This is a genomic window from Pseudomonas putida, assembly GCA_029953615.1.
In the GTDB taxonomy this organism is placed as follows: domain Bacteria; phylum Pseudomonadota; class Gammaproteobacteria; order Pseudomonadales; family Pseudomonadaceae; genus Aquipseudomonas.
This window is the reverse complement of record CP124529.1, coordinates 2,852,501-2,909,400: the sequence shown is the minus strand read 5'-3', so window position 1 is coordinate 2,909,400 and position 56,900 is coordinate 2,852,501. Positions and strand designations below refer to the sequence as shown.

Sequence of the window (56,900 nt, the reverse complement as noted above, 5' to 3'; positions counted from 1 at the left end):
GCTCGGTAGGCGGGCCACCGGCTGGCTACCACTGCCGATCATGCCCAGCGCCGACTCCACGCTGACCGCCCACTGTTCGCCGAGGCAGGCCTTGAGCGCTGGCGCCAGGCGCTCGGCCTGGGCCCGAATTTCGGCTTGGCTGCGGGTCAGCAGGCGCAGGCTGGGCAAGCGCTCGGCCAGGCGGTCGGGGTTACGGTACAGCGCCAGCACCGCTTCAAGTGCGGCGAGGGTGATCTTGTCGACCCGTAGCGCGCGCTTGAGCGGGTTCTTCTTGATTCTGTCGATCAGCGCCTTGCGCCCGACGATGATCCCGGCTTGCGGCCCGCCCAGCAGTTTATCGCCACTGAAGGTGACGATATCGGCACCGTCAGCCAGGGCCTGACGCACGGTTGGCTCGGCGGGCAGGCCCCAGCGGGTAAGGTCAAGCAGGCTGCCGCTGCCCAGGTCTTCCAGCAGCGGCAAGTCATGTTGGCGGGCGATGCGCGCCAGCTCGGCGGTGGGCACCTGGGCAGTGAAGCCCTGGATGCTGTAGTTGCTGCAATGCACGCGCATCAGCAGGCCGGTACGTGGGTTGACGGCAGCCTCGTAGTCACGGGCGTGGGTGCGGTTGGTGGTACCGACTTCGTGCAGCTTCACGCCGGCACGGGCCATGATGTCGGGGATGCGGAAGGCGCCACCGATCTCGATCAGTTCACCGCGGGAGATGATGCCCTCCTTGCGCGCGCCCAGGCTGTTGAGCGCCAGCAGCACGGCGGCGGCGTTGTTGTTGACCACGGTGACGGCTTCGGCGCCGGTCAGCTCGCGGATTAGCCCTTCGATGAGGTCGTCCCGGTCACCGCGCTTGCCGGTGGCCAGGTCGAATTCCAGGTTGAGCGGGTAGCGGGCGGCGGTCCGCATGGCCTCGATGGCCTCTTCTGGCAACAGGGCGCGGCCGAGGTTGGTGTGCAGGACAGTGCCGGTGAGGTTGAACACACGGCGGACCTGGCTGCGCTGCTGGGTGGCCAGGCGTTCGCCGGTGCGGCCCAGCAGCACTTCAGCGGCCAGTTCGGCGGCGCTGAGCTGGCCGCTGCGGGCAGGGTCGCGCAGGTCGTCGAGCAGTTGCCGCAGGGTGGCAAGGACCGCGTCGCGGCCATGGCGGTCGATCAGCGGGAGGCAGGCCGGGTGGCGCAAAAGGGTGTCGATGGAGGGCAGGCGTGGGGTGTCGCTGGCTAGGCTGGAGGACATGCGGTACTACCTTGGACTATTCCGTTGTCTGTTCTGGCCTCTCCGCGGGCGTGCCCGCTCCCACAAGGTTCTGCGCAGGTCCATTTGGGAGCGGGCATGCCCGCGAAAAGGGCGACTCGGTCTTACAGTGTAGACACTCAGCCACTATCCGGGTGCGAGCATCAGGTTCGGTGCCAACCGATGGAAGCCCTCCTCGTCCAGGCGAATGTCCAGTGCCAGGCTGGCCAGGTCATCGGCCAGCGGCTCGGCTGCCGCATCGTTTTCCAGGTAGTTCTGCTTCAGGTAGCACTCGCATTCGGGGCAGCACTCCGCCCGCAGCGGCGCCTTGCCCGGTGCATGGCGGTCATCGTCGAGGCTGGTGTAGCGCAGGTCCTTGCTCGACTCGCAGTACACGCACTTGACCCGCACCACATGCCATTCGCAGGCACACAGCGAGCAGGCCAGGTAGCGCAGGCCATTGTGCTTGCCGCGGTTGCGCACTACCCCGGCCATCGCCGGCGAACCGCAGGCCGGGCACTGGGCCAGGCCGCCGGCGGGCTTGAGCTCGGACGCGGGCAACGCCAGCAGCCAACTGGACCAGGCCGCCTGCAGGGCCGCGCCAATGAACGGCACCAGCGCCGCGGGCACTGCGTCGTACTGGCCGGCGAGCAAGGCAATGCCCCAGCCCTTGCGCTGGCTGTCGTCGCTGCCACGCAGGGCTAGCAACGCCTCACCCAGCGGGCCGCTGGTCTGCGCATTGAAGTGCTCGAGCAAGGCCTGCAACCAGACCAGCCATGGCCCTTCACGGACCAGGCTGTCCGCCGCCAGCGGCGGCAGGCCATGACTTATGCACAGGCGCTGACGCGCCTCGGCTACCGGTATGCAGGTGGGCGGGTTATCCACAAGCTGCTGCTGGACACGGCACAAGCGGGCCACCAGCTTCAGGTATTCGCCAAGGGCATTGCCCTCGGCCAGCTGCTCCAGGCGCGCGGCGCGCAGTTCGAACAGATTGGCGGGGGGCAGGTGCAGAAACGGCGGCATCACCGCCGACGCTTCGATCTGCCCGGGTTCGAGTATCGTGCTCAAGCGCTCATCCTTCTTTTCGTCCGTGATTGCCCGGCGTCTTGTCACCGGTCACTTCGCGGTACCACAACTCATGGTGCTTGCGCGCCCAGGCGCGGCTGACCCAGCCATGCAGCATGGCGCCGATCGAGCCCTTGATCCAGATGCCGGCGTAGATGTGCACGATGATGCTGAGGATCAGCACGAAAGCTGCCAGGGCGTGGAGCAGAGTGGCGAGGCGAATGGCGCCGATATCGAAGTAATGACTGAACCAGGCACGCCAGATCACCACGCCGCTGATCAACAGCACCAGCATGCACAGCAACAGGGTCCAGAACAGCAGCTTCTGACCGGCGTTGTACTTGCCGATCGGTGGCACGCCGTCTTCCCTGTTCAGCATGACCCGATCGATACGCCGCAACCATAGACGATCATTGGCAGTGATGAAGTTCGCGCGCCAGAAACGCAACACCAGGCCGAGGAAGAACACGAACATCGCCACGCCCAGGAACGGATGCAGAATGCGCGTCCACGGCCCACCGCCAAACAGATTGCTGAGCCAGAACAGCGCCGGATGGAACAGCGCCAGCCCCGACAGGCCAGCCAGGATGAACAGGATCGCGACGACCCAGTGGTTGCTGCGCTCGTTGGCGTTGTAGCGCAGGATGGGTTTGTTGTCGTTCATGGCCGCTGCTCCCCTTGCCCACCGGGCTTGGTCGGATCATAGACATGGACCGACGGGTCCACCTGGTGCACGCTTTCATCCGCAGGTGTCGGGTGTTCGTCCTCCTCTACCCGCTGCGGCCCGACCCGCACATAGTGGAAGAACCCGGCCAGCACCGCCGCGCCCATGGCCAGCAGCGCCAGCGGCTTGGTGATGCCCTTCCACAGCCCGACCAGCGGGCTGATCACCGGCTGGTCCGGCAGGCCGGCATACAGCTTCGGCGTGTCGGCATGGTGCAGCACATACATCACGTGGGTGCCACCGACGCCGTCCGGGTCGTACAGCCCGGCATTGTCGTAGCCTCGCGACTTGAGGTCGACAATGCGCTCGGCAGCATGCACCTTCATCTCGTCCTTGCTGCCGAACACGATCGCCCCGGTCGGGCAGGTTTTCACGCAGGCCGGCTCCAGGCCCACCGTCACGCGGTCGGAACACAGGGTGCACTTGTACGCCTTGTGGTCCTTCTGCGAGATGCGCGGGATATTGAACGGGCAGCCGGTGATGCAGTAGCCGCAACCGATGCAGTGGTCCTGGTTGAAGTCGACAATGCCGTTGGCATGCTTGATGATCGCCCCCGGGCTCGGGCAGGCCTTCAGGCAACCTGGCTCGGCGCAGTGCATGCAGCCGTCCTTGCGGATCAGCCACTCCAGGTTGCCGTCGTCGCGCTCATGCTCGGTGAAGCGCATCAGGGTCCAGGTCTCGGCGGTGAGGTCCTGGGGGTTATCGTAGGTGCCGTGGTTGTGGCCGACCTCGTCACGCAGTTCGTTCCACTCCGAACACGCCACCTGACAGGCCTTGCAGCCGATGCACTTGGTGGTGTCGATCAGCTTGGCGACTTCCTGCTGCTGGCGTACCGAAGGCGGTACGGTGGTGGTGGCCGAGCGGGCGATGATGTCTTGGCTGGCCATCAGAGTTTCTCCACTTTGACGAGGAACGACTTGGACTCTGGCGTCTGGGTATTGCCGTCACCCAGGAAAGGCACCAGGGTGTTGGTCAGGTAGCCATGCCGCGTGGCCCCGGTGAAGCCCCAGTGCAGCGGGATGCCGATCTGGTGCACGGTCTGGTTGTTGACCTTGAGCGGGCGAATCCGCTTGGTCACCACCGCCACGGCGTCGATGTGCCCGCGCTTGCTCGACACCCGCACCCGGTCACCGGCCTTGATCCCCTTCTCGTTGGCCAGCACCTCGCCGATTTCGACGAACTGCTCGGGCTGGGCAATGGCGTTGAGGCGGCAATGCTTGCTCCAGAAGTGGAAGTGCTCGGTAAGCCGGTACGTGGTCGCCGCGTACGGGAATTCGTCGTGCTTGCCCAGGGTGTCCCACACCGAGTCGAAGACCCGCCCGGCCGGGTTGCTGGTGGCCTTCTTGTTCTGCGGGTGCAGCGGGTTGATGCCAATCGGCGTCTCGAACGGCTCGTAGTGCTCGGGGAACGGGCCTTCGGCCATCTTGTCGATGGCGAAGAACCGCGCCACGCCCTCGGGGTTCATGATGAACGGGTTCATCCCCGCCTCGGGTGGCGAATCGACCTTGAAGTCGGGCACGTCGGTACCGGTCCAGGCCTTGCCATTCCACCAGACCAGGCGCTTCTTCTCCGGGTCCCACGGCTTGCCTTGCGGGTCGCTGGAAGCACGGTTGTAGAGGATGCGGCGGTTGGCCGGCCAGGCCCAGGCCCAGTTCTGCACCTGGTGCATGCCGTACGGGTCGCTGTTGTCACGGCGAGCCATCTGGTTACCCTGCTCGGTCCAGCTGCCGGCGAAGATCCAGCAGCCGGACGCGGTGCTGCCATCGTCCTTGAGCTGGCCAAAGCCCGCCAGTTGCTGGCCGGCCTTGAGCACTGCGCCAGTCGGGTCGGTAACGTCGGTCACCGCCCAGCCGTTCATTTCCTTGGCCAGCTCCTCCGGGGATGGCTCTTCCGGGATCTTGTATGGCCAGCTGATGTTCATCAGCGGGTCCGGGTAGGCGCCGCCCTCGGCCTGGTAGCGTTGGCGCAGGCGCAGGAACAGCTCGCTCATGATGTGCACGTCGGTGCGGGTCTCGCCCGGGCCATCGGCGCCCTTCCAGTGCCACTGCAACCAGCGGCTGCTGTTGACCAGCGAGCCGTCTTCCTCGGCGAAGCAGGTGGTGGGCAGGCGGATTACTTCGGTCTGGATGTTAGCCGTGTCGACATCGTTGAACGGCCCGGCGTTGCGCCAGAACTCCGAAGTTTCGGTGGCCAGCGGGTCCATGATCACCAGCCACTTGAGCTTGGCCAGGGCGGCGGTGACGCGGTTCTTGTCCGGCAGCGCGGCAATCGGGTTGAAGCCCTGGCACATGTAGCCGTTGACCTTGCCCTGGCTCATCATCTCGAACATGCGCAGCACATCGTAGGCCGGCACATCGAGCTTGGGCAGCCAGTCGTAGCCCCAGTTGTTCTCGGCCGTGGCGTTGGCGCCGTACCAGGCTTTCATCAGGCTGACGTGGAACTTGCCATAGTTCTGCCAGTACGACAGTTGCCCCGGGCGCAGCGGTTTGGAGGCACGTTTGTCAATGTAGGCGGCGTAGTCCTGTTCGGCATCGCCAGCCAGGGTCAGATAACCCGGCAGCGAGTTGGACAGCAGGCCGAGGTCGGTCAGGCCCTGGATGTTGGAGTGCCCGCGCAAGGCGTTGACCCCCCCCCCCGGCATGCCGACGTTGCCCAGCAGCAACTGGACCATGGCCGCACTGCGGATGATCTGTGCGCCGATCGAGTGCTGCGTCCAGCCGAGCGCGTAAAGGATCGTCATGGTCTTGCCCGGTACCGAGCAGGTGGCGATCTCTTCCCAGATCTTCAGCATGGCGTCCTGCGGCATGCCACAGGTCATGCTTGCCAGTTCCGGTGTATAGCGGCTGTAGTGCTGCTTCATCAGCTGGAATACGCAGCGCGGGTGCTGCAGGGTCGGATCGACCTTGGCAAAACCGTCCTCACCCAGCTCGTAACCCCAGCCGGACTTGTCGGCATACACGCGCTTGGCCTCGTCGTAACCGCTGAACAGGCCATCCTCGAAGCCATAGTTCTCTTTGACGATGAACGACACGTCGGTGTAGTTGCGCACGTACTCGTGCTGGATCTTGTCGTTGCTCAGCAGGTAATTGATCAGCCCGCCCATGAAGGCGATGTCGGTACCGGTACGGATCGGTGCGTAGTAATCCGCCACCGAAGCGGTACGGGTAAAGCGCGGGTCGACCACGATCAGCCGCGCCTTGTTGTGCGCCTTGGCCTCGGTCACCCACTTGAAGCCGCACGGATGCGCTTCTGCTGCGTTGCCACCCATCACCAGGACCAGATTCGCGTTGGCGATATCGGACCAGTGGTTGGTCATGGCGCCACGGCCGTACGTCGGGGCAAGACTTGCCACCGTCGGGCCATGTCAGACACGAGCCTGGTTATCGAACCCCAGCATGCCTGTTGCGCGGACGACCTTGTGGGTCAGGTAGCCGGCCTCGCTGGAGGCGGCGGAAGCAGCGAGAAAACCGGTGGTGAGCCAGCGGTTGACCGTTTGCCCCTGGGCGTTCTTTTCGATGAAGTTGGCGTCGCGGTCCTGCTTCATCAGGTCGGCGACGCGATCGAGCGCCTCGTCCCAGCTGACCCGCACCCACTCCTTGCTGCCCGGTTTGCGCACCTCGGGGTACTGCAGGCGGCTCGGGCTGTGGATGAAGTCCAGCAAGCCGGCGCCTTTCGGGCAGAGGGTGCCGCGGTTGACCGGGTGGTCGGCGTCACCTTCGATATGGATGATGTTCTGTTTGACGTTCTTGCCCGCATCGCCCTGGCTGTACATGATCAGGCCGCAGCCGACCGAGCAGTAGGGGCAGGTGTTACGGGTCTCTTTGGTATGCGCCAGCTTGAAGTGACGCACCTGCTCGGCGAATGCGGGTGTCGGGGCCATGCCCAACGCCGCAAGGCTCGAGCCTCCAAGGCCGACGGCGGCGACCTTGAAGAACTGCCGACGGTTCAGGTCCATCGTGCACTCCTGATCAGGTGGTGGACGCACGGAACATGGCCGGCGCCTCTTGGTACTCACGGTGGCGGCCAATTGATGGCCGCCAACAGGTAAGACTAGCCAAGAATCGAGAAGGTGCGATGACATAGGTCAGCACAAGGCGCTGTGATGTCTGATTCGCGGGTGAGCCCGCTCCCACAGGTACTACACATGCCCAAGCCGTCGCGCTTTCCTGTAGGAGCGGGTTCACCCGCGAACACCGGCAACGCCGGTGCCATCCACCCCGACCGGTCAGCAACGCGGCAGGTTGCGTACCACGTTCAGCGCCGCGCTGCTCTGCGCCACCGGCATGATTTCGATGGTATTGATGTTCACATGCGCCGGCTGCTCGGCAATCCAGGCCACCGTGGCCGCGATATCCTCGGGCAGGATGGCCTGCACATCCCGGTACAGGGCCTGCACGGCATCCAGGTCACCGTTCAGGCGCACCACCGAGAAATCGGTGCCCGAGCACAGCCCCGGCTCGATGTTGCTCACCCGCACGCGGGTGCCCGCCAGGTCGGCACGCAGGTTGAGGCTGAACTGGCGGACGAAAGCCTTGCTGGCGCCATACACGTTACCGCCCGGGTAGGGGTAGGTGCCGGCGATCGAGCCAATGTTGATGATCATGCCGCTGTCGGCTTCCACCATCTGCGGCAGGAACTTGTGGGTGACCATGGCCAGGCCGGTGATGTTGGTGTCGATCATCCGCTGCCAGTTTTCAGCGCTGCTGGCCTGGGCACGGTCCACCCCCAGCGCCAGCCCGGCATTATTGACCAGCAGGTCGATCTGCAGCGAAGCATCACGAATCCGCTCGACCGCCATCTCGATTGACACCGGGTCGGTGACATCCAGCGCCAGCGGAATGAAGTTGGCGCCCAGTTCGGCTTCCAGCGCTTGCAGCTTGTCCATGCGCCGGGCGCCACCGATCACGCGGTAGCCTTTGCCGACCAAGGTACGGCAGATGGCGCGACCAAAGCCCGCCGAGGCGCCGGTTACGAATGCGGTTTTCATCAGTTGTTTCCTTGTCGATGAGTCAGGTCAGGTACTTCAAGCCCAGGCTGGTGAACAGGCAAAGCATCGAGAACACCAGCGCCTTGCGTACCACTTCGTTGCCCTTGCGCAGGGCCAGCGCGCTGCCCAGGTGATTACCGAGGATGTTGCAGGCCACCAGCGGCAACGCCAGCAGGTAGACGACCTTGCCGGCAATGACGAAGGCCACCAGGGCGCCGATGTTGGACGCGAAGTTGAAGGTTTTGGAGTTGGCCGAGCTGGAGACCAGGTCCATGCGCAGCAGGTAATGGAAAGCAATGATGAACATGCTGCCGGTACCGGGGCCGAAGAAGCCGTCATAGAAACCGATGGCCAGGCAGGTCAGCGGGACCACGGTGAACAGCATGCGCGATGACAGTTCGCGCTCCTTGACCGGGCGGTCCTTGGGGGTGAGGAAGATGAGGATGCCGAAGGGGATCAGCGCCAGGATGATCTTGCCCACGGTTTCCTGAGAGATTGACACGATCAGGTGTGCCCCCAGGTAGGCACCGAGCAATGCGAACGGCACGCCGACCAGCGCCACCTGCCAGACCATCTTGCTATTGGCCAGGAAGTTGCGAATGGCCGCCAACGTGCCGAGGGTGCTGACCAGTTTTTCCTGGCCGAGGGCCACCTGGGGTGGCATGCCAACCAGCAGAAAGCCCGGCACCAGGAACAGCCCGCCGCCACCGGCAATGCTGTCGACGAAGCCAGCTACGAAGGCAATCGCCCCGAGCATGAGGATCGCCAGCAACCAGTGCTCCGCCCAGAACGCGCCTAACAGCTCCATAACGGTATATCCTTATTCCGGCAGATTGAATCGATGCAATGATTGTATTTACAAAAATAACATCGATTCAATGAATTTCTTGTACACGCCGTGAAACAAGTCCTGTCAAACCGAATAACAATATGATTTAAATGGGTTTTTCTGAAAAAAAGACAGACCGAGGTGCTAAAGCTTAGCCCGTCCAGACTGGCAGCATATGAAGCCAAGCAGGAAATATGATCGATGCAATCATGGTAATTCATGGGCGGAAATCACGATTACGTCCATCAGGCCTTTCGTGCTAGGCTTCCGCGCTCTTGCAGATTCTGGTGCCATTTCCATGTGGGTTCCTCACTACAGCGACCTGGCGCAGCCGGTCTACCTGATGATCGCCGACGCCCTTGAGCAGGACATCGGCAGCGGCCGGCTCGCTGCTGGCGAACGTTTGCCGACGCTCAAGGACTTGGCTGAGTCCTTGAGCGTGACCCCCGGGACCATCGGCCGGGCCTATGACGAAGCCGCCAAGCGTGGCCTGGTGGTGGGCGAAGTCGGTCGAGGTACCTTCGTGCTGCCGCAACCGCAGGTGCCAAATCCTGCCCCTGTCGTCAGGCCCGGGCCTGCGCCGGCCGAGCGTGAGAGCGGCCAGATCGACCTGTCGATCATCAAGCCCAACGATGCCCACATGACCGACTGGCTGCGCGGGGCCATAACCGAGCTGGCCGCGTCGCCCGACCTGACGCAAGTACTCGACTACGTCACGGAAGGCGGCCACGCGACCCACAAGCAGGCCGGCGCTGCCTGGATCCGGCGCCGGCTACCCGAGGCGTGCTGGCAGCAGGTGGTACTGACTTCGGGGGCACAGCACGGTCTACTGGTGGCCATCGCCAGCCTTTCCAAGAGCGACGATGTGGTGCTATGCGAGTCGTTCTGCTACCCGGGCATCATCTCCCTGGCCCACAGCATGGGCCGCCGCCTGCGCGGCGTGGCCATGGACGAGCACGGCCTGATTCCCGAAGCATTGCGCGCGGCGTGCCTGGAGCACCGCCCTTCCCTGCTGGTGTGCGTCGCCACGCACCAGAACCCGACCAACTCGATCATGCCCCACGGCACGGCGCCAGGCCATCGCCGAGATCGCCCGCGAGTTCGACCTGTTTATCGTCGATGACGATATCTACGGTTTCCTCGAGCCCGCACCGGATTACCAACCGCTTGCAGCCTATGCGCCCGAGCGCTCGGTGTATCTGACCAGCCTGTCCAAGAGCGTGCTGCCGGCGCTGCGCATCGGTTACCTGTATGCCCCGCCGCAAACGCTGTCGCGGCTATCGTCGATGGTACGCAGCAGCGTCTGGATGCCATCACCGTTGATGGCGCAACTGGCCAGCAACCTGATCAACAGCGGCATGGCCGACCAGCTAGTGAGGGAACAACAGGAAGAGGCGGCCGCGCGCCAGCAAATGGCCCGGGAGATTCTTGGCAAGTACAGGATCCACAGCCAGCCCAACAGTTTCCACATCTGGCTGGAGTTGCCGCAGCCATGGACCAGCGATGAGTTCGCCAACCTGGCGCGCGACAATGGCGTCACGGTAGTCAGTGGTAGTCAGTTCCTGGCTGAACGCAGTCACGCCACCTGCGGCGTTCGCATCGCCCTGATGGCCCCCAGCCGCCAGGAACTCGGCTTTGCCCTGACCAAGCTGGCCAGCCTGCTGGACTCGCCGGAGCCGCGGTTGTTCTATTGAAGCCAGAAACTGACGCCGTAAAAGCGCCGCCGCCAACAGAGCGAACGCAACCGGCAAACGGCTCGTCGGCCGCCCCTGCTCACCTACCCTCTTAGCGCTGCCGCTGGCCAACAACACACCAAAGAAACAGGTCAGCAAGCCAAGAAACTGCCAAAGCGACAATTCATCACCACCTAGCCAGGCCAGCGGCATAGTAAGCAGGCACCGTGACGTCTGTCAGCACGCGAGGATAAAATTTCCTCGCCCTTCTGGCCTGCCTGCCCCTCAGTTGATTCTTATATTAAAGTTATCACCACCCAGATAACGGAGATGAACTGTTCCAGTAACAACCTGCCCATCAGGCGCGATGAGCTTGTAAATCGTCACCAGAAACTCCTCTCGCCCCATTGCCTTCTTTGAATACAGATAACCACCCAAGGTAAACAGCGCACCGCCAGCCATCATTATCGCCGGCGCGTACATCTGGACATACTGAAACCAGGAGGGGCCGGTTGATCGGTAGTAAGTGATCGTCGACGGGCCGAAAACCAGCGCTCCGATGGCCAGCGCAGCGATGGAAAAACCTAGCAGGAGCAGTAAGCCCCCAGTATAACCGGCGCCCTTTTTACAACCATTACGGTACACCGCGTAACCATCACAGAACCCCGGGACACGATAATCGCCTGACGAAGAATTCAGCTGAATTTCAATTTGATCAAACTCTTCACTTTCTGATTGCATGATCCACCCCCTGAAAAAAGTAGATGCTAAGCAATCGCGACAGCTGATAGTTGACGCAAGAGCAAACTCAGAAATGCCCTACAACAAAAGAGACAATTTATATGAGTATTTTGAGGTTCACGCCATGACCGCTTATTGCGTCATTCCCTCAGGCATAAAAAACCCGGAGCGATTGCTCCGGGTTGCTGGTACAGCGCGATGCCTTACCGTTCGAATCAGAACGGGATATCGTCATCGAAGCTGTCAAAGTCAGCCGCCGGCTGCGGTGCGGGCTGCTGGGGTGCAGGGCGCTGAGGGGCCTGCTGCGGGCGCTGGGCCTGCTGACGTGGCGGAGCCTGATTGTACTGTTGCTGCTGGCCGCCACCGTAGTTGCCGCCACCTTGGTTGTACGGGTCACCGCCCTGCTGCTGGCCCTGCGGACGGCCCCCGAGCAGCTGCATGGTGCCGTTGATGTCGACGATGATCTCGGTGGTGTAGCGCTTGATACCGTCTTTTTCCCATTCGCGGGTCTGCAGCTTGCCTTCGATGTAGCACTGCGAACCCTTGCGCAGGTATTCGCCGGCGATTTCGGCAACCTTGCCGAACAGCGACACACGGTGCCACTCGGTACGCTCGACCTTCTGGCCCGACTGCTTGTCGGTCCACTGCTCGCTGGTAGCCAGGCTCAGGTTGGTCACGGCGTTACCGTTGGGCAGGTAGCGGACTTCGGGATCCTGGCCACAGGTGCCGACCAGAATGACTTTGTTAACCCCACGGGCCATAACGTTCTCCTAGGCTTCGCACGCCGAAGAGGCCGGGTTCACCAGGCGCTCGAGGGTCGTGCGGTCCAAAATTTTCGTATCCAGTTTGATATAGATGGCAGCTTCTTCTGCCACCACGACGGCGTCGGTCACACCCGGCACGGCCATCAGGCGCTCGGTCAGGCCGGCTTCCCGGACTGCCTCTGGCGTCAGCGGCATGCGCAGGCTGGTCACATAGGGCGGCTCGTTCATGCGCAAGGCGACGACCAACCAGATGGCACACAGTACCGCACAACCGAGGAACACCATGTTCAGCCCGCCGTGCTGGAACAACCAGCCACCGAGGATTCCTCCCAGGGCAGCGCCGAGGAACTGGCTGGTGGAATAAACCCCCATGGCCGTTCCCTTGCCACCTGCAGGCGACACCTTGCTGACCAGCGAAGGCAGCGATGCCTCCAGCAGGTTGAATGCAGTAAAGAATACCACGGTGCCGATCACCAGTCCGCGCAAACCGTCAGCCCACTGCCAGAAGAACACCTCCACCAGCAGCAACACACTGACCGCCCCGGCCAGCACGCGTTTCATCTTGCGCTTTTTCTCGCCGTAGATGATGAACGGGACCATTGCAAAAAATGAGATGAACAACGCGGTCAGGTATACCCACCAGTGCTGCTCCTTCGGCAGACCACCGCGCTCGACAAAGGCCAGTGGCAGCGCGACGAAGCTGGCCATGAGGATGGCATGGAGGATGAAGATACCCACGTCCAGGCGCAGAAGGTCCGGATGACGCAGGGTCGGGCCGATAGCCTGGCGCGCCACACCCGACTCACGGTGCTGCAGGATGCTGTGGGTATTGGGCACGACAAAGGCGATCAGCAGGATGCCGACCAGGGCAAGTCCTGCCGTGGCGAGGAACAATCCTGACAAGCCAAAGGCACGAGTCAGCAATGGGCCGACGACCATGGCGACGGCAAACGACAGGCCGATGCTCATGCCGATCATGGCCATGGCCTTGGTCCGGTGCTGCTCGCGGGTGAGATCGGACAGCAGCGCCATCACCGCAGCGGAAATCGCCCCGGCGCCCTGCAGGATACGCCCGGCGATCACCCCCCAGATGGAGTCGGCCTGGGCCGCCAATACACTGCCAAGGGCAAAGATGACCAACCCCAGGTAAATCACCGGCCGGCGGCCGATGCGGTCGGAAATCATCCCGAACGGGATCTGCAATACCGCCTGGGTCAAACCATAGGCACCAATGGCCAGGCCGATCAGCGCAGGCGTGGCGCCGGCCAGGTCCATGCCGTAGGTGGCCAGCACCGGCAAGACCATAAACATGCCCAGCATACGAAAGGCAAAGACCAGGGCCAGGCCGCCAGCGGCGCGGGTTTCGCCGCCACTCATGCGCTCGTTGTGGGTGTCGTGCATGGATTAACCTCGTGTGAACCGGCGGCGATTCTATCAGTCCGACAGCTTGACGGCATCTACGCGACGCTTTGCCGCGTACTGGCAGCGCGCCGTATACTTCCTTGTTTATGCCCGCCGAGCGAGGCCGCAGTGGACAAGATCCTGATTCGTGGGGCACGCACCCACAACCTGAAGAACATCGACCTGACCCTGCCCCGGGACAAGCTGATCGTGATCACCGGCCTGTCCGGTTCCGGCAAGTCGTCCCTGGCGTTCGATACCCTGTATGCCGAAGGCCAGCGTCGCTATGTGGAGTCGCTGTCGGCTTATGCCCGGCAGTTCCTGTCGATGATGGAAAAACCTGACGTCGACACCATCGAAGGCCTGTCGCCGGCCATTTCCATCGAGCAGAAGTCGACCTCGCACAACCCCCGCTCCACGGTCGGCACCATCACCGAAATCTACGACTACCTGCGCCTGCTGTACGCCCGCGTTGGTACCCCACGCTGCCCGGACCACGACATCCCGCTGGAGGCGCAAACGATCAGCCAGATGGTCGACCTGGTGCTTGAGCGCCCGGAAGGCAGCAAGCTGATGCTGCTGGCGCCGGTGGTTCGCGAGCGCAAAGGTGAGCACCTGGCGGTGTTCGACGAGCTGCGCGCCCAGGGCTTCGTGCGCGCCAGGGTCAATGGCAAGCTCTACGAACTCGATGAACTGCCCAAGCTGGACAAGCAAAAAAAGCACAGCATCGATGTGGTGGTGGACCGCTTCAAAGTTCGCGCCGACCTGCAACAGCGCCTGGCCGAATCGTTCGAGACGGCGCTCAAGCTGGCCGACGGCATCGCCCTGGTGGCGCCGATGGACGACGAACCCGGCGAAGAGACGATCTTCTCCGCGCGCTTCGCCTGCCCGGTCTGTGGCCATGCCATCAGCGAGCTGGAGCCGAAGCTGTTCTCCTTCAACAACCCGGCCGGCGCCTGCCCGACCTGCGATGGCCTGGGGGTGAAGCAGTTCTTCGACACCAAACGCCTGGTCAATGCCGAGCTCACCTTGGCCGAAGGCGCGATCCGTGGTTGGGACCGGCGCAACGTGTACTACTTCCAGATGCTCGGTTCGCTGGCCGCGCACTACGGCTTCAGCCTGGAGGAACCGTTCGGCGAACTCTCGGCCGAGCACCAGAAGGTGATCCTGCAGGGCAGCGGCAAACAGAGTGTCGACTTCAAATACCTCAACGACCGTGGTGACATCGTCAAGCGCTCGCACCCGTTCGAAGGCATCGTGCCGAACCTCGAACGCCGCTACCGCGAGACCGAGTCGGCCACCGTGCGTGAAGAACTGGCCAAGTTCCTCGGTACCCAGCCCTGCCCGGATTGCCGTGGCACCCGCCTGCGGCGTGAGGCACGGCATGTATGGGTGGGCGAGAAGACCTTGCCGGCAGTGACCAACCTGCCGATCGGTGAAGCCAGCAACTACTTCGGCAAGCTGACCCTGACCGGTCGCCGCGGCGAAATTGCAGCGAAGATCCTCAAGGAAATCTGCGAGCGCCTGCAGTTCCTGGTCAACGTCGGTCTCGACTATCTCACCCTCGACCGCAGCGCCGATACCCTGTCCGGTGGCGAAGCGCAGCGTATCCGCCTGGCCAGCCAGATCGGCGCGGGCCTGGTGGGGGTGATGTACATCCTCGATGAACCCTCCATCGGCCTTCATCAGCGTGACAACGACCGCCTGCTGGCCACCCTCAACCACCTGCGCGACCTGGGCAACACGGTGATCGTCGTGGAACACGACGAGGACGCCATTCGCCTGGCCGACTACGTGGTGGACATTGGCCCGGGGGCCGGCGTGCACGGCGGGCAGATCGTCGCCGAGGGCTCGCCGCAGGAGGTCATGGACCACCCCGACTCGCTGACTGGCAAGTACCTTTCCGGGCGCAAGAAGATCGTCGTACCGGCCAAGCGCACGCCGCGCAACAAAAAGCTTCAACTCAAGCTCAAGGGCGCGCGTGGCAACAACCTGCAAAACGTCGACCTGGAAATCCCGATCGGCCTGCTGACCTGCGTGACCGGGGTTTCCGGCTCGGGCAAGTCGACGCTGATCAACAACACCCTGTTCCCGCTGGCCGCTACTGCACTGAATGGCGCAAGCAGCCTGGAAGCGGCACCGCATGCCAGCATGGATGGCTTGCAGCATCTGGACAAGGTAGTGGATATCGACCAGAGCCCGATCGGCCGCACCCCTCGCTCGAACCCGGCGACCTACACCGGCATCTTCACGCCTATTCGCGAGCTGTTCTCCGGTGTGCCGGAATCGCGTTCGCGTGGCTACGGCCCGGGGCGCTTCTCGTTCAACGTCAAGGGTGGCCGTTGCGAGGCCTGCCAGGGCGATGGCCTGATCAAGGTGGAGATGCACTTCCTGCCGGACATCTATGTGCCGTGCGACGTGTGCAAGAGCAAGCGCTACAACCGCGAAACCCTGGAGATCAAGTACAAGGGCAAGAACATCCACGAGGTGCTGGAGATGACCATCGAGGATGCCCGCGAGTTCTTCGATGCGGTGCCGGCGCTGGCGCGCAAGCTGCAGACGCTGATGGATGTGGGGCTGTCATATATCAAGCTGGGGCAGTCGGCGACCACGCTGTCGGGCGGCGAAGCACAGCGGGTGAAGCTGTCGCGGGAACTGTCCAAGCGTGACACCGGCAAGACCTTGTACATCCTCGACGAGCCGACCACTGGCCTGCACTTTGCCGATATCCAGCAGTTACTGGACGTACTGCATCGGCTGCGTGACCACGGCAATACCGTGGTGGTGATCGAGCACAACCTGGATGTGATCAAGACCGCGGACTGGCTGGTGGATCTGGGGCCGGAGGGTGGCTCGAAAGGCGGGCAGATCATTGCCTGCGGTACGCCGGAAGAACTGAGTACGATGAAACAGTCGTATACCGGGCACTACCTGAAACCGCTGCTGGAGCGGGATCGGGCGTAAGGCCCTGGGGGCGCTTTGCGCCCCTGTCCGACCGGTACGGCGCCCCGGCAAGGCCGCTCCTACAGGCGATCGCGTCAACCTTGGGCTTGCGCGATCGCCTGTAGGAGCGGCCTTGCCGGGGCGCCGTACCGGTCGGATAGGGCTGCAAGGCAGCCCCAGGCTTTTACATCTGCGACTGCAGGTAATTCTCGAGGCCAATGGCCTTGATCAGCCCCTGCTGCTTCTCCAGCCAGTAGGTGTGATCCTCTTCGGTATCAGCCAGCTGGGCGCGCAAGATGTCGCGGCTGACGTAGTCCTTGTGCAGCTCGCACAGTTCAATGCCCTTGCACAGCGCTCCGCGCACCTTGTATTCGAGCTTGAGATCAGCCTCGATCATTTCCGGCACGGTGCTGCCGACCTCCAGATCGTCCGCACGCATGTCGGGAGTACCTTCAAGCATGAGGATGCGACGCATCAGGGCATCGGCGTGCTGCGTTTCTTCTTCCATCTCATGGTTGATGCGCTCGTAGAGCTTGGACAGGCCCCAGTCTTCGTACATGCGCGAGTGAATGAAGTACTGGTCGCGTGCCGCCAGTTCGCCCTTCAGCAGCGTGACGAGGTAGTTGATTACGTCCGGGTGGCCTTGCATCGCCCTGCTTCTCCATGTGAAAACGTCTATGCCACATAGTGTGAACCAGCTTTTGCCCGCGGTCACTGAAAAACGCGCAATTTGAAGCAAAAAATCGGTTAAACAGTAGTGATATTCATTGAAAAACCGCCCAAATGAGGGCGGTTCTTCTTATCACTTCGACTTAAGCCAGGTTGATGCCCAAGGCCTTGGCAACCCCTTCGCCGTAGGCCGGATCGGCCTTGAAGAAGTATTGCAGCTGGCGCAGGACCACGTCTTCGCTGACGCCTGCCATGGTGCCGGCAATGTTGTTGATCAGCAGGGCTTTCTGCTCATCGTTCATGAGGCGGAACAGTGCACCGGCGTGGCTGTAGTAGTCGGTGTCTTCGCGGTGATTGTAGCGGTCAGCCGAACCGTTCAGCGCCAGTGCAGGCTCGGCATGACGCGGCGACTGCTTCGGTGCATCGCTGTAGCTGTTGGGCTCATAGTTCGGGGCGCTGCCGTAACTGCCAGTGGCCATGGAACCATCACGCTGATAGCTGTTAACCGGGCAACGTGGCGCGTTCACCGGCAGTTGCTGGTGGTTGGTGCCCACCCGGTAGCGGTGCGCGTCAGCATAGGCGAATACCCGGCCTTGCAGCATGCGGTCCGGCGACAGGCCAACACCCGGCACCATGTTGCTCGGACCAAAGGCAGCCTGCTCGACTTCGGCAAAGTAGTTGAGCGGGTTCCGGTTGAGCTCCAGCACACCCACCTCGATCAACGGGTAGTCCTTCTGCGACCAGGTCTTGGTCACGTCAAAAGGGTTTTCGTCGCGGCTGGCTGCCTCGGCTTCGCTCATCACCTGGATGCATACGGTCCAGCGCGGGTAATCGCCTCGCTCGATGGCTTCGAACAGGTCGCGCTGGGCGTAGTCCGGGTCAGTACCAGCCAGACGCGCAGCATCTGCCGGCGCGAGGTTCTTGATGCCTTGCTGGGTCTTGAAGTGCCATTTGACCCAGGTGCGCTCACCCTCGGCGTTGATCAGGCTATAGGTGTGGCTGCCGAAGCCGTGCATGTGGCGGTAGCCGTCCGGGATGCCACGGTCGGAGAACAGGATGGTGACCTGGTGCAGCGCCTCGGGGGAGTGCGACCAGAAGTCCCACATCATCTGGGCATTCTTCAGGTTGGATTGCGGATGCCGCTTCTGGGTGTGGATAAAGTCCGGGAACTTCAGCGGGTCGCGAATGAAGAACACCGGCGTGTTGTTGCCGACGATGTCCCAGTTGCCTTCCTCGGTGTAGAACTTCACGGCAAAACCGCGCGGGTCGCGCTCGGTGTCCGCAGAGCCACGCTCACCACCAACAGTGGAGAAGCGCAGGAAGGTCTCGGTCTGCTTGCCAATCTGTTCAAACAGCTTGGCACTGGTGTAGGCGGTGATATCGCGGGTAACGGTAAAGGTGCCATAGGCGCCCGAGCCCTTTGCGTGCACGCGACGCTCAGGAATGTTCTCACGGTTGAAATGGGCAAGCTTCTCGATCAAGTGGAAGTCGTCGAGTAGCAACGGGCCGCGTGGGCCGGCGGAACGGGAATTCTGGTTATCGGCTACGGGTGCACCGCTGGCGGTGGTGAGAATCTTGCTCATGGGCTCTCCATACGGTCTTCAAATGCCGGCTTGCCGGCTGTGGAGAGAGTATTGACGAGCAAGGCTACAGGTACAAATTCATTACCTGACTTGTATCAATAGAAATAAACAATACATACAGAAACAAAAAACCGGGCACTAGGCCCGGTTCTTTGCAGCAGACAGAACGTCTTACTCAGCAGCTTCTACAGCACCGCCGACAGGACGATCAACCAGCTCGACGTACGCCATAGGCGCGTTGTCGCCAGCGCGGAAACCGCACTTCAGGATGCGCAGGTAGCCGCCCTGACGGGTGGCGTAACGCTTGCCCAGGTCGTTGAACAGCTTACCAACGGCGGATTTCGAACGGGTACGGTCGAAAGCCAGACGACGGTTAGCTACGCTGTCTTCCTTGGCCAGGGTGATCAGCGGCTCGGCAACGCGGCGCAGTTCCTTGGCTTTCGGCAGGGTGGTTTTGATCAGCTCGTGCTCAATCAGCGACACTGCCATGTTCTGGAACATAGCCTTGCGGTGAGAGCTGGTACGGCTCAGGTGACGTCCACTTTTACGATGACGCATGATTCATTCCTTACCAAACACTACGTTCGGTGATTACGACGATCAGGCGGTCGCCTTGTCGTCTTTCTTAAGACTTGCAGGCGGCCAGTTGTCGAGGCGCATGCCGAGAGACAGACCACGAGAGGCCAGGACGTCCTTGATTTCAGTCAGGGACTTCTTGCCCAGGTTAGGAGTCTTCAACAGCTCTACTTCGGTACGCTGAATCAGGTCGCCGATGTAGTAGATGTTCTCCGCCTTGAGGCAGTTGGCCGAACGTACAGTCAGTTCCAGGTCGTCAACCGGACGCAGCAGGATCGGATCGATCTCGTCTTCCTGCTCGACTACGACAGGCTCGCTGTCACCCTTGAGGTCGACGAACGCGGCCAGCTGCTGTTGCAGGATGGTCGCAGCGCGGCGGATAGCCTCTTCAGGATCCAGGGTGCCGTTGGTTTCCAGATCAATGACCAGCTTGTCCAGGTTGGTACGCTGTTCAACACGGGCGTTTTCGACCACATAGGCGATACGACGCACCGGGCTGAACGAAGCGTCCAACTGCAGACGGCCAATGCTACGGCTTTCGTCTTCGTCGGTCTGACGGGAGTCGGCCGGCTCGTAACCACGACCACGAGCTACAGTGAGCTTCATGTTCAGGGCGCCGTTCGACGCCAGGTTCGCGATTACGTGATCGGGGTTGACGATCTCGACATCGTGATCCAGCTGAATATCGGCAGCGGTAACCACCCCCGAACCCTTTCTTCGACAAGGTCAGCGTAACTTCGTCACGACCGTGCAGTTTGATAGCCAGGCCTTTCAGGTTCAACAGGATTTCAATTACGTCTTCCTGAACACCTTCGATCGCGGAGTACTCATGGAGTACGCCGTCGATCTCGGCCTCGACTACTGCACAGCCAGGCATGGAGGACAACAGGATGCGGCGCAGCGCGTTGCCCAGGGTATGGCCGAAGCCACGCTCGAGAGGCTCGAGCGTGATCTTGGCGCGGGTCGGACTGACTACCTGCACATCAATGTGGCGGGGAGTCAGGAACTCATTTACCGAAATCTGCATGGATGCACCTATTTTCTAGCCCTTACTTGGAGTAGAGCTCGACAATCAGGTTCTCGTTGATGTCGGCAGACAGGTCGCTGCGAGCAGGAACGTTCTTGAAAACGCCCGACTTTTTAGCAGCATCCACGTCAACCCACTCAACGCGGCCACGCTGGGCGCACAGTTCAAGGGCTTGAACAATGCGCAGCTGGTTCAGCGACTTCTCGCGAACCGCGACCACGTCACCCGGACGAACTTGGTAGGATGGAATGTTTACAGTCTTACCGTTGACGCTGATCGCTTTGTGCGAAACCAGCTGACGGGACTCGGAACGAGTCGAGCCGAAGCCCATACGGTAGACGACGTTATCCAGACGGCACTCGAGCAGTTGCAGCAGGTTTTCACCGGTTGCGCCTTTTTTCGAGGCTGCAGCCTGGTAGTAACCGCGGAACTGACGCTCCAGAACACCGTAGATACGACGAACTTTTTGCTTCTCGCGCAGCTGGGTACCGTAGTCGGACTGACGGCCACGGCGCTGGCCGTGGATACCTGGGGCTGCTTCGATGTTGCACTTCGATTCCAGAGCGCGAACGCCGCTCTTCAGGAACAGGTCAGTGCCTTCACGACGAGACAGTTTGCATTTTGGACCAATGTAACGTGCCATTTATCTGTCTCCTGATTACACGCGACGCTTCTTCGGCGGACGGCACCCGTTGTGCGGGATTGGCGTCACGTCGGTGATGCTGGCGATCTTGTAGCCGCAGCTGTTCAGTGCACGAACGGCGGACTCACGACCTGGACCTGGACCCTTGACGTTTACGTCGAGGTTCTTCAGACCGTATTCCAGCGCAGCTTGACCAGCACGCTCAGCAGCGATCTGGGCTGCGAACGGGGTGGATTTGCGCGAACCACGGAAACCCGAACCACCGGAGGTCGCCCAGGACAAAGCATTGCCCTGACGGTCGGTGATGGTCACGATGGTGTTGTTGAAAGAGGCATGGATGTGGGCGATGCCATCAACCACTGTCTTTTTGACTTTCTTACGAGGACGAGCAGCAGGTTTTGCCATGTCTATATTCCTGGGCGATTACTTGCGGATCGGCTTACGCGGGCCCTTACGGGTGCGTGCGTTGGTCTTGGTGCGCTGACCGCGAACCGGCAGACCTTTACGATGACGCAGGCCGCGGTAGCAACCCAGGTCCATCAAGCGCTTGATCTTCATGTTGATGTCACGACGCAGGTCACCTTCGGTGGTGAACTTCGCGACTTCGCCACGCAGGGTTTCGATTTGCTCGTCGCTCAGATCCTTGATCTTAGCGGCTGGGTTTACACCAGCGTCTGCACAGATCTTCTGTGCAGTAGTGCGACCGACACCATAGATGTAGGTCAGCGAGATAACAGCATGCTTGTTATCTGGAATGTTGACGCCTGCAATACGGGCCATTCAGTGGGACTCCAATTGACAGCTACCTACGCCCCGGAAGCCAAGAAATAGGGCGCGAGATAATATCGCTGTAGAAACGAATAATCAACCCAGCAGCACACTAGCTGCTGGGTTTGAAGCGCAGATCACACTCAGCCTTGGCGCTGTTTGTGACGCGGTTCCGCGCTGCAGATCACTCGTACGACGCCTTCGCGACGGATGATCTTGCAGTTACGGCACAGCTTTTTCACCGATGCACGAACTTTCATTACCGACTCCTCGAACCTTAGGGGCGTATCAGCGCAGCAGACCGCTGCCACCGTAGCCTTTCAGGTTGGCTTTCTTCATCAGGGATTCGTACTGGTGCGAAACGAGGTGCGATTGTACTTGGGACATGAAGTCCATCACAACCACTACCACAATCAGCAACGAGGTCCCGCCAAGGTAGAACGGCACATTTGCTGCCACCACCAGGAACTGGGGCAGAAGGCAGACGGCCATCATGTAAAGAGCACCGAACATGGTCAGACGGGTCAGAACGCCATCAATGTAGCGCGCCGACTGCTCACCAGGACGGATACCCGGAATAAAGGCACCGGACTTCTTCAGGTTTTCCGCTACGTCTTTCGGGTTGAACATCAACGCTGTGTAGAAGAAGCAGAAGAAAATGATCCCTGCACTAAACAGCAGAATGTTCAACGGCTGACCAGGAGCGATCGACTGCGAGATGTCCTGCAGCCAGCCCATACCTTCGGACTGACCGAACCAGGCACCCAGCGAAGCCGGGAACAGCAGAATGCTGCTCGCGAAAATGGCCGGGATGACCCCTGCCATGTTCACCTTCAGCGGCAAGTGGCTGGTCTGCGCAGCGAAGACCTTGCGGCCCTGCTGACGCTTGGCGTAGTGAACGGCGATACGACGCTGACCACGCTCAATGAACACCACGAAGCCGATAATCGCTACTGCCAGCAAACCGATAGCGACCAGGGCGAAAATGTTGATATCGCCTGTGCGTGCAGACTCGAAAGACTGCCCGATTGCTCTCGGAAGACCGGCAACGATACCTGCGAAGATCAACATCGAGATACCGTTGCCCACACCGCGCTCGGTGATCTGCTCGCCCAGCCACATCATGAACATCGCGCCTGCCACGAAGGTGGAGACGGCGACGACATGGAAGCCCAGGCCTACAGAAAACGCCACGCCCTGGTTGGCCAGGCCAATGGACATGCCAATGGCTTGAACCAGTGCCAGGATAACGGTGCCGTAGCGGGTGTACTGGCTGATCTTGCGACGGCCAGCTTCACCTTCCTTCTTCAACTGCTCCAGTTGCGGGCTGACCGCCGTCATCAGCTGCATGATGATCGATGCCGAGATGTACGGCATGATCCCCAGTGCAAAGATGCTCATGCGCTCGAGCGCGCCACCGGAAAACATGTTGAACAAGCTAAGAATGGTCCCCTCATTCTGCCGAAACAGATCCGCCAGACGGTCCGGATTGATGCCAGGAACCGGGATATGCGCACCTATCCGATAGACGATGATCGCCATGAACAGAAAGCGCAGACGAGCCCAGAGTTCCGACATCCCGCCCTTACCGAGCGAAGAGAGAGCACCTTGCTTAGCCATTTATTCCTCGAACTTGCCGCCAGCTGCTTCGATAGCCGCACGCGCACCCTTGGTGGCTGCGATACCCTTGATGGTGACTGCGCGAGTGACTTCGCCAGACAGCATGATTTTCACGCGCTGTACGTTCTGGCCGATCACGTTGGCATCCTTCAGGGATTGCACGGAGATCACGTCGCCTTCCACCTTGGCCAGCTCGGACAGACGCACTTCGGCGCGGTCCATGGCTTTCAGGGAAACGAAGCCGAACTTCGGCAGACGACGGTGCAGCGGCTGTTGACCGCCTTCGAAGCCAGGAGCGATCGAACCACCCGAACGGGAAGTCTGACCTTTGTGGCCACGGCCGCCGGTCTTACCCAGACCGCTACCGATACCACGACCTGGACGATGCTTCTCGCGACGGGAACCCGGCGCTGGACTCAGATCATTGAGTTTCATCGATTAACCCTCGACCTTCAGCATGTAGTAAGCCTTGTTGATCATCCCGCGGTTCTCGGGAGTATCCTGGACTTCTACAGTGTGACCGATGCGACGCAGACCCAGGCCTTTAACGCACAGCTTGTGGTTAGGCAGACGGCCCGAGACGCTCTTGATCAGCGTTACTTTTACGGTTGCCATGATCAGAAGATCTCCTCGACGCTCTTGCCGCGCTTGGCAGCAATGGATTCAGGAGATTGCATGGCTTTCAGACCCTTGAAGGTGGCGTAAACCACGTTCACAGGGTTGGTCGAACCGTAGCACTTGGCCAGAACGTTCTGAACACCAGCAACTTCCAGGACAGCACGCATTGCGCCACCGGCGATGATACCGGTACCTTCCGAGGCAGGCTGCATGTAAACCTTCGAGGCGCCGTGGGCAGCCTTGGTGGCGTACTGCAGGGTGGTGCCCTTCAGGTCAACCTGGATCATGTTGCGGCGAGCAGCTTCCATGGCTTTCTGGATCGCGGCAGGTACTTCGCGCGACTTGCCACGGCCGAAGCCAACACGACCTTTACCATCACCTACCACGGTCAGCGCGGTGAAGGTGAAGATACGGCCGCCTTTTACGGTTTTGGCAACGCGGTTAACTTGAACCAGCTTCTCGATGTAGCCTTCGTCGCGCTTTTGATCGTTATTTGCCATAACTTAGAACTCCAGCCCGCCTTCACGAGCAGCATCAGCCAGCGCTTTGACGCGGCCATGGTACTTGAAGCCGGAACGGTCAAAGGCAACTTGAGATACACCGGCGGCTTTCGCACGCTCAGCTACCAGCTTGCCAACCTTAGTGGCCGCGTCGATGTTGCCAGTGGCGCCATCACGCAGTTCTTTGTCCAAGGTCGAGGCGCTTGCCAGAACCTTGCTGCCGTCGGCCGAAATGACCTGGGCGTAGATGTGCTGCGAGGAGCGGAACACGCACAGGCGCACGACTTCGAGTTCGTGCATCTTGAGACGTGCTTTGCGAGCGCGACGCAGTCGAGTAACTTTTTTGTCGGTCATTTGCTAGGCCCTACTTCTTCTTGGCTTCTTTACGACGGACTACTTCGTCCGCGTAACGCACACCCTTGCCTTTGTAAGGCTCTGGCGGACGGAAGTCGCGGATTTCAGCGGCCACCTGACCCACCAGCTGCTTGTCGATACCCTTGATCAGGATGTCGGTCTGGCTTGGGGTTTCAGCGGTGATACCGGCTGGCAGTTCGTAGTCCACTGGGTGCGAGAAGCCCAGGGCCAGGTTCAGGACGGTGCCCTTGGCCTGTGCCTTGTAACCAACACCGACCAGCTGGAGCTTGCGCTCGAAGCCTTGGCTTACGCCCTGGACCATGTTGTTCACCAGAGCACGGGTGGTACCGGCCATGGCGCGAGCTTGCTGGTCACCGTTGCGAGCGACGAAACGCAGCTCGCCAGACTCTTCGGTAACTTCAACAGACGAGTGAACGTTCAGTTCGAGAGTGCCTTTGGCACCCTTCACCGAAAGCTGCTGGCCGGCGAATTTGACTTCGACGCCTGCTGGCAGCTTAACGGGGTTCTTAGCGACGCGAGACATGCCTATCTCCCCTTAGAACACTGTGCACAGAACTTCGCCGCCGACACCGGCAGCGCGTGCAGCGCGATCAGTCATCACACCTTTGTTGGTGGAGACGATAGACACGCCCAGACCGCCACGTACTTTCGGCAGTTCTGCGACGGACTTGTACTGGCGCAGGCCTGGACGGCTGGAGCGCTTCAGTTCCTCGATGACCGGACGGCCTTCGAAGTACTTCAGTTCGATCGACAGGGAAGGCTTGGCCTCACCAGTTACCTGGTAGCCGGCGATGTAACCTTCGTCTTTCAGAACTTTGGCAACCGCGACCTTCAGGGTGGAGGAAGGCATGCTTACGACGGACTTTTCAGCCATCTGGGCATTACGGATGCGAGTTAGCATGTCCGCTAACGGGTCCTGCATACTCATGGGCTAGATGCTCCTGATACAAGAATTATTAGCCTTGCGGCTATCACAACCACCCGAGCGGACAGGGCAAAAAACCCAGGCTCAGGTGAGCCGGTCATTCTAGACACAAGGCAGAAACGAAACAAGCCCCATATAGGGGCTTGTTTGTTGGCGAGGTCACCGGCGGTCGGAAGATTGCTCCCCTTCCGCCGGGGTCCAGCCTGCAGCGATTACCAGGAGGCCTTGACCAGACCTGGTACGTCACCGCGCATTGCAGCTTGACGCAGCATGTTACGGCCCAGGCCGAACTTACGGTATACACCGTGAGGACGACCGGTCAGGCGGCAACGGTTGCGCAGACGCGCGGCGCTGGCATCGCGTGGCTGCTTCTGCAGGGCGACAACGGCAGCGAAACGCTCTTCAGGAGAGGCGTTCAGGTTGACGATGGTCGCTTTCAGCTCGGCACGCTTTTTGGCGTACTTGGCTACCGTGAGCTGACGCTTCAGCTCGCGGTTTTTCATGCTCTTCTTGGCCATTTTCCTACTCCAATCAGTTGCGGAACGGGAACTTGAAAGCACGCAGCAGAGCGCGGCCTTCGTCGTCCGAACGAGCAGTGGTGGTCAGGGTGATGTCCAAACCGCGCAGAGCATCGATCTTGTCGTAGTCGATTTCCGGGAAGATGATCTGCTCTTTCACGCCCATGCTGTAGTTGCCACGGCCATCGAAGGACTTGGCATTCAGGCCGCGGAAGTCGCGAACCCGAGGCAGGGAGATCGCCAGCAGGCGGTCCAGGAATTCGTACATCTTGTCGCGACGCAGGGTCACCTTGACGCCGATCGGCCAGCCCTCACGGACTTTGAAGCCCGCGATGGATTTACGAGCGAAAGTCACGACCGGCTTTTGACCGGTGATCTTTTCCAGGTCGGCAACAGCGTGCTCGATGACTTTCTTGTCACCGATCGCTTCGCCCAGACCCATGTTCAGGGTGATCTTGGTAACGCGCGGAACTTCCATCACGTTCGACAGCTTAAGTTCTTCCTTAAGCTTAGGAGCGATTTCGTTCCGGTAAATCTCTTTCAGTCGTGCCATGGTCTTCTACCTAGCAGTGTTCAAGCATCAACCGCTTTTTGGGTCGACTTGAAGACACGAATTTTTTTACCGTCTTCTACTTTGAAACCAACGCGGTCAGCCTTGTTGGTTTCACCGTTGAAGATGGCAACGTTGGAAGCGTGCAGAGGCGCTTCTTTTTCGACGATACCGCCCTGTACGCCCGCCATCGGGTTAGGCTTGGTATGACGCTTGACCAGGTTCACACCACCAACAACCAGACGGTTGTCAGCCAGAACCTTCAGCACCTTACCGCGCTTACCTTTGTCTTTGCCGGCGATCACGATGATCTCGTCGTCACGACGAATCTTTTGCATGTCGGATCTCCTTACAGCACTTCAGGGGCGAGCGAGACGATCTTCATGAACTTCTCGGTACGAAGTTCACGGGTCACTGGCCCGAAGATGCGAGTGCCGATCGGCTCTTGCTTGTTGTTCAGCAGAACAGCAGCGTTGCCGTCGAAACGAATGATGGAACCGTCAGCGCGACGAACACCGTGACGGGTGCGCACGACAACAGCGGTCATCACTTGGCCTTTCTTGACCTTACCGCGTGGAATCGCTTCCTTCACGGTTACCTTGATGATGTCACCGATGCCAGCGTAACGGCGGTGCGAACCACCGAGTACCTTGATGCACATGACGCGACGAGCGCCGCTGTTATCGGCCACATCGAGCATGGATTGAGTCTGAATCATAAAATTTCTCCGACCCCTAGCCCTTAGACTTCAACAGCGCGTTCGAGGACTTCAACCAGTGCCCAGGACTTGGTCTTGGCCAGCGGACGGGTTTCACGGATGGAAACCTTGTCGCCGATCTTGCACTGGTTGGCTTCGTCGTGCGCGTGCAGCTTAGTCGAACGCTTAACGTATTTACCGTAGATCGGGTGCTTTACGCGACGCTCGATCAGAACGGTGATGGTCTTGTCCATTTTGTCGCTGACGACACGGCCAGTCAGCGTACGGACGGTTTTTTCAGCTTCAGCCATGATCACTTACCTGCCTGCTGGTTGAGCACAGTTTTCACGCGAGCGATGTCACGCTTAACTTGCGAGAGCAGGTGCGACTGCCCCAACTGGCCAGTTGCTTTCTGCATACGCAGATTGAACTGGTCGCGCAGCAAGCCGAGCAGTTGCTCATTCAGTTGCTGTGCCGATTTTTCACGAAGTTCATTCGCTTTCATCACATCACCGTCCGCTTAACAAAGGAGGTGGCGAGAGGCAGCTTTGCAGCAGCCAGGGCGAAAGCTTCGCGCGCCAGCTCTTCAGAAACACCCTCGATTTCATACAGGACTTTGCCTGGCTGAATCTGGGCAACCCAGTATTCCACGGAGCCCTTACCTTTACCCATACGAACCTCGAGAGGCTTCTTGGAGATCGGTTTGTCCGGGAACACACGGATCCAGATCTTGCCGCCACGTTTTACGTGACGGGTCAGCGCACGACGTGCGGACTCGATCTGGCGAGCGGTGAGGCGACCGCGAGCAACAGCTTTCAGGGCGAATTCGCCGAAGCTGACTTTGCTACCGCGCAGTGCCAGACCACGGTTGTGGCCAGTCATCTGCTTGCGGAATTTTGTACGCTTTGGTTGCAACATTTGGCGTACCCCTTACTTAGCAGCTTTTTTACGAGGCGCTGGTGCTTGTGGTTTCAGTTCTTCTTGGCGACCACCAATAACTTCGCCTTTGAAGATCCAAACCTTCACACCGATCACACCGTAGGTGGTGTGAGCTTCGTAGGTGTTGTAGTCGATATCGGCACGCAGGGTGTGCAGCGGCACACGACCTTCGCGATACCACTCGGTACGAGCAATCTCAGCACCGCCGAGACGACCGCTCACCTGGATCTTGATGCCCTTGGCACCAATACGCATGGCGTTCTGCACGGCGCGCTTCATGGCGCGACGGAACATTACGCGGCGTTCCAGCTGCTGAGCTACGCTCTGCGCAACCAGCATAGCGTCGAGTTCCGGCTTGCGGATCTCTTCGATGTTGATGTGCACAGGCACACCCATCTGCTTGGTCAGGTCCTGACGCAGCTTCTCGACATCTTCACCTTTCTTGCCGATAACGATACCGGGACGAGCGGTGTGGATGGTGATGCGTGCAGTTTGAGCCGGACGATGAATATCGATACGGCTTACGGACGCGCTTTTTAGTTTGTCTTGGAGGTACTCACGCGTTTTCAGATCCTTCAACAGGTAATCTGCGTAAGTAGCACCGTCTGCGTACCAGACGGAGGTGTGCTCCTTGACGATTCCCAGGCGAATGCCAGTGGGATGTACTTTCTGACCCATCTGATCGACTCCGTTACTTGTCCGCAACCTTGACAGTGATATGGCAAGACCGCTTGACGATGCGATCAGCACGGCCTTTGGCACGTGGCATGATGCGCTTCAGCGAACGCCCTTCGTTGACGAAGACGGTGGAGACCTTCAGGTCATCAACGTCTGCGCCTTCGTTGTGTTCGGCGTTGGCAACGGCCGACTCGAGGACTTTCTTCATGATTTCAGCGGCTTTTTTGCTGCTGAAGGCCAACAGGTTGAGCGCTTCGCCCACCTTCTTCCCGCGGATCTGGTCGGCGACCAAGCGGGCTTTCTGGGCGGAGATGCGAGCGCCCGACAACTTAGCGGCTACTTCCATTTCCTTACCCCTTAACGCTTGGCTTTCTTGTCAGCCACGTGCCCGCGGTAGGTGCGGGTACCGGCGAACTCGCCCAGTTTGTGGCCGACCATGTCTTCGTTCACGAGAACTGGAACATGTTGACGACCGTTGTGTACCGCGATGGTCAGACCGACCATTTGTGGCAGGATCATCGAACGGCGCGACCAGGTTTTAACTGGCTTGCGATCGTTCTTCTCCACCGCCACTTCGACCTTCTTCAACAGGTGAAGATCGATAAAAGGACCTTTTTTCAGAGAACGTGGCACTGTCGTATCCCTCTAGTTACTTGCGACGACGGACGATCATGTTGTCGGTACGCTTATTACCACGGGTTTTAGCACCCTTGGTTGGGAAGCCCCATGGCGATACCGGATGACGACCACCGGAGGTACGACCTTCACCACCACCGTGTGGGTGGTCAACCGGGTTCATGGCAACACCACGAACGGTTGGGCGAACGCCGCGCCAGCGTTTGGCACCAGCTTTACCCAGCGAACGCAGGCTGTGCTCGGAGTTCGAGACTTCGCCCAGGGTCGCACGGCACTCAGCCAGGACTTTACGCATTTCACCAGAGCGCAGACGCAGGGTCACGTAGACACCTTCGCGAGCGATCAGCTGAGCCGAAGCACCAGCGGAACGTGCGATCTGTGCACCTTTACCCGGCTTCAGTTCGATGCCGTGAATGGTGCTACCTACTGGAATGTTGCGCAGCTGCAGGGAGTTACCGGCCTTGATTGGGGCCAGGGCACCTGCGATCAGCTGGTCGCCAGCGCTCACGCCTTTAGGGGCGATGATGTAGCGACGCTCACCGTCTGCGTAGCACAGCAGGGCGATGTGAGCAGTACGGTTCGGGTCGTATTCGATACGCTCGACAGTGGCTGGAATGCCATCTTTGTCGTTGCGACGGAAGTCGACCAGACGGTAATGCTGCTTGTGACCACCACCAACGTGACGAGTGGTAATGCGGCCATTGTTGTTACGACCACCAGACTTCGATTTCTTCTCGATCAGCGGTGCGTGAGGAGCGCCTTTGTGCAGCTCCTGGTTGACCACCTTGACCACGAAACGGCGGCCAGGGGAAGTCGGTTTGCATTTAACGATTGCCATGATGCACCCCTTCCTTACTCAGCACTGCTGCTGAAATCGAGATCTTGGCCTGGCTGAAGGGAGACGATCGCCTTCTTCCAGTCATTACGCTTGCCCAGACCACGTGCGGTACGCTTGGTTTTACCCAGAACGTTAACAGTCGACACGTTTTCAACTTTTACGTTGAACAGGCCTTCGACAGCTTTCTTGATTTCCAGCTTGGTTGCATCGGTAGCAACCTTGAATACGAACTGGCCTTTTTTCTCAGCCAGAACGGTAGCCTTCTCGGAAACGTGCGGGCCAAGGAGGACTTTGAATACGCGTTCCTGGTTCATCCCAGCAGCTCCTCGAATTTCTTCACGGCCGAGACAGTGATCAACACTTTCTCGTATGCGATCAGACTGACCGGGTCGGAACCTTGTACATCACGTACGTCGACGTGCGGCAGGTTGCGAGCAGCCAGGTACAGGTTCTGATCAACAGCGTCGGAAACGATCAGTACGTCGTTCAGACCCATGCCGTTCAGCTTGTTCAGCAGATCTTTGGTTTTCGGCGCTTCAACAGCGAAGTCCTGAACCACGACCAGACGGTCGCTACGCACCAGCTCAGCGAGGATGGAGCGCAGGGCTGCGCGGTACATCTTCTTGTTGAGCTTCTGCGAGTGATCTTGAGGGCGAGCTGCGAAGGTTACACCACCGCCACGCCAGATCGGACCACGAGTGGTACCAGCACGAGCGCGGCCAGTACCCTTCTGACGCCATGGGCGCTTACCGCCACCAGCCACGTCGGAACGGGTCTTCTGCTGCTTGGTGCCCTGACGGCCGCCGGCCATGTAGGCCACGACTGCTTGGTGTACCAGCGTCTCGTTGAATTCGCCACCGAAAGTCAGTTCGGAAACTTCGATCGCCTGAGCGTCATTTACATTGAGTTGCATGTCAGTTTCCCCTTAACCGCGAGCCTTGACAGCCGGACGTACAACCACGTCGCCGCCAGTAGCGCCTGGAACGGCACCCTTGACCAGCAGCAGGTTGCGTTCAGCGTCTACGCGAACAACTTCCAGGGACTGAACAGTCACGCGCTCGGCGCCCATGTGACCGGACATTTTCTTGCCCTTGAACACACGACCAGGAGTCTGGCACTGGCCGATGGAACCTGGGACACGGTGCGACACGGAGTTACCGTGGGTGTTGTCCTGGCCACGGAAGTTCCAGCGCTTGATGGTACCGGCGAAGCCTTTACCTTTGGACTGACCAGTAACGTCTACCAGCTGGCCTGCAGTGAAGAGTTCAGCTTTGATCAGATCGCCAGCCTGGAAATCGCCTTCTTCAAGACGGAACTCCCAGACACCGCGACCAGCGGCAACGTTGGCCTTGGCGAAGTGACCTGCCTGAGCGGCAGTCACACGCGAAGCACGACGCTCGCCGACAGTGACTTGCACTGCACGGTAGCCATCGGTTTCTTCAGTTTTGAACTGGGTGACGCGATTCGGCTCGATCTCGATGACCGTGACCGGAATGGAGACACCTTCTTCGGTGAAAATGCGGGTCATACCGCACTTGCGACCGATTACACCAATAGTCATGTTGTAAACCTCATGAGTGTACGGGGCTTTCACCCGCTATGGCCGCCCATTTCAGAGCGTTACACGACTAGACCGAAGTCTTAGCCGAGGCTGATCTGTACTTCCACACCTGCCGCCAGATCAAGCTTCATCAGCGCATCAACGGTTTTATCCGTTGGCTGGACGATGTCCAGAACGCGCTTATGAGTGCGGATCTCGTACTGGTCACGCGCGTCTTTGTTGACGTGCGGGGAAACCAGAACGGTGAAACGCTCTTTGCGGGTAGGCAGTGGAATTGGACCACGCACTTGTGCACCAGTACGTTTCGCGGTTTCCACGATTTCCTGGGTGGATTGGTCGATCAGGCGATGGTCGAAAGCCTTCAACCTGATACGGATTTGCTGATTTTGCATTGGATTTCAGACTCCAGGCTGTTCCCAACGGACGCACTACGCCCGCTAAAAGGAGGCGTGATTCTATAGACGCCCCCATTTAGTGTCAACCCAATAAAAAAAACCCCCGCTGAGCGGGGGTTTTTTCAATCGGTCGAGTGATTACTCGATGATTTTGGCTACGACGCCGGCGCCGACGGTACGACCGCCTTCACGGATAGCGAAGCGCAGACCGTCTTCCATTGCGATGGTCTTGATCAGGGTAACAGTCATCTGAATGTTGTCACCTGGCATTACCATTTCAACGCCTTCCGGCAGCTCGCAGTTACCGGTCACGTCAGTGGTACGGAAGTAGAACTGAGGACGGTAGCCTTTGAAGAACGGAGTGTGACGACCGCCTTCTTCCTTCGACAGAACGTAGACTTCTGCGGTGAACTTGGTGTGCGGCTTGACCGAACCTGGCTTGACCAGAACCTGACCACGCTCAACGTCGTCACGCTTGGTACCACGCAGCAGAACGCCGCAGTTCTCGCCAGCACGACCTTCGTCCAGCAGCTTGCGGAACATCTCAACACCGGTGCAGGTGGTGGTGGTGGTGTCACGCAGACCAACGATTTCCAGCGGATCCTGAACGCGGACGATACCACGCTCGATACGACCGGTTACAACGGTACCACGACCCGAGATCGAGAATACGTCTTCGATCGGCATCAGGAACGGCTGGTCAACGGCACGAACTGGCTCAGGAATGTAGGCATCCAGAGTTTCTACCAGCTTCTTGACAGCGGTAGTACCCATTTCGTTGTCGTCTTTGCCTTCCAGGGCCATACGAGCCGAACCGATGATGATCGGGGTGTCGTCGCCTGGGAAGTCGTAGGTGGACAGCAGGTCGCGAACTTCCATCTCGACCAGTTCCAGCAGTTCAGCGTCGTCTACCAGGTCAGCCTTGTTCAGGAAGACCACGATGTACGGAACGCCTACCTGACGGGACAGCAGGATGTGCTCACGGGTTTGTGGCATCGGACCATCGGCGGCCGAGCAAACCAGGATCGCGCCGTCCATCTGGGCAGCACCGGTGATCATGTTCTTCACGTAGTCAGCGTGACCTGGGCAGTCAACGTGAGCGTAGTGACGAATGTTCGAGTTGTACTCGACGTGAGCGGTGTTGATGGTGATACCGCGCGCTTTTTCTTCCGGAGCCGAGTCGATCTTGTCGAACTCAACGACTGCCGAACCGAAAACTTCGGAGCAGACGCGAGTCAGAGCTGCGGTCAGAGTGGTCTTACCGTGGTCAACGTGGCCGATGGTGCCGACGTTAACGTGGGGAAGGGAACGATCAAATTTTTCTTTAGCCACGACAGTGAACCTCTTGCCTAAAGGGGATTAGCCTTGTTTTTTAACGAGTGCTTCGACGATGTTCGACGGAGCTTCGGCGTATTTGGAGAATTCCATGGAGTAGCTTGCGCGACCCTGAGACATGGAACGAACGTCGGTTGCGTAACCGAACATCTCTCCGAGCGGAACTTCAGCGCGGACGACACGGCCAGAGACCGACTCATCCATACCCTGGACCAGACCACGACGACGGTTCAGGTCACCCATCACGTCACCCAGGTAGTCTTCCGGGGTTACAACTTCGACCTTCATGATCGGCTCGAGAACCACGCCACCGCCCTTCTGGGCCAGTTGCTTGGTTGCCATCGAAGCAGCGATCTTGAACGCCATTTCGTTGGAGTCGACGTCGTGGTACGAACCGTCGAATACCGCGGCCTTCAGGCCGATCAGAGGATAACCGGCAACAACGCCGTTTTTCATCTGCTCTTCGATACCCTTCTGGATCGCAGGGATGTATTCCTTAGGAATTACACCACCAACGACTTCGTTGGAGAACACCAGACCTTCGGTGATGTTGCCCTTGTCGTCCTGATCCGGCTCCGAGAAACGGATCCAGCAGTGACCGAACTGACCACGACCGCCCGACTGACGAACGAACTTGCCTTCGATCTCGACGTTGGACTTGGTGATCTTCTCGCGGTACGAAACCTGCGGCTTGCCGATGTTGGCCTCGACGTTGAACTCGCGCTTCATGCGGTCAACGAGGATGTCCAGGTGCAGCTCACCCATACCGGAGATGATGGTCTGACCGGTTTCTTCATCGGTCTTGACGCGGAACGACGGGTCTTCCTGGGCCAGCTTGCCCAGTGCGATACCCATCTTCTCCTGGTCGGCCTTGGTTTTCGGCTCTACGGAGAGCGAAATCACAGGCTCAGGGAAGTCCATACGCTCGAGGATGATCGGCTTGTCGGCGTTGCACAGGGTGTCACCGGTGGTGACGTCCTTCATGCCGATCAGAGCAGCGATGTCGCCTGCACGTACTTCCTTGATTTCTTCACGCTGGTTGGCGTGCATCTGCACCATACGACCAACGCGCTCTTTCTTGCCCTTGACCGAGTTGATGACGGAGTCACCGGAGGTCAGGAAGCCCGAATAAACGCGGACGAACGTCAGAGTACCAACGAACGGGTCGGTGGCAATCTTGAACGCCAGGGCCGAGAACGGCTCGTTGTCGTCAGCGTGACGCTCGTCGAACTGCTCAGGCTTGACTTCGTCCTTCGGCACGTCGATCAGGTCAGGGTGGATACCCTTGATCGCCGGGATCTCGGTCGGAGCAGGCAGGAAGTCGATAACGGCGTCGAGAACCAGGGGAACGCCCTTGTTCTTGAACGACGAACCGCAGACAGCCGGAACGATCTCGCTGGCCAGGGTGCGCGCGCGCAGGCCTGCCTTGATCTCTTCGACGGTCAGCTCACCTTCTTCAAGGTACTTGTTCATCAGTTCTTCGCTGGCTTCGGCGGCGGCTTCAACCATGTTGTTGCGCCATTCGTTAGCCAGCTCGACCATATCCGCAGGAATTTCTTCCTCGCGGTAGGTGGTGCCCTTGTCGTCTTCGTTCCAGTAGATGGCTTTCATCTTGATCAGGTCGACCTGACCCTGGAAGTCGTCTTCCGCACCGATAGCCAGCTGGACCGGAACCGGGGTGTGACCCAGGCGGTTCTTGATCTGGCCGACAACGCGCAGGAAGTTGGCACCAGCACGGTCCATCTTGTTCACGTAGACAACACGTGGAACGCCGTACTTGTTGGCCTGACGCCATACGGTTTCGGACTGCGGCTCAACGCCGGAGGTACCGCAGAACACAACGACCGCGCCGTCGAGTACACGCAGCGAACGCTCTACTTCAATGGTGAAGTCAACGTGGCCAGGGGTATCGATGACGTTTACGCGGTAGTTGTCGTACTGACCACGGGAACCTTTCCAGAAGGTGGTAACGGCAGCGGAGGTAATGGTGATACCGCGCTCCTGCTCCTGCACCATCCAGTCGGTGGTCGCGGCGCCATCATGCACCTCGCCCATCTTGTGGCTCAGACCTGTGTAGAACAGGATCCGCTCGGTAGTGGTAGTCTTGCCCGCGTCAACGTGGGCGCAGATACCGATGTTACGGTAGCGGTTAATTGCTGTAGTACGAGCCATAAAGCCCTCGCAAAATGATTGATGCTTGAATTAGAAGCGGTAGTGCGAGAACGCTTTGTTGGCCTCGGCCATACGGTGCACGTCTTCACGCTTCTTGACTGCAGCACCCTTGCCTTCAGCAGCATCCAGCAGTTCGCCGGCCAGGCGCAGAGCCATCGACTTCTCGCCGCGCTTGCGGGCGTAGTCTACGAGCCAGCGCATTGCCAGAGCGTTACGACGGGATGGACGAACTTCAACCGGAACCTGGTAAGTGGCACCGCCGACACGACGGGACTTAACTTCGACCAGCGGAGCGATGGCGTCGAGAGCTTTCTCGAAGATTTCCAGGGGATCGCTGTTCTTGCGTGCTTTGACGGTATCCAGGGCACCGTAAACGATGCGCTCGGCTACGGCCTTCTTGCCGCTTTCCATCACGTGGTTCATGAACTTGGCGAGGATCTGGGATCCGTACTTCGGATCGTCCAGGATCTCACGTTTTGCTGCTACACGACGTCTTGGCATGATAAGCCCTCAAACGGTCTTCAGGTTAGCCCGGGACGTGGGTCTTCGACCCCTGCCCGACCTTACTCTTATCGACTCAAAAAAATGGATGTCTGCAAACGACCGATTACTTCGGACGCTTGGTACCGTACTTCGAACGACCCTGGTTACGGCCTTTAACGCCCGAAGTATCCAGAGAGCCGCGAACGGTGTGGTAACGAACACCTGGCAAGTCTTTTACACGGCCGCCACGGATCAGGACGACGCTGTGCTCTTGCAGGTTGTGGCCTTCACCGCCGATGTACGAGGAAACCTCGAAACCGTTGGTCAGACGCACACGGCATACTTTACGCAGTGCCGAGTTAGGTTTTTTCGGCGTGGTGGTGTACACACGGGTGCACACGCCACGACGCTGCGGGCAGTTCTGCAGCGCAGGAACGTCGGACTTCTCGACCGAACGCTTACGCGGCTGACGTACCAGCTGGTTGATAGTTGCCATCTACTAGCTCCACTGATTGTCTTGCGACTCTATTGTCTTGCAAGAAAGCCAAAAATTGGCGAGACGGAGCCTCACCAAATTTAAGGGTACAAAAGTCTAAAGAGGATCTTGCACCCAGTCAAGACAAGGCCCCGGCCCTCCCCGCCCGATCATCGGCAACATTTCATGTCGTCGATGATCGGGCGGGGCTTGCCGGGGCCCTGCCCTGTACTTAGTTACCGCTGGAATTCAGCGCTTCGGTCAGTGCGGCTTCCACCTCACTGGCGCTTACACGCAGCGGCTTGTCGGCATCACGGCGACGCTTGCGCTCGCTGTGGTAGGCCAGACCGGTACCGGCCGGGATCAGACGACCCACGACCACGTTCTCTTTCAGGCCGCGCAGGTAGTCGCGCTTGCCGGTTACCGCCGCTTCGGTCAGTACGCGGGTGGTTTCCTGGAAGGAAGCCGCGGAGATGAACGACTCGGTCGACAGCGACGCCTTGGTGATACCCAGCAGCACGCGGGTGAACTTGGAGACGAACTTGTCCTCGGCGGCGAGACGCTCGTTCTCTACCAGTACCTGGGTCAGTTCCATCTGGTCGCCCTTGATGAAGCTGGAATCGCCCGACTCGGAGATCTCGACCTTGCGCAGCATCTGACGCAGGATGGTCTCGATGTGCTTGTCGTTGATCTTTACGCCTTGCAGACGGTAAACGTCCTGGATCTCGTTGACGATGTACTTCGCCAGCGCGCTCACACCCAGCAAACGCAGGATGTCGTGCGGATCGCTCGGGCCGTCGGAGATAACTTCGCCGCGGTTTACCTGTTCGCCTTCGAAGACGTTCAGGTGGCGCCACTTCGGAATCAGCTCTTCATACGGATCGCTACCGTCGGTCGGGGTGATGACCAGACGACGCTTGCCCTTGGTTTCCTTACCGAACGCGATGGTGCCGCTGACTTCAGCCAGAATCGAGGCTTCTTTCGGGCGGCGCGCTTCGAACAGGTCGGCAACGCGCGGCAGACCACCGGTGATGTCACGGGTCTTCGACGTTTCTTGCGGGATACGCGCGATAACGTCACCGACACCGATCTGGGCACCGTCAGCCACACCGACGAGGGCGTTGGCCGGCAGGAAGTACTGTGCAGGTACGTCGGTACCTGGCAGGTACAGATCCTTGCCAGCAGCATCGACCATCTTGATTGCCGGACGGATTTCCTTGCCTGCGGCAGGGCGATCCTTGACGTCCAGAACTTCAATGTTGGTCAAACCGGTCAATTCGTCGGTCTGACGCTTGATGGTGATGCCTTCTTCCATGCCCACGAAGGTCACGGTACCTTTCAGCTCGGTAACGATCGGGTGGGTGTGCGGGTCCCACTTGGCGACGATGGCGCCAGCTTCGACCTTGTCACCTTCCTTGACCGAAATCACCGCACCGTAAGGCAGCTTGTAACGCTCACGCTCACGACCGAATTCATCGGCAATGGCCAGCTCGCCCGAACGCGATACGGCAACCAGATTGCCATCGGCACGCTCTACCTGCTTCAGGTTGTGCAGACGCACCATACCGCCGTTCTTCACCTGGACGCTGTCGGCAGCCGAGGTACGGCTTGCAGCACCACCGATGTGGAACGTACGCATGGTCAGCTGTGTACCTGGCTCACCGATCGACTGGGCAGCGATAACGCCGACAGCTTCACCGATGTTCACCTGGTGACCACGAGCCAGGTCACGACCGTAGCACTTGGCGCAGATGCCGTAGCGGGTTTCGCAGTTGATCGGCGAACGCACGATCACTTCGTCGATGCTGTTCAGCTCGATGAACTCGACCCACTGCTCGTCTACCAGAGTACCGGCAGGAACAATGACGTCCTCGGTGCCTGGCTTGAACACGTCACGCGCGATTACGCGACCCAGTACGCGCTCACCCAGCGGCTCTACAACGTCGCCGCCTTCGATGTGCGGCGTCATCAGCAGGCCCTGGTCAGTGCCGCAGTCGATCTCGGTTACTACCAGATCCTGGGCAACGTCTACCAGACGACGAGTCAGGTAACCGGAGTTAGCGGTCTTCAGTGCGGTATCCGCCAGACCCTTACGAGCACCGTGAGTCGAGATGAAGTACTGGAGTACGCTCAGGCCTTCACGGAAGTTCGCGGTGATCGGCGTCTCGATGATCGAGCCGTCCGGCTTGGCCATCAGGCCACGCATACCGGCCAGCTGACGGATCTGGGCTGCCGAACCACGCGCACCGGAGTCAGCCATCATGTACATCGAGTTGAAGGACTCTTGCTCGACTTCCTTGCCTTCGCGGTCGATGACCTTCTCTTTCGAGAGGTTGGCCATCATCGCCTTGGACACTTCGTCGTTCGCCTTCGACCACAAGTCGATGACTTTGTTGTACTTCTCGCCCTGGGTTACCAGGCCGGAGGCGTACTGGCTCTCGATTTCCTTCACTTCGTCGGTAGCGTTACCGATGATGCGGGCTTTCTCGTCCGGGATAACGAAGTCGTTAACACCGATGGAAACGCCGGAAATGGTCGAGTAAGCAAAGCCGGTGTACATCAGCTGGTCAGCGAAGATAACGGTCTCTTTCAGACCAACCACGCGGTAGCACTGGTTGATCAGCTTGGAGATCGCCTTCTTTTTCATTGGCTGGTTGACCACGTCGTACGGCAAGCCTGCCGGTACAACCTGGAACAGCAGCGCACGGCCGACGGTGGTGTCGACAATGCGGGTGTTCTTGACCACGGAACCGTCACGCTCTTTCACGGTTTCGTTGATACGAACCTTGATTTTCGCGTGCAGGGCAGCCTCGCCGGCGCGGAATACGCGGTCGACTTCCTGCAGGTCGGCGAATACGCGACCTTCGCCCTTGGCGTTGATGGCTTCACGGGTCATGTAGTACAGACCCAGTACCACGTCCTGCGACGGAACGATGATTGGCTCACCGTTGGCTGGCGACAGGATGTTGTTGGTCGACATCATCAGCGCGCGCGCTTCGAGCTGGGCTTCCAGCGTCAGCGGCACGTGAACGGCCATCTGGTCACCGTCGAAGTCGGCGTTGTACGCGGCACAGACCAGCGGGTGCAGCTGGATAGCCTTACCTTCGATCAGAACCGGTTCAAAGGCCTGGATACCCAGACGGTGCAGGGTCGGTGCACGGTTGAGCAGCACGGGGTGTTCGCGGATCACCTCGGCGAGCACGTCCCAAACCTCTGGCAGCTCGCGCTCGACCATCTTCTTGGCAGCCTTGATGGTGGTCGCCAGACCACGCATTTCCAGCTTGCCGAAAATGAACGGCTTGAACAGCTCGAGGGCCATCTTCTTCGGCAGACCGCACTGGTGCAGACGCAGGGTCGGGCCTACGGTAATTACCGAACGGCCGGAGTAGTCCACACGCTTACCGAGCAGGTTCTGACGGAAGCGACCTTGCTTACCTTTGATCATGTCGGCCAGGGACTTCAGCGGACGCTTGTTCGAGCCAGTGATGGCGCGACCGCGACGGCCGTTGTCCAGCAGGGCGTCGACCGCTTCCTGCAGCATGCGCTTTTCGTTGCGCACGATGATGTCCGGCGCCGACAGATCCAGCAGGCGCTTCAGACGGTTGTTACGGTTGATTACCCGACGATACAGGTCGTTCAGGTCGGAGGTCGCGAAGCGGCCGCCATCCAGCGGAACCAGCGGACGCAGGTCCGGCGGCAGCACCGGCAGGACGGTCAGGACCATCCACTCAGGCAGGTTGCCCGAACCCTGGAACGCTTCCATCAGCTTCAGGCGCTTGGACAGCTTCTTGATCTTGGTTTCCGAGTTGGTCTGCGGAATTTCTTCGCGCAGGCGACCGATCTCGTGCTCCAGGTCGATAGCGTGCAGCAGCTCGCGGACAGCCTCGGCACCCATGCGGGCGTCGAAGTCGTCACCGAACTCTTCCAGCGCTTCGAAGTACTGCTCGTCGTTCAGCAGCTGGCCCTTTTCCAGGGTGGTCATGCCCGGGTCGATAACGACGTAGCTCTCGAAGTAGAGCACGCGCTCGATGTCACGCAGGGTCATGTCCATCAGCAGGCCGATACGGGACGGCAGCGACTTCAGGAACCAGATGTGGGCAACCGGCGAGGCCAGTTCGATGTGCGCCATGCGCTCACGACGAACCTTGGCCAGGGCAACTTCAACGCCGCACTTCTCGCAGATCACACCGCGGTGCTTGAGGCGCTTGTACTTGCCGCACAGGCACTCGTAGTCCTTGACTGGGCCAAAGATCTTGGCGCAGAACAGGCCGTCACGCTCAGGCTTGAACGTACGGTAGTTGATGGTTTCCGGCTTCTTAACTTCACCGAACGACCACGAACGGATCATTTCAGGCGACGCCAGACCGATGCGGATGGCGTCGAACTCTTCGACTTGACCCTGGTTTTTCAGCAAATTCAGTAGGTCTTTCAAGGCCTTTCCTCCTGGCGGAGCAGGGAGCGGGCATTACCTGCCCCACTCCCCTTCGCGTCACGTGTTATTCGGTTTCCAGATCGATATCGATACCGAGCGAACGGATCTCTTTGATCAACACGTTGAAGGACTCGGGCATGCCCGGCTCCATACGGTGATCGCCATCCACGATGTTCTTGTACATCTTGGTACGGCCGTTCACGTCGTCCGACTTCACTGTGAGCATTTCTTGCAGGGTGTATGCCGCGCCGTATGCTTCCAGCGCCCACACTTCCATCTCCCCGAAACGCTGACCACCGAACTGCGCCTTACCACCCAGCGGCTGCTGGGTAACCAGGCTGTAGGAACCAGTGGAACGCGCGTGCATCTTGTCGTCCACCAAGTGGTTCAGCTTGAGCATGTACATGTAACCAACGGTCACAGGACGCTCGAACTTGTTGCCGGTACGGCCATCGAACAGCACCATCTGGCCGCTCTCTGGCAGGTCGGCCAGCTTCAGCATGGCCTTGATCTCGCGCTCCTTGGCACCGTCGAAGACCGGGGTAGCCATTGGCACGCCCTTCTTCAGGTTGTGGGCCAGGGCCAGGATCTCTTCGTCGGTGAACTCGTCGAGGTTTTCCTGACGACCGCCGATCTCGTTGTAGACCTCGGTCAGGAACACGCGCAGCTCAGCGGCCTTGCGCTGCTCTTCGATCATGCGGTCGATCTTCTCGCCCAGCCCCTTGGCCGCCAGGCCCAGGTGGGTTTCGAGGATCTGACCAACGTTCATACGCGAAGGTACGCCCAGCGGGTTCAGTACGACGTCGACCGGAGTACCGTTGGCGTCGTGCGGCATGTCTTCAACCGGCATGATGACCGAGACAACACCCTTGTTACCGTGACGACCGGCCATCTTGTCACCCGGCTGGATGCGACGGCGGATTGCCAGGTAGACCTTGACGATCTTCAGTACGCCCGGTGCCAGGTCATCACCCTGCTGCAGCTTGCGCTTCTTGTCTTCGAACTTGTCGTCCAGCAGACGGCGACGATCGACGATGTACTGCTGAGCCTTTTCCAGCTGCTCGTTCAGTGCATCTTCAGCCATGCGCAGTTTGAACCACTGGCCGTGCTCCAGACCGTCCAGCACTTCGTCAGTGATCACGGTGCCTTTCTTCAGGCCCGCGCCACCGTCGACCACCTGGCCGTTCAGGGCGGAACGCAGACGTTCGAAGGTTGCACCTTCGACGATGCGGAACTCTTCGTTGAGGTCCTTGCGGATCTCGTCCAGCTGCATCTTCTCGATGGCCAGGGCGCGGCTGTCGCGCTCGACGCCATCACGGGTGAAGACCTGTACGTCGATGACGGTACCCTTGGTGCCGGTCGGCACGCGCAGGGAGGTGTCCTTAACGTCGCTGGCCTTCTCACCGAAGATCGCGCGCAGCAGTTTTTCTTCCGGAGTCAGCTGGGTTTCGCCTTTTGGCGTAACCTTGCCGACCAGGATGTCGCCAGCGCCGACTTCGGCACCCACGTAGACGATACCGGCTTCGTCCAGCTTGTTCAGTGCGGCTTCACCCACGTTCGGGATGTCCGCAGTGATTTCCTCTGGGCCAAGCTTGGTGTCACGCGCCACACAGGTCAGTTCCTGAATGTGGATGGTGGTGAAACGGTCTTCCTGGACAACACGCTCGGACAGGCAGATGGAGTCTTCGAAGTTGAAGCCGTTCCACGCCATGAACGCGATGCGCATGTTCTGACCCAGTGCCAGTTCACCCATGTCGGTGGACGGGCCGTCGGCCATGATATCGCCACGCTGAACCTTGTCACCCTTGCTCACCAGCGGACGCTGGTTGATGCAGGTGTTCTGGTTCGAACGGGTGTACTTGGTCAGGTTGTAGATATCCACACCTGCTTCGCCGGTTTCCACTTCGTCGTCGGCAACGCGAACAACGATACGGCTGGCATCGACCGAATCGATCACACCACCGCGGCGAGCAACCACGCAGACACCGGAGTCACGGGCAACGTTGCGCTCCATGCCGGTACCTACCAGCGGCTTGTCGGCACGCAGGGTCGGCACAGCCTGACGCTGCATGTTCGAACCCATCAACGCACGGTTGGCGTCGTCGTGCTCGAGGAACGGAATCAGCGACGCAGCGACCGAAACAACCTGCTTCGGCGAAACGTCCATCAGGGTGACGTCTTCCGGCGCCTTGACGGTGAATTCGTTCAGGTGACGAACAGCTACCAGCTCATCGATCAGCTGCTTCTTCTCGTTCATCGCGGCCGAAGCCTGGGCGATGACGTGATCCGCTTCTTCAATGGCCGACAGGAACACGATGTCGTCGCTGACCACGCCTTCCTTCACCACGCGATACGGGCTTTCCAGGAAGCCGTACTGGTTGGTGCGGGCATAAGCTGCCAGGGAGTTGATCAGACCGATGTTCGGACCTTCAGGGGTCTCGATCGGGCACACGCGGCCATAGTGGGTCGGGTGTACGTCACGGACTTCGAAGCCGGCACGCTCACGGGTCAGACCGCCTGGGCCGAGTGCGGAGACGCGGCGCTTGTGGGTGATCTCGGAGAGCGGGTTGTTCTGGTCCATGAACTGGGACAGCTGGCTGGAGCCGAAGAACTCTTTCACCGCCGCCGCAACCGGCTTGGCGTTGATCAGGTCTTGAGGCATCAGGCCTTCGCTTTCCGCCATCGACAGGCGTTCCTTGACCGCGCGCTCGACGCGCACCAGGCCAACGCGGAACTGGTTCTCGGCCATCTCGCCGACGCAACGTACACGACGGTTACCCAGGTGGTCGATGTCGTCGACGATGCCTTTGCCGTTACGGATGTCGACCAGGGTCTTCAGAACCTCGACGATATCTTCCTTGCTCAGCACGCCCGAACCTTCGATCTCGGTACGACCGATACGACGGTTGAACTTCATGCGGCCAACGGCGGACAGGTCGTAACGCTCGGCGCTGAAGAACAGGTTGTTGAACAGAGTCTCGGCAGCATCCTTGGTTGGCGGCTCGCCAGGACGCATCATGCGGTAGATCTCGACCAGCGCTTCCAGCTGGTTGCTGGTGGTGTCGATCTTCAGGGTGTCGGAGATGAACGGACCGCAATCGATGTCGTTGGTGTACAGGGTCTCGATACGGACGACCTGTGCCTTGGCGACCTTGATCAGCAGTTCGGTGGTCATCTCGGTGTTGCATTCGGCCAGGATCTCGCCGGTAGCCGGATGCACGATAGCCTTGGCGGTAGTACGGCCCAGGACGTATTCCATGGGAACGTCCAGCTGCTTGACGCCGGCCTTCTCGAGCTGGTTGATGTGGCGCGCGGTAATACGGCGGCCTTGCTCGACGATGACTTTACCGGTTTCGTCATGGATATCCATGACCGCAACCTCACCACGCAGACGCTGCGGCACCAGTTCCAGGCTGAGTTTCTCGCCGGAAATGTGGAAGACGTTGGTGGTGTAGAAGGTGTTCAGCACTTCTTCAGTGCTGTAACCCAGGGCACGCAGCAGCACCGAGGCCGGCAGTTTGCGGCGACGGTCGATACGTACGAACACGCAGTCCTTCGGGTCGAACTCGAAGTCCAGCCAGGAACCGCGGTAAGGGATGATGCGAGCGGAGTACAGCAGCTTGCCGGAGCTGTGAGTCTTGCCACGGTCGTGGTCAAAGAACACACCAGGCGAACGGTGCAGCTGGGAAACGATCACACGCTCGGTACCGTTGATAACGAAGGTACCGTTCTCAGTCATCAGGGGGATTTCACCCATGTAGACTTCTTGCTCTTTGATGTCCTTGATCGCTTTGTTCGACGATTCCTTGTCGAAAATGATCAGGCGCACCTTGACCCGCAGTGGGACCGCGAAGGTCACGCCACGCAGGACACATTCCTTCACATCGAAGGCGGGTTCGCCCAGGCGATAGCCTACGTACTCCAGGGCAGCATTGCCGGAGTAGCTGATGATCGGGAATACCGATTTGAAGGCCGCGTGCAGGCCGACGTCGCGGAACTGATCCTTGGATGCTCCCGCTTGCAGGAATTCGCGATACGAATCCAGCTGGATGGCCAGGAGGTAAGGCACATCCATGACGTCCGGCAACTTGCTAAAGTCCTTGCGGATACGTTTTTTCTCAGTGTATGAGTAAGCCATCAGCGTTCCCCAGCTTGGTCACCTGCTTGTTTGGCTTCTCCCGGCGGGAGCAGCCAGAAAATCGTGCAAACCCCTTGGTTTGCGCCACCCACATGGGTGTCTTGCAGCTTGTTATCGGGGCCGGCCTGACCGGCCACCAATAACGGAAAAAGGCCGGTGGCATAAGCCACCAGCCATCAGCCCTTCGCTCAACGCTCGGACTGGAGTCGCAAGGTCGAGATTACTTCAGCTCGACTTTAGCGCCAGCTTCTTCCAGCTTCTTCTTCGCGTCTTCAGCGGCTTCTTTCGAAACGCCTTCAGCGATAACCTGAGGAGCGCCGTCGACTTTCTCTTTGGCTTCTTTCAGGCCCAGACCGGTCAGTTCACGAACGGCCTTGATCACGTTTACTTTCTTGTCGCCAGCTTCGGTCAGAACGACGTTGAACTCGGTCTGCTCTTCAGCAGCAGCGGCAGCAACAGCTGGGCCAGCAGCAACAGCGGCAGCAGCGGTAACGCCGAAGGTTTCTTCCATCGCTTTGATCAGTTCAACAATTTCCAGAACGGTTTTCTGGCCGATCGCTTCGATGATTTGTTCGTTAGTCAGAGACATGACTTAAATCCTGTATTGGGGTGACAGCCTACGCAGCCATCAAATTAAACGTATGATTTTGAAAGAGTTGCGCGTGCCTTAGGCAGCAGCAGCTTCTTTCTGGTCGCGCAGAGCTGCCAGGGTACGAGCCAGCTTGCTGGTTGCACCTTGGATTACGCTCATCAGCTGTGCGATAGCCTCGTCGCGAGTTGGCAGGGTTGCCAGCACGTCGATCTGGTTAGCGGCAAGGAACTTGCCGTCAAACGCAGCTGCCTTGATCTCGAACTTGTCCTGACCCTTGGCGAACTCTTTGAACAGACGAGCAGCAGCGCCCGGGTGTTCGTTGGAGAAAGCAATCAGGGTCGGGCCTTTGAACGCGTCGTTGAGGATCGAGAATTCGGTGCCTTCAACAGCGCGCTTCAGCAGGGTGTTACGTACGACACGTACGTAAACGCCAGCTTCGCGGGCCTCTTTACGGAGTCCGGTCATTGCGCCTACAGTCACACCACGGGCATCAGCCACGACAGCGGACAGAGCGACTTTGGCAGCCTCGTTGACTTCAGCGACGATGGCCTTCTTGTCTTCGAGTTTAATTGCCACGGGTTTACTCCTGGTTTTTACCGTTTCATCTGGCCGAAGCCGGATGTCGTTTTGGTGTCTGATTCGGTAACGAATCGGGAGCACCATCTGCGTGGGCTGGGGTTTTAAGGCTTGCGCCGCCTACGGTCTTGGATAGCCCCCGCCAGGCAGGGACCCCAATTTTTGCTGGTGGCGCGACAGGTCGCGCCACCATGTTCTTACACGTTCAGCGAGCTCTGATCGATGACCAGACCTGGGCCCATGGTGGTGCTCAGGGTAACGCGCTTGACGTAGATACCTTTCGAGGAAGCTGGCTTGATACGCTTCAGGTCAGCGATCAGGGCTTCAACGTTTTCCTTCAGCTTGCCAGCTTCAAAGCCGATCTTGCCAACGGAGGTGTGGATGATACCGTTCTTGTCGGTACGGTAGCGAACCTGACCAGCCTTGGCGTTCTTGACGGCGCCGGCTACGTCTGGGGTCACGGTACCAACTTTCGGGTTAGGCATCAGGCCGCGAGGACCCAGAACCTGACCCAGCTGACCTACAACGCGCATGGCATCAGGCGATGCGATGACGACGTCATAGTTCAGGTCGCCGCCTTTCATTTCGGCAGCCAGATCGTCCATACCTACGCGGTCAGCGCCGGCAGCCAGAGCAGCTTCAGCAGCTGGACCCTGGGTGAAGACAGCAACGCGAACGGTCTTGCCAGTGCCGTGTGGCAGCACGGTAGCGCTACGTACGACCTGGTCGGATTTACGCGGGTCAACACCGAGGTTAACGGCGATGTCGTAGGACTCTACGAACTTGGCAGCTGGCAGCGAAGCCAGCAGAGTGGCCGCTTCTTCGAAGTTGTAGGCCTTGCCTGCTTCGATTTTCTCGGCGATTGCCTTTTGGCGTTTGGTCAGCTTAGCCATTACACACCCTCCACGTTCAGGCCCATGCTGCGGGCAGAGCCAGCGATGGTGCGTACAGCAGCGTCCAGGTCAGCGGCAGTCAGGTCAGCCTGTTTGGCTTTCGCGATGTCTTCCAGCTGAGCACGGGTAACGGTACCGACTTTAACGGTGTTCGGACGAGCCGAACCACTGGTCAGGCCAGCAGCTTTCTTCAGCAGAACCGAGGCAGGGGTGCTCTTGGTCTCGAAGGTGAAGCTACGGTCGCTGTAGACAGTGATGATCACAGGAGTCGGCAGACCGGCTTCTTGACCCTGGGTACGGGCGTTGAAGGCCTTGCAGAATTCCATGATGTTCACACCGTGTTGACCCAGTGCTGGACCAACGGGTGGGCTAGGGTTGGCCTGGCCGGCCTTAACTTGCAGCTTGATGTAAGCCTGAATCTTCTTAGCCATGAGCTACTCCAATATCGGGTACGAACGCCTGATGGCTCCCCGGATGACTTGCGTTTTATCCCAGTGACGACAAAACCCCGCAGCACACAGGGCTGCGGGGTATGGGATGCTTCGTCCGCCTAGACCTTTTCGACCTGGCTGAACTCGAGCTCCACCGGAGTAGAGCGACCGAAAATGAGCACTGCAACCTGCAGGCGGCTCTTCTCGTAGTTAACCTCTTCGACACTACCATTGAAGTCAGCAAACGGACCGTCAATGACTCGAACCACTTCACCCGGCTCGAACAGCGTCTTCGGCTTCGGCTTGTCGCTACCGTCAGCAACGCGACGCAGGATAGCCTCAGCTTCTTTATCAGTGATTGGCGCAGGCTTGTCTGCGGTACCACCAATAAAGCCCATCACACGAGGGGTGTCCTTGACCAAGTGCCAAGTCCCTTCGTTCATCTCCATCTGGACCAGTACATAGCCAGGGAAGAATTTACGCTCACTCTTGCGCTTCTGGCCGTTGCGCATTTCGACGACTTCTTCGGTCGGGACCAGGATCTCGCCGAAACCGTCTTCCATGCCAGCCAGCTTGACGCGCTCGATCAGGGAGCGCATTACATGCTTCTCGTAACCCGAGTAAGCATGCACAACATACCAACGCTTAGCCACGGGACACCTTTAGCCAACGATCAAGGAGACCGCCCAGCCGAGCAGGGAATCAAGACCCCACAGCAGCAGTGCCATAACCAGCACGACAGCCACGACAATCAGCGTGGTCTGGGTGGTTTCCTGGCGGGTCGGCCACACGACTTTACGAATCTCGGTACGAGCTTCCTTCGCCAGCGCAAAGAACGACTTGCCCTTCGCAGTCTGCAGAGCTACAAAGCCCGCGACAGCAGCCAGGACGAGAAGTGCGAGAACGCGATACAGGATCGGGGATGCGGAGTAATACTGATTACCCACTACGCCGACAACCACCAAAGCCACTACAGCCAGCCACTTGAACAGATCAAAACGCGATTCTTGGGCTTCAGTTTTGGGAGTCATCGAGGAGGATCCTGTGAGAAGAAAGCCATCACACCGAGGTGAAATGGCAGGTCAGGAGGGAATCGAACCCCCAACCTACGGTTTTGGAGACCGTCGCTCTGCCAATTGAGCTACTGACCTGTAACGCTGTATCAGGCCGGCCATTATACCGGCCTGATCAAGTAAATCAACTACTTATTCAATAATTTTTGCTACGACGCCGGCGCCGACGGTACGACCGCCTTCACGGATAGCGAAGCGCAGACCGTCTTCCATTGCGATGGTCTTGATCAGGGTAACAGTCATCTGAATGTTGTCACCTGGCATTACCATTTCAACGCCTTCCGGCAGCTCGCAGTTACCGGTCACGTCAGTGGTACGGAAGTAGAACTGAGGACGGTAGCCTTTGAAGAACGGAGTGTGACGACCGCCTTCTTCCTTCGACAGAACGTAGACTTCTGCGGTGAACTTGGTGTGCGGCTTGACCGAACCTGGCTTGACCAGAACCTGGCCACGCTCAACGTCGTCACGCTTGGTACCACGCAGCAGAACGCCGCAGTTCTCGCCAGCACGGCCTTCGTCCAGCAGCTTGCGGAACATCTCAACACCGGTGCAGGTGGTGGTGGTGGTGTCACGCAGACCAACGATTTCCAGCGGATCCTGAACGCGGACGATACCACGCTCGATACGACCGGTTACAACGGTACCACGACCCGAGATCGAGAATACGTCTTCGATCGGCATCAGGAACGGCTGGTCAACGGCACGAACTGGCTCAGGGATGTAGGCATCCAGAGTTTCTACCAGCTTCTTGACAGCGGTAGTACCCATTTCGTTGTCGTCTTTGCCTTCCAGGGCCATACGAGCCGAACCGATGATGATCGGGGTGTCGTCGCCTGGGAAGTCGTAGGTGGACAGCAGGTCGCGAACTTCCATCTCGACCAGTTCCAGCAGTTCAGCGTCGTCTACCAGGTCAGCCTTGTTCAGGAAGACCACGATGTACGGAACGCCTACCTGACGGGACAGCAGGATGTGCTCACGGGTTTGTGGCATCGGACCATCGGCGGCCGAGCAAACCAGGATCGCGCCGTCCATCTGAGCAGCACCGGTGATCATGTTCTTCACGTAGTCAGCGTGACCTGGGCAGTCAACGTGAGCGTAGTGACGAATGTTCGAGTTGTACTCGACGTGAGCGGTGTTGATGGTGATACCGCGCGCTTTTTCTTCCGGAGCCGAGTCGATCTTGTCGAACTCAACGACTGCCGAACCGAAAACTTCGGAGCAGACGCGAGTCAGAGCTGCGGTCAGAGTGGTCTTACCGTGGTCAACGTGGCCGATAGTGCCGACGTTAACGTGGGGAAGGGAACGATCAAACTTTTCCTTAGCCATCGATACAATCCTCCGCAGAAGAAATAGTCTTGCGCTGATAAAACAAAGGCAGATATTTTCATATCTGCCTTGTTTATATGGAGCTCTTGAGCGGACTTGAACCGCTGACCTCACCCTTACCAAGGGTGTGCTCTACCAACTGAGCTACAAGAGCGAAACACTTTGTGCAAAATCCAGCAAACTTGGAGCGGGTAGCGGGAATCGAACCCGCATCATCAGCTTGGAAGGCTGAGGTTCTACCACTAAACTATACCCGCGGAGCTTGCGGCTCTCGCTAAAACTGGTGGAGGGAGAAGGATTCGAACCTTCGAAGCTCTCGCAACGGATTTACAGTCCGTCCCCTTTGACCGCTCGGGAATCCCTCCAGATGTGGCCGGCATTCTATTTGTCTGCCGCCCTAGTGTCAAGCGTTTTTTCAAATTTTTTCAATCAAATCTGAAACTTAGCTGCTTTGACACCGCTTCCAGTTCTACCACCTGAGTGGTGTTCCCTGTGAAGCGGGCGCCATTCTATCAAGCTATTCGCCAGTTGCAATACCCTGGCAGAAAATAATTTTGTGTTTTAAGTCTTTGAAATCGTTGGAAAGACTCACGATGACGGTTTGATCCAGCAATCGCTCGCTTTCCGGGGCAACCTTGAGCCAACGACCATCTGCTCCAGGCAGCTGCCCCACTATAGGCTGCGTGGCAATGTCCAGGCTCAAGAGGCGCTGACGCAGTGCATCGAGCTGCCCCTGTGCCATTGCACCACCCACTACCAGGCACTCATCCCGGCGCTTGGGTGGTGCCGACACACCCGTTTCACGCAACAGGCGAATCTCTTGCTGACTACCCTTGTACAGCGACAGGGGCGCGACCTCCTTGACCTTCAGCGGGGCTTCCTGCTGATGCCACACGTAATAAAAGACGTTGAGCACCAGTAACAGCAGAAACAACCAACGCATAGGCACCTCAATTCAATGGGCAGGCCATGGCCAGGCCTACGAAAACCAGGTCAGGCACGACACGCGCCTGCGGCACGGCCTCCCTTACCAGCGGCGCATCGCCGCCCTGTAAGGAATACCGTGAAATTCTCCCCCCACAATGCACGCGCCTGCTCGAGCTGGGTACGCGCAAAACCCTGCAGCATCAATACGCAACCGCGCTCGACAGCTTCGACAGTCGAGCGCCCTGGCGCCAAACTGGCCAACGCACGCTCGGCGGAGGCATCGTCATAACGGATACGCCGGGTGTGGGTACGCAACTGGCTACGCATCAATGGCATGCCTGGGCAGATGTAGCCACCCAGGTGCTCACCGTCCGCCGCAACGAAATCCGCTTTTGCAGCGGTGCCCAGATCAATGACCAGGCAGGCGCCCTTGGCAAGGTGATATGCGCCCAGGGCCGCCAACCAACGGTCCATGCCCAGACGCTGGTAGTCGACATAACCATTGCGCACACCCGCCATTTCCTGGGCTGGGTGCGCCACCCGCGCCTGCACTGCAAACGCCTGGGCAATCATCGCGCACAGAGCGTCGTTTTCCGCCTCACTGCGTACACTGACAATGCGGCAGCCGGTAAGATGCACCGCGGGCAGTGCAGCCACTTCGGCCACCAGCGCCTGATCGGAATCGACGATACCGCCACTTTCAATCGCCGCATCAGTGACGTGGATTACTCGCCACTTGATAAAGCTGTTACCGCAATCGAGCTCAAGAATCATCACGCAACCTCAAACTGAGCTCACCACCACTGAAGCTCTTTTCCACCCCGTCCACCTCAAGGCGCAAGCCGCCCTGCCCGTCGACGCCAAGCACCACGCCATCAATGCGCGTACTACCTGCAACCAGAGAAACCTTGCGCCCCTGCCAGAGGTGCGCCTGCTCCCATTCTTCCTGGAATGCGGCAAAGCCGTAACGTCGATGTCGTGCCAATTCGTGCTGCAACTGCTGACTGAGCATTGCCGCCAACCGGTTACGGTCGATTGTCGCACCCACTTCACGACGCATCGAGGTCCACACTTGGTCGACCTGGTCGTTGGCCTGCATGTTCACATTGATGCCAATACCCAGCACTACATGACAGACATCCGCCGGGTCGCCCACCAATTCCAGGAGAATGCCGGTGATCTTCTGCTCCCGAACGAGGACATCGTTGGGCCATTTGAGCCCCACATCCTTTACGCCAAACGCCTGCAGGGTACGCATTACCGCCAACCCCACCACCAAGCTCAAGCCTTCAAGCTGGCGCATGCCGCCATCCACACGAAGCACCAGGCTGTAATAGAGGTTTTCAGCGAACGGGCTGACCCATTGCCGACCGCGGCGACCACGGCCAGCGCTCTGGCGCTCGGCCAGGACAAGAAACGGAGCGGTCTGCCCCGCCCCGGCGAGCCGCAGGCCTTCGGCGTTGGTCGAATCGATGGTTTCATGAATGAAAACGGGCCACTGCTCGCCTTCGGCAAAACCGGCGATCGCCTGGGCATCGAGCAAAGCCAGTGGCGCCGCCAGCTGATAGCCGCGCCCCCGAACCTTGTGAATGGTGAGGTTCAGTTCACTCTCCAGGTGCTGCAGCTGCTTCCAAACGGCGCTGCGACTCACCCCGAGGGCCGCCCCCAGAGCTTCTCCGGAATGGAACCGGCCATCCTTGAGGAGATTCAACAACTTCAGCATGCCAGTCTCGACTTGGAATAAGGCAGGCATGATAGCTATGGGCTGTTGGCTTGCATAGGTAAAGGGCCTACCAACGGCGGCGAACGGCCCATGTAGGAGCGCGACTGTTTTTCCGCCACAAAGACAAAACCCCTACCTGCATGCGCAGATAGGGGTTTTGCGAAATGAATCTTGACGATGACCTACTCTCACATGGGGAAACCCCACACTACCATCGGCGATGCATCGTTTCACTGCTGAGTTCGGGATGGGATCAGGTGGTTCCAATGCTCTATGGTCGTCAAGAAATTCTGTTGCCAGAATGCCTTTTGAACACTCTTGGCTAATTCGGATATGTGATTTTGTGAAGTTGCGAACTTTCGGTTCTTTCGTCTTCACCACCACAATTTGGCTTTCGTGCGCAAATTGCTTGGGTGTTATATGGTCAAGCCTCACGGGCAATTAGTATTGGTTAGCTCAACGCCTCACAGCGCTTACACACCCAACCTATCAACGTCGTAGTCTTCGACGGCCCTTCAGGGGATTCAAGATCCCAGTGAGATCTCATCTTGAGGCAAGTTTCCCGCTTAGATGCTTTCAGCGGTTATCTCTTCCGAACATAGCTACCCGGCAATGCCACTGGCGTGACAACCGGAACACCAGAGGTTCGTCCACTCCGGTCCTCTCGTACTAGGAGCAGCCCCTCTCAAATCTCAAACGTCCACGGCAGATAGGGACCGAACTGTCTCACGACGTTCTAAACCCAGCTCGCGTACCACTTTAAATGGCGAACAGCCATACCCTTGGGACCGGCTTCAGCCCCAGGATGTGATGAGCCGACATCGAGGTGCCAAACACCGCCGTCGATATGAACTCTTGGGCGGTATCAGCCTGTTATCCCCGGAGTACCTTTTATCCGTTGAGCGATGGCCCTTCCATACAGAACCACCGGATCACTAAGACCTACTTTCGTACCTGCTCGACGTGTTTGTCTCGCAGTCAAGCGCGCTTTTGCCTTTATACTCTACGACCGATTTCCGACCGGTCTGAGCGCACCTTCGTACTCCTCCGTTACTCTTTGGGAGGAGACCGCCCCAGTCAAACTACCCACCATACACTGTCCTCGATCCGGATAACGGACCTGAGTTAGAACCTCAAAGTTGCCAGGGTGGTATTTCAAGGATGGCTCCATGAGAACTGGCGTCCCCACTTCAAAGCCTCCCACCTATCCTACACAAGCAAATTCAAAGTCCAGTGCAAAGCTATAGTAAAGGTTCACGGGGTCTTTCCGTCTAGCCGCGGATACACTGCATCTTCACAGCGATTTCAATTTCACTGAGTCTCGGGTGGAGACAGCGCCGCCATCGTTACGCCATTCGTGCAGGTCGGAACTTACCCGACAAGGAATTTCGCTACCTTAGGACCGTTATAGTTACGGCCGCCGTTTACCGGGGCTTCGATCAAGAGCTTCGCTTGCGCTAACCCCATCAATTAACCTTCCGGCACCGGGCAGGCGTCACACCCTATACGTCCACTTTCGTGTTTGCAGAGTGCTGTGTTTTTAATAAACAGTCGCAGCGGCCTGGTATCTTCGACCGGCATGGGCTTACGGAGCAAGTCCTTCACCCTCGCCGGCGCACCTTCTCCCGAAGTTACGGTGCCATTTTGCCTAGTTCCTTCACCCGAGTTCTCTCAAGCGCCTTGGTATTCTCTACCTAACCACCTGTGTCGGTTTGGGGTACGGTTCCCAGTTATCTGAAGCTTAGAGCTTTTCTTGGAAGCATGGTATCAACCACTTCGTCGCCTAGAGGCAACTCGTCATCAGCTCTCGGCCTTGAAATCCCGGATTTGCCTAAGATTCCAGCCTACCACCTTAAACCTGGACAACCAACGCCAGGCTGGCCTAACCTTCTCCGTCCCTCCATCGCAATAACTGGAAGTACAGGAATATTAACCTGTTTTCCATCGACTACGCTTTTCAGCCTCGCCTTAGGGACCGACTAACCCTGCGTCGATTAACGTTGCGCAGGAAACCTTGGTCTTTCGGCGTGCGAGTTTTTCACTCGCATTGTCGTTACTCATGTCAGCATTCGCACTTCTGATACTCCTCCAGCAAGCTTCTCAACTCACCTTCACAGGCTTACAGAACGCTCCTCTACCGCGTCATCAAAGATGACACCCGTAGCTTCGGTGCATGGTTTGAGCCCCGTTACATCTTCCGCGCAGGCCGACTCGACTAGTGAGCTATTACGCTTTCTTTAAAGGGTGGCTGCTTCTAAGCCAACCTCTAGCTGTCTAAGCCTTCCCACATCGTTTCCCACTTAACCATGACTTTGGGACCTTAGCTGACGGTCTGGGTTGTTTCCCTTTTCACGACGGACGTTAGCACCCGCCGTGTGTCTCCCATGCTCGGCACTTCCAGGTATTCGGAGTTTGCATCGGTTTGGTAAGTCGGGATGACCCCCTAGCCGAAACAGTGCTCTACCCCCTGGAGTGATACATGAGGCGCTACCTAAATAGCTTTCGAGGAGAACCAGCTATCTCCGAGCTTGATTAGCCTTTCACTCCGATCCACAGGTCATCCGCTAACTTTTCAACGGTAGTCGGTTCGGTCCTCCAGTCAGTGTTACCTAACCTTCAACCTGCCCATGGATAGATCGCCCGGTTTCGGGTCTATACCCAGCGACTAAACGCCCTATTAAGACTCGCTTTCGCTACGCCTCCCCTATTCGGTTAAGCTCGCCACTGAATATAAGTCGCTGACCCATTATACAAAAGGTACGCAGTCACCTAACAAAGTAGGCTCCCACTGCTTGTACGCATACGGTTTCAGGTTCTATTTCACTCCCCTCTCCGGGGTTCTTTTCGCCTTTCCCTCACGGTACTGGTTCACTATCGGTCAGTCAGTAGTATTTAGCCTTGGAGGATGGTCCCCCCATATTCAGACAAAGTTTCTCGTGCTCCGTCCTACTCGATTTCATTGACAAGAGATTTTCGTGTACGGGGCTATCACCCACTATGGCCGCACTTTCCAGAGCGTTCCACTAATCTCAAATCAACTTAAGGGCTGGTCCCCGTTCGCTCGCCACTACTAAGGGAATCTCGGTTGATTTCTTTTCCTCAGGGTACTTAGATGTTTCAGTTCCCCTGGTTCGCCTCTTGCACCTATGTATTCAGTACAAGATACTCAGCTTATGCTGAGTGGGTTCCCCATTCAGAGATCTCTGGATCACAGTCTGTTTGCCGACTCCCCAAAGCTTATCGCAGGCTACCACGTCTTTCATCGCCTCTGACTGCCAAGGCATCCACCGTATGCGCTTCTTCACTTGACCATATAACCCCAAGCAATCTGGTTATACTGTGAAGACGACATTCGCCGAAAATTCGCACGTTGCGCTTTCGCGCAGAACTCACAAATTTTTACCTTAGCCTGATTAACCAGCAGTGAAACTGGTCATCAGTCTATATCTATCACATATCCGAATTTTTAAAGAACGGTCTGACAAAAGCCAGAAATCAACATTCGATGCGAATGTTCATTTCCAGGTTCTGATCAGGAACAACACAAGACCTGTTCAAGGCCCTGATCGTCTTCAACCATGAATCAAGCAATTCGTGTGGGAGCTCATCAGCAGGCTGATGTCGTCGATTAAGGAGGTGATCCAGCCGCAGGTTCCCCTACGGCTACCTTGTTACGACTTCACCCCAGTCATGAATCACACCGTGGTAACCGTCCTCCCGAAGGTTAGACTAGCTACTTCTGGTGCAACCCACTCCCATGGTGTGACGGGCGGTGTGTACAAGGCCCGGGAACGTATTCACCGCGACATTCTGATTCGCGATTACTAGCGATTCCGACTTCACGCAGTCGAGTTGCAGAC

General features: G+C 58.8%; 55 protein-coding genes, 4 tRNA genes, 3 rRNA genes and 3 pseudogenes (2 of these 65 running past the window's edge). 2 read left to right on the top strand and 63 right to left on the bottom strand.

Going from position 1 to position 56,900, the window contains the following annotated elements; genetic code table 11:
* The 7 genes from selA to QIY50_13220 form a co-directional block, all read right to left on the bottom strand.
* Window positions 1-1,224 carry the 5' portion of an L-seryl-tRNA(Sec) selenium transferase gene (selA, locus tag QIY50_13250; protein WGV18467.1) on the bottom strand. The gene continues 204 nt to the left of window position 1, outside the view, so only the first 1,224 of its 1,428 coding nucleotides appear in the window; the start codon lies at window positions 1,222-1,224; the stop codon falls past the left edge of the window.
* A gap of 144 nt (window positions 1,225-1,368) precedes the next feature.
* Window positions 1,369-2,289, bottom strand: a complete 921-nt coding sequence (fdhE, locus tag QIY50_13245) for a formate dehydrogenase accessory protein FdhE (GenBank protein WGV18466.1) — start codon at window positions 2,287-2,289, stop codon at window positions 1,369-1,371.
* Between the two features lie 4 nt (window positions 2,290-2,293).
* Window positions 2,294-2,950 (bottom strand): formate dehydrogenase subunit gamma, encoded by a 657-nt coding sequence (locus QIY50_13240; protein ID WGV18465.1) that lies wholly within the window; start codon window positions 2,948-2,950, stop codon window positions 2,294-2,296.
* On the bottom strand, window positions 2,947-3,897 hold the full coding sequence (gene fdxH, locus QIY50_13235) for a formate dehydrogenase subunit beta (GenBank protein ID WGV18464.1): 951 nt from the start codon (window positions 3,895-3,897) through the stop codon (window positions 2,947-2,949). Before fdxH ends, QIY50_13240 begins: the two co-directional genes overlap by 4 nt.
* Window positions 3,897-6,965, bottom strand: a complete 3,069-nt coding sequence (fdnG, locus tag QIY50_13230) for a formate dehydrogenase-N subunit alpha (protein ID WGV18463.1) — start codon at window positions 6,963-6,965, stop codon at window positions 3,897-3,899. Before fdnG ends, fdxH begins: the two co-directional genes overlap by 1 nt.
* A 270-nt stretch (window positions 6,966-7,235) precedes the next feature.
* Window positions 7,236-7,997 (bottom strand): SDR family NAD(P)-dependent oxidoreductase, encoded by a 762-nt coding sequence (locus tag QIY50_13225; protein WGV18462.1) that lies wholly within the window; start codon window positions 7,995-7,997, stop codon window positions 7,236-7,238.
* 22 nt (window positions 7,998-8,019) lie between these two features.
* Window positions 8,020-8,805: a TSUP family transporter gene (locus tag QIY50_13220; GenBank protein WGV18461.1), complete on the bottom strand. Its 786-nt coding sequence runs from the start codon at window positions 8,803-8,805 to the stop codon at window positions 8,020-8,022.
* Between the two features lie 319 nt (window positions 8,806-9,124).
* Between QIY50_13220 and QIY50_13215 the strand changes: the two are divergent.
* Window positions 9,125-10,520, top strand: a pseudogene (locus QIY50_13215) (PLP-dependent aminotransferase family protein).
* A gap of 264 nt (window positions 10,521-10,784) precedes the next feature.
* On the opposite strand, the gene QIY50_13210 reads toward QIY50_13215, so the two are convergent.
* The 3 genes from QIY50_13210 to QIY50_13200 form a co-directional block, all read right to left on the bottom strand.
* Window positions 10,785-11,240 carry a hypothetical protein gene (locus QIY50_13210; protein ID WGV18460.1) on the bottom strand — a complete coding sequence of 152 codons (456 nt, stop codon included), beginning with the start codon at window positions 11,238-11,240 and terminating at the stop codon, window positions 10,785-10,787.
* 215 nt (window positions 11,241-11,455) lie between these two features.
* Window positions 11,456-12,001, bottom strand: coding sequence for a single-stranded DNA-binding protein (locus QIY50_13205; protein WGV18459.1), 546 nt, complete (start codon window positions 11,999-12,001; stop codon window positions 11,456-11,458).
* A gap of 9 nt (window positions 12,002-12,010) precedes the next feature.
* Entirely contained in the window at window positions 12,011-13,405 is a 1,395-nt protein-coding gene (locus tag QIY50_13200) for an MFS transporter (protein WGV18458.1), read from the bottom strand.
* Window positions 13,406-13,534: 129 nt separating this feature from the next.
* Between QIY50_13200 and uvrA the strand changes: the two genes are divergently transcribed.
* A complete protein-coding gene (gene uvrA / locus QIY50_13195) occupies window positions 13,535-16,369 on the top strand; it encodes an excinuclease ABC subunit UvrA (GenBank protein WGV18457.1) in 2,835 nt (944 codons plus the stop codon).
* A 163-nt stretch (window positions 16,370-16,532) separates the two neighbouring features.
* Here the strand turns inward: uvrA and bfr are convergent, their stop codons facing one another.
* The 53 genes and pseudogenes from bfr to QIY50_12930 form a co-directional block, all read right to left on the bottom strand.
* A complete protein-coding gene (bfr, locus tag QIY50_13190; protein ID WGV18456.1) occupies window positions 16,533-16,997 on the bottom strand; it encodes a bacterioferritin in 465 nt (154 codons plus the stop codon).
* 163 nt (window positions 16,998-17,160) lie between these two features.
* On the bottom strand, window positions 17,161-18,600 hold the full coding sequence (locus QIY50_13185; GenBank protein ID WGV18455.1) for a catalase: 1,440 nt from the start codon (window positions 18,598-18,600) through the stop codon (window positions 17,161-17,163).
* A 171-nt stretch (window positions 18,601-18,771) separates the two neighbouring features.
* A complete protein-coding gene (rplQ, locus tag QIY50_13180) occupies window positions 18,772-19,158 on the bottom strand; it encodes a 50S ribosomal protein L17 (GenBank protein WGV18454.1) in 387 nt (128 codons plus the stop codon).
* A 42-nt stretch (window positions 19,159-19,200) separates the two neighbouring features.
* Window positions 19,201-20,203: pseudogene (rpoA, locus tag QIY50_13175) on the bottom strand (DNA-directed RNA polymerase subunit alpha).
* 22 nt (window positions 20,204-20,225) lie between these two features.
* The gene (rpsD, locus tag QIY50_13170) at window positions 20,226-20,846 is read right to left on the bottom strand and encodes a 30S ribosomal protein S4 (GenBank protein WGV18453.1); all 621 of its coding nucleotides are present in this window, start codon (window positions 20,844-20,846) and stop codon (window positions 20,226-20,228) included.
* A gap of 15 nt (window positions 20,847-20,861) precedes the next feature.
* The gene (gene rpsK / locus QIY50_13165; GenBank protein ID WGV18452.1) at window positions 20,862-21,251 is read right to left on the bottom strand and encodes a 30S ribosomal protein S11; all 390 of its coding nucleotides are present in this window, start codon (window positions 21,249-21,251) and stop codon (window positions 20,862-20,864) included.
* A gap of 18 nt (window positions 21,252-21,269) precedes the next feature.
* A complete protein-coding gene (gene rpsM, locus QIY50_13160) occupies window positions 21,270-21,626 on the bottom strand; it encodes a 30S ribosomal protein S13 (protein ID WGV18451.1) in 357 nt (118 codons plus the stop codon).
* Window positions 21,627-21,757: 131 nt separating this feature from the next.
* The gene (rpmJ, locus tag QIY50_13155; protein ID WGV18450.1) at window positions 21,758-21,874 is read right to left on the bottom strand and encodes a 50S ribosomal protein L36; all 117 of its coding nucleotides are present in this window, start codon (window positions 21,872-21,874) and stop codon (window positions 21,758-21,760) included.
* A gap of 28 nt (window positions 21,875-21,902) precedes the next feature.
* Window positions 21,903-23,234 (bottom strand): preprotein translocase subunit SecY, encoded by a 1,332-nt coding sequence (gene secY, locus QIY50_13150; GenBank protein ID WGV18449.1) that lies wholly within the window; start codon window positions 23,232-23,234, stop codon window positions 21,903-21,905.
* On the bottom strand, window positions 23,235-23,669 hold the full coding sequence (gene rplO, locus QIY50_13145) for a 50S ribosomal protein L15 (protein ID WGV18448.1): 435 nt from the start codon (window positions 23,667-23,669) through the stop codon (window positions 23,235-23,237).
* Between the two features lie 3 nt (window positions 23,670-23,672).
* Window positions 23,673-23,849, bottom strand: a complete 177-nt coding sequence (rpmD, locus tag QIY50_13140; protein WGV18447.1) for a 50S ribosomal protein L30 — start codon at window positions 23,847-23,849, stop codon at window positions 23,673-23,675.
* Between the two features lie 2 nt (window positions 23,850-23,851).
* Window positions 23,852-24,352, bottom strand: a complete 501-nt coding sequence (gene rpsE / locus QIY50_13135) for a 30S ribosomal protein S5 (protein ID WGV18446.1) — start codon at window positions 24,350-24,352, stop codon at window positions 23,852-23,854.
* A 3-nt stretch (window positions 24,353-24,355) separates the two neighbouring features.
* The gene (rplR, locus tag QIY50_13130) at window positions 24,356-24,706 is read right to left on the bottom strand and encodes a 50S ribosomal protein L18 (GenBank protein WGV18445.1); all 351 of its coding nucleotides are present in this window, start codon (window positions 24,704-24,706) and stop codon (window positions 24,356-24,358) included.
* A gap of 10 nt (window positions 24,707-24,716) precedes the next feature.
* Complete coding sequence (rplF, locus tag QIY50_13125) at window positions 24,717-25,250, bottom strand: 50S ribosomal protein L6 (GenBank protein ID WGV18444.1); 534 nt, start codon at window positions 25,248-25,250, stop codon at window positions 24,717-24,719.
* A 12-nt stretch (window positions 25,251-25,262) separates the two neighbouring features.
* Window positions 25,263-25,655, bottom strand: a complete 393-nt coding sequence (gene rpsH, locus QIY50_13120) for a 30S ribosomal protein S8 (protein ID WGV18443.1) — start codon at window positions 25,653-25,655, stop codon at window positions 25,263-25,265.
* Between the two features lie 209 nt (window positions 25,656-25,864).
* Window positions 25,865-26,170, bottom strand: coding sequence for a 30S ribosomal protein S14 (gene rpsN, locus QIY50_13115; GenBank protein WGV18442.1), 306 nt, complete (start codon window positions 26,168-26,170; stop codon window positions 25,865-25,867).
* A 13-nt stretch (window positions 26,171-26,183) separates the two neighbouring features.
* Entirely contained in the window at window positions 26,184-26,723 is a 540-nt protein-coding gene (gene rplE, locus QIY50_13110; GenBank protein ID WGV18441.1) for a 50S ribosomal protein L5, read from the bottom strand.
* 20 nt (window positions 26,724-26,743) lie between these two features.
* Window positions 26,744-27,058 (bottom strand): 50S ribosomal protein L24, encoded by a 315-nt coding sequence (rplX, locus tag QIY50_13105; GenBank protein ID WGV18440.1) that lies wholly within the window; start codon window positions 27,056-27,058, stop codon window positions 26,744-26,746.
* An 11-nt stretch (window positions 27,059-27,069) separates the two neighbouring features.
* On the bottom strand, window positions 27,070-27,438 hold the full coding sequence (rplN, locus tag QIY50_13100) for a 50S ribosomal protein L14 (GenBank protein WGV22993.1): 369 nt from the start codon (window positions 27,436-27,438) through the stop codon (window positions 27,070-27,072).
* Between the two features lie 23 nt (window positions 27,439-27,461).
* Window positions 27,462-27,728, bottom strand: a complete 267-nt coding sequence (gene rpsQ / locus QIY50_13095; protein WGV22992.1) for a 30S ribosomal protein S17 — start codon at window positions 27,726-27,728, stop codon at window positions 27,462-27,464.
* A gap of 2 nt (window positions 27,729-27,730) precedes the next feature.
* Window positions 27,731-27,922 (bottom strand): 50S ribosomal protein L29, encoded by a 192-nt coding sequence (rpmC, locus tag QIY50_13090; protein WGV22991.1) that lies wholly within the window; start codon window positions 27,920-27,922, stop codon window positions 27,731-27,733.
* Window positions 27,922-28,335 (bottom strand): 50S ribosomal protein L16, encoded by a 414-nt coding sequence (gene rplP / locus QIY50_13085; protein ID WGV22990.1) that lies wholly within the window; start codon window positions 28,333-28,335, stop codon window positions 27,922-27,924. Before rplP ends, rpmC begins: the two co-directional genes overlap by 1 nt.
* A 12-nt stretch (window positions 28,336-28,347) precedes the next feature.
* Window positions 28,348-29,034: a 30S ribosomal protein S3 gene (rpsC, locus tag QIY50_13080; GenBank protein WGV22989.1), complete on the bottom strand. Its 687-nt coding sequence runs from the start codon at window positions 29,032-29,034 to the stop codon at window positions 28,348-28,350.
* Window positions 29,035-29,047: 13 nt separating this feature from the next.
* The gene (gene rplV / locus QIY50_13075; GenBank protein WGV22988.1) at window positions 29,048-29,380 is read right to left on the bottom strand and encodes a 50S ribosomal protein L22; all 333 of its coding nucleotides are present in this window, start codon (window positions 29,378-29,380) and stop codon (window positions 29,048-29,050) included.
* 11 nt (window positions 29,381-29,391) lie between these two features.
* On the bottom strand, window positions 29,392-29,667 hold the full coding sequence (gene rpsS / locus QIY50_13070; protein ID WGV22987.1) for a 30S ribosomal protein S19: 276 nt from the start codon (window positions 29,665-29,667) through the stop codon (window positions 29,392-29,394).
* Window positions 29,668-29,683: 16 nt separating this feature from the next.
* A complete protein-coding gene (gene rplB, locus QIY50_13065; GenBank protein WGV22986.1) occupies window positions 29,684-30,508 on the bottom strand; it encodes a 50S ribosomal protein L2 in 825 nt (274 codons plus the stop codon).
* A 14-nt stretch (window positions 30,509-30,522) separates the two neighbouring features.
* On the bottom strand, window positions 30,523-30,822 hold the full coding sequence (rplW, locus tag QIY50_13060; protein ID WGV22985.1) for a 50S ribosomal protein L23: 300 nt from the start codon (window positions 30,820-30,822) through the stop codon (window positions 30,523-30,525).
* Window positions 30,819-31,421, bottom strand: a complete 603-nt coding sequence (gene rplD / locus QIY50_13055; GenBank protein WGV22984.1) for a 50S ribosomal protein L4 — start codon at window positions 31,419-31,421, stop codon at window positions 30,819-30,821. Before rplD ends, rplW begins: the two co-directional genes overlap by 4 nt.
* Window positions 31,422-31,433: 12 nt before the next feature.
* Complete coding sequence (gene rplC, locus QIY50_13050) at window positions 31,434-32,069, bottom strand: 50S ribosomal protein L3 (protein WGV22983.1); 636 nt, start codon at window positions 32,067-32,069, stop codon at window positions 31,434-31,436.
* Between the two features lie 80 nt (window positions 32,070-32,149).
* Window positions 32,150-32,461, bottom strand: coding sequence for a 30S ribosomal protein S10 (gene rpsJ / locus QIY50_13045; protein ID WGV22982.1), 312 nt, complete (start codon window positions 32,459-32,461; stop codon window positions 32,150-32,152).
* Window positions 32,462-32,602: 141 nt separating this feature from the next.
* Window positions 32,603-33,796 carry an elongation factor Tu gene (tuf, locus tag QIY50_13040; protein WGV22981.1) on the bottom strand — a complete coding sequence of 398 codons (1,194 nt, stop codon included), beginning with the start codon at window positions 33,794-33,796 and terminating at the stop codon, window positions 32,603-32,605.
* 27 nt (window positions 33,797-33,823) lie between these two features.
* Window positions 33,824-35,971, bottom strand: a complete 2,148-nt coding sequence (gene fusA / locus QIY50_13035) for an elongation factor G (protein WGV22980.1) — start codon at window positions 35,969-35,971, stop codon at window positions 33,824-33,826.
* Window positions 35,972-36,001: 30 nt separating this feature from the next.
* Window positions 36,002-36,472: a 30S ribosomal protein S7 gene (gene rpsG / locus QIY50_13030; protein ID WGV22979.1), complete on the bottom strand. Its 471-nt coding sequence runs from the start codon at window positions 36,470-36,472 to the stop codon at window positions 36,002-36,004.
* Between the two features lie 106 nt (window positions 36,473-36,578).
* Complete coding sequence (rpsL, locus tag QIY50_13025; GenBank protein WGV22978.1) at window positions 36,579-36,950, bottom strand: 30S ribosomal protein S12; 372 nt, start codon at window positions 36,948-36,950, stop codon at window positions 36,579-36,581.
* Window positions 36,951-37,161: 211 nt separating this feature from the next.
* Window positions 37,162-41,361, bottom strand: a complete 4,200-nt coding sequence (gene rpoC / locus QIY50_13020; GenBank protein WGV22977.1) for a DNA-directed RNA polymerase subunit beta' — start codon at window positions 41,359-41,361, stop codon at window positions 37,162-37,164.
* Between the two features lie 64 nt (window positions 41,362-41,425).
* Window positions 41,426-45,499 (bottom strand): DNA-directed RNA polymerase subunit beta, encoded by a 4,074-nt coding sequence (rpoB, locus tag QIY50_13015; protein WGV22976.1) that lies wholly within the window; start codon window positions 45,497-45,499, stop codon window positions 41,426-41,428.
* 220 nt (window positions 45,500-45,719) lie between these two features.
* The gene (gene rplL, locus QIY50_13010) at window positions 45,720-46,088 is read right to left on the bottom strand and encodes a 50S ribosomal protein L7/L12 (protein WGV22975.1); all 369 of its coding nucleotides are present in this window, start codon (window positions 46,086-46,088) and stop codon (window positions 45,720-45,722) included.
* Between the two features lie 78 nt (window positions 46,089-46,166).
* Complete coding sequence (gene rplJ / locus QIY50_13005) at window positions 46,167-46,667, bottom strand: 50S ribosomal protein L10 (protein ID WGV22974.1); 501 nt, start codon at window positions 46,665-46,667, stop codon at window positions 46,167-46,169.
* A 197-nt stretch (window positions 46,668-46,864) separates the two neighbouring features.
* Window positions 46,865-47,560 (bottom strand): 50S ribosomal protein L1, encoded by a 696-nt coding sequence (gene rplA / locus QIY50_13000; GenBank protein WGV22973.1) that lies wholly within the window; start codon window positions 47,558-47,560, stop codon window positions 46,865-46,867.
* A complete protein-coding gene (gene rplK / locus QIY50_12995; protein WGV22972.1) occupies window positions 47,560-47,991 on the bottom strand; it encodes a 50S ribosomal protein L11 in 432 nt (143 codons plus the stop codon). The genes rplA and rplK overlap by 1 nt, the downstream gene beginning before the upstream one ends.
* A 119-nt stretch (window positions 47,992-48,110) precedes the next feature.
* Complete coding sequence (gene nusG / locus QIY50_12990) at window positions 48,111-48,644, bottom strand: transcription termination/antitermination protein NusG (GenBank protein ID WGV22971.1); 534 nt, start codon at window positions 48,642-48,644, stop codon at window positions 48,111-48,113.
* A gap of 9 nt (window positions 48,645-48,653) precedes the next feature.
* Entirely contained in the window at window positions 48,654-49,022 is a 369-nt protein-coding gene (secE, locus tag QIY50_12985) for a preprotein translocase subunit SecE (GenBank protein ID WGV22970.1), read from the bottom strand.
* Between the two features lie 44 nt (window positions 49,023-49,066).
* A tRNA-Trp gene (locus QIY50_12980) sits at window positions 49,067-49,142 on the bottom strand.
* A 54-nt stretch (window positions 49,143-49,196) separates the two neighbouring features.
* Window positions 49,197-50,390 (bottom strand): elongation factor Tu, encoded by a 1,194-nt coding sequence (gene tuf, locus QIY50_12975; protein ID WGV22969.1) that lies wholly within the window; start codon window positions 50,388-50,390, stop codon window positions 49,197-49,199.
* 78 nt (window positions 50,391-50,468) lie between these two features.
* Window positions 50,469-50,544: transfer RNA gene (locus tag QIY50_12970), tRNA-Thr, on the bottom strand.
* A 29-nt stretch (window positions 50,545-50,573) separates the two neighbouring features.
* Window positions 50,574-50,647 (bottom strand) — tRNA-Gly (locus QIY50_12965).
* 24 nt (window positions 50,648-50,671) lie between these two features.
* A tRNA-Tyr gene (locus QIY50_12960) sits at window positions 50,672-50,755 on the bottom strand.
* A gap of 152 nt (window positions 50,756-50,907) precedes the next feature.
* The gene (locus QIY50_12955) at window positions 50,908-51,333 is read right to left on the bottom strand and encodes a hypothetical protein (GenBank protein ID WGV22968.1); all 426 of its coding nucleotides are present in this window, start codon (window positions 51,331-51,333) and stop codon (window positions 50,908-50,910) included.
* Between the two features lie 7 nt (window positions 51,334-51,340).
* Window positions 51,341-52,091: pseudogene (locus tag QIY50_12950) on the bottom strand (pantothenate kinase).
* On the bottom strand, window positions 52,081-53,040 hold the full coding sequence (gene birA, locus QIY50_12945; protein WGV22967.1) for a bifunctional biotin--[acetyl-CoA-carboxylase] ligase/biotin operon repressor BirA: 960 nt from the start codon (window positions 53,038-53,040) through the stop codon (window positions 52,081-52,083). Before birA ends, QIY50_12950 begins: the two are co-directional and overlap by 11 nt.
* Before the next feature lie 169 nt (window positions 53,041-53,209).
* A 5S ribosomal RNA gene (gene rrf / locus QIY50_12940) occupies window positions 53,210-53,325 on the bottom strand.
* Window positions 53,326-53,460: 135 nt separating this feature from the next.
* Window positions 53,461-56,351, bottom strand: a 23S ribosomal RNA gene (locus QIY50_12935).
* Between the two features lie 318 nt (window positions 56,352-56,669).
* A 16S ribosomal RNA gene (locus QIY50_12930) occupies window positions 56,670-56,900 on the bottom strand (it continues 1,305 nt past the right edge of the window).
* The 16S, 23S and 5S rRNA genes sit together here, the layout of an rRNA operon.

Excerpts from the sequence above, each read along its gene's own strand:
- QIY50_13240 (WGV18465.1), bottom strand. The coding sequence starts at position 2,950 with ATGAACGACAACAAACCCATCCTGCGCTACAACGCCAACGAGCGCAGC.
- fdxH (WGV18464.1), bottom strand. The coding sequence starts at position 3,897 with ATGGCCAGCCAAGACATCATCGCCCGCTCGGCCACCACCACCGTACCG.
- QIY50_13225 (WGV18462.1), bottom strand. The coding sequence starts at position 7,997 with ATGAAAACCGCATTCGTAACCGGCGCCTCGGCGGGCTTTGGTCGCGCC.
- QIY50_13220 (WGV18461.1), bottom strand. The coding sequence starts at position 8,805 with ATGGAGCTGTTAGGCGCGTTCTGGGCGGAGCACTGGTTGCTGGCGATC.
- QIY50_13210 (WGV18460.1), bottom strand. The coding sequence starts at position 11,240 with ATGCAATCAGAAAGTGAAGAGTTTGATCAAATTGAAATTCAGCTGAAT.
- QIY50_13205 (WGV18459.1), bottom strand. The coding sequence starts at position 12,001 with ATGGCCCGTGGGGTTAACAAAGTCATTCTGGTCGGCACCTGTGGCCAG.
- QIY50_13200 (WGV18458.1), bottom strand. The coding sequence starts at position 13,405 with ATGCACGACACCCACAACGAGCGCATGAGTGGCGGCGAAACCCGCGCC.
- bfr (WGV18456.1), bottom strand. The coding sequence starts at position 16,997 with ATGCAAGGCCACCCGGACGTAATCAACTACCTCGTCACGCTGCTGAAG.
- QIY50_13185 (WGV18455.1), bottom strand. The coding sequence starts at position 18,600 with ATGAGCAAGATTCTCACCACCGCCAGCGGTGCACCCGTAGCCGATAAC.
- rplQ (WGV18454.1), bottom strand. The coding sequence starts at position 19,158 with ATGCGTCATCGTAAAAGTGGACGTCACCTGAGCCGTACCAGCTCTCAC.
- rpsD (WGV18453.1), bottom strand. The coding sequence starts at position 20,846 with ATGGCACGTTACATTGGTCCAAAATGCAAACTGTCTCGTCGTGAAGGC.
- rpsK (WGV18452.1), bottom strand. The coding sequence starts at position 21,251 with ATGGCAAAACCTGCTGCTCGTCCTCGTAAGAAAGTCAAAAAGACAGTG.
- rpsM (WGV18451.1), bottom strand. The coding sequence starts at position 21,626 with ATGGCCCGTATTGCAGGCGTCAACATTCCAGATAACAAGCATGCTGTT.
- rpmJ (WGV18450.1), bottom strand. The coding sequence starts at position 21,874 with ATGAAAGTTCGTGCATCGGTGAAAAAGCTGTGCCGTAACTGCAAGATC.
- secY (WGV18449.1), bottom strand. The coding sequence starts at position 23,234 with ATGGCTAAGCAAGGTGCTCTCTCTTCGCTCGGTAAGGGCGGGATGTCG.
- rplO (WGV18448.1), bottom strand. The coding sequence starts at position 23,669 with ATGAAACTCAATGATCTGAGTCCAGCGCCGGGTTCCCGTCGCGAGAAG.
- rpmD (WGV18447.1), bottom strand. The coding sequence starts at position 23,849 with ATGGCAACCGTAAAAGTAACGCTGATCAAGAGCGTCTCGGGCCGTCTG.
- rpsE (WGV18446.1), bottom strand. The coding sequence starts at position 24,352 with ATGGCAAATAACGATCAAAAGCGCGACGAAGGCTACATCGAGAAGCTG.
- rplR (WGV18445.1), bottom strand. The coding sequence starts at position 24,706 with ATGACCGACAAAAAAGTTACTCGACTGCGTCGCGCTCGCAAAGCACGT.
- rplF (WGV18444.1), bottom strand. The coding sequence starts at position 25,250 with ATGTCTCGCGTCGCTAAGAACCCCGTTAAGCTGCCAGCAGGCGTCGAA.
- rpsH (WGV18443.1), bottom strand. The coding sequence starts at position 25,655 with ATGAGTATGCAGGACCCGTTAGCGGACATGCTAACTCGCATCCGTAAT.
- rpsN (WGV18442.1), bottom strand. The coding sequence starts at position 26,170 with ATGGCCAAGAAGAGCATGAAAAACCGCGAGCTGAAGCGTCAGCTCACG.
- rplE (WGV18441.1), bottom strand. The coding sequence starts at position 26,723 with ATGGCACGACTGAAAGAGATTTACCGGAACGAAATCGCTCCTAAGCTT.
- rplX (WGV18440.1), bottom strand. The coding sequence starts at position 27,058 with ATGCAAAAGATTCGTCGTGACGACGAGATCATCGTGATCGCCGGCAAA.
- rplN (WGV22993.1), bottom strand. The coding sequence starts at position 27,438 with ATGATTCAGACTCAATCCATGCTCGATGTGGCCGATAACAGCGGCGCT.
- rpsQ (WGV22992.1), bottom strand. The coding sequence starts at position 27,728 with ATGGCTGAAGCTGAAAAAACCGTCCGTACGCTGACTGGCCGTGTCGTC.
- rpmC (WGV22991.1), bottom strand. The coding sequence starts at position 27,922 with ATGAAAGCGAATGAACTTCGTGAAAAATCGGCACAGCAACTGAATGAG.
- rplP (WGV22990.1), bottom strand. The coding sequence starts at position 28,335 with ATGTTGCAACCAAAGCGTACAAAATTCCGCAAGCAGATGACTGGCCAC.
- rpsC (WGV22989.1), bottom strand. The coding sequence starts at position 29,034 with ATGGGTCAGAAAGTACATCCCACTGGCATTCGCCTGGGAATCGTCAAG.
- rplV (WGV22988.1), bottom strand. The coding sequence starts at position 29,380 with ATGGAAGTAGCCGCTAAGTTGTCGGGCGCTCGCATCTCCGCCCAGAAA.
- rplB (WGV22986.1), bottom strand. The coding sequence starts at position 30,508 with ATGGCAATCGTTAAATGCAAACCGACTTCCCCTGGCCGCCGTTTCGTG.
- rplW (WGV22985.1), bottom strand. The coding sequence starts at position 30,822 with ATGAACCAGGAACGCGTATTCAAAGTCCTCCTTGGCCCGCACGTTTCC.
- rplD (WGV22984.1), bottom strand. The coding sequence starts at position 31,421 with ATGCAACTCAATGTAAATGACGCTCAGGCGATCGAAGTTTCCGAACTG.
- rplC (WGV22983.1), bottom strand. The coding sequence starts at position 32,069 with ATGACTATTGGTGTAATCGGTCGCAAGTGCGGTATGACCCGCATTTTC.
- rpsJ (WGV22982.1), bottom strand. The coding sequence starts at position 32,461 with ATGCAAAATCAGCAAATCCGTATCAGGTTGAAGGCTTTCGACCATCGC.
- fusA (WGV22980.1), bottom strand. The coding sequence starts at position 35,971 with ATGGCTCGTACTACAGCAATTAACCGCTACCGTAACATCGGTATCTGC.
- rpsG (WGV22979.1), bottom strand. The coding sequence starts at position 36,472 with ATGCCAAGACGTCGTGTAGCAGCAAAACGTGAGATCCTGGACGATCCG.
- rpsL (WGV22978.1), bottom strand. The coding sequence starts at position 36,950 with ATGGCAACTATCAACCAGCTGGTACGTCAGCCGCGTAAGCGTTCGGTC.
- rpoB (WGV22976.1), bottom strand. The coding sequence starts at position 45,499 with ATGGCTTACTCATACACTGAGAAAAAACGTATCCGCAAGGACTTTAGC.
- rplL (WGV22975.1), bottom strand. The coding sequence starts at position 46,088 with ATGTCTCTGACTAACGAACAAATCATCGAAGCGATCGGCCAGAAAACC.
- rplA (WGV22973.1), bottom strand. The coding sequence starts at position 47,560 with ATGGCTAAGCTGACCAAACGCCAAAAGGCAATCGCCGAGAAAATCGAA.
- rplK (WGV22972.1), bottom strand. The coding sequence starts at position 47,991 with ATGGCTAAGAAGATTCAGGCTTACATCAAGCTGCAAGTTAAGGCCGGC.
- secE (WGV22970.1), bottom strand. The coding sequence starts at position 49,022 with ATGACTCCCAAAACTGAAGCCCAAGAATCGCGTTTTGATCTGTTCAAG.
- tuf (WGV22969.1), bottom strand. The coding sequence starts at position 50,390 with ATGGCTAAGGAAAAGTTTGATCGTTCCCTTCCCCACGTTAACGTCGGC.
- QIY50_12955 (WGV22968.1), bottom strand. The coding sequence starts at position 51,333 with ATGCGTTGGTTGTTTCTGCTGTTACTGGTGCTCAACGTCTTTTATTAC.
- birA (WGV22967.1), bottom strand. The coding sequence starts at position 53,040 with ATGCTGAAGTTGTTGAATCTCCTCAAGGATGGCCGGTTCCATTCCGGA.